40 protein-coding genes, 3 tRNA genes and 2 pseudogenes (1 of these 45 running past the window's edge) are annotated in these 57,671 nt (G+C 74.3%); 25 read left to right on the top strand and 20 right to left on the bottom strand.

Annotation, left to right across the window (positions count from 1 at the left end; all coding sequences use genetic code 11):
* Window positions 1-541: 541 nt before the first annotated feature.
* The 4 genes from J5Y04_RS31635 to J5Y04_RS31650 form a co-directional block, all read right to left on the bottom strand.
* On the bottom strand, window positions 542-1,231 hold the full coding sequence (locus J5Y04_RS31635) for a nucleoside/nucleotide kinase family protein (protein ID WP_209415843.1): 690 nt from the start codon (window positions 1,229-1,231) through the stop codon (window positions 542-544).
* A 33-nt stretch (window positions 1,232-1,264) separates the two neighbouring features.
* Window positions 1,265-2,224 carry an LD-carboxypeptidase gene (locus J5Y04_RS31640; RefSeq protein WP_209415844.1) on the bottom strand — a complete coding sequence of 320 codons (960 nt, stop codon included), beginning with the start codon at window positions 2,222-2,224 and terminating at the stop codon, window positions 1,265-1,267.
* A 119-nt stretch (window positions 2,225-2,343) separates the two neighbouring features.
* Window positions 2,344-3,483: a tryptophan--tRNA ligase gene (gene trpS / locus J5Y04_RS31645; protein WP_209415845.1), complete on the bottom strand. Its 1,140-nt coding sequence runs from the start codon at window positions 3,481-3,483 to the stop codon at window positions 2,344-2,346.
* A 247-nt stretch (window positions 3,484-3,730) separates the two neighbouring features.
* Complete coding sequence (locus J5Y04_RS31650; protein WP_209415846.1) at window positions 3,731-5,347, bottom strand: APC family permease; 1,617 nt, start codon at window positions 5,345-5,347, stop codon at window positions 3,731-3,733.
* 283 nt (window positions 5,348-5,630) lie between these two features.
* Between J5Y04_RS31650 and J5Y04_RS31655 the strand changes: the two genes are divergently transcribed.
* A complete protein-coding gene (locus tag J5Y04_RS31655) occupies window positions 5,631-6,752 on the top strand; it encodes an ABC transporter substrate-binding protein (RefSeq protein ID WP_374106150.1) in 1,122 nt (373 codons plus the stop codon).
* 130 nt (window positions 6,753-6,882) lie between these two features.
* Window positions 6,883-8,028 carry a hypothetical protein gene (locus tag J5Y04_RS31660; RefSeq protein ID WP_209415847.1) on the top strand — a complete coding sequence of 382 codons (1,146 nt, stop codon included), beginning with the start codon at window positions 6,883-6,885 and terminating at the stop codon, window positions 8,026-8,028.
* A gap of 197 nt (window positions 8,029-8,225) precedes the next feature.
* Here J5Y04_RS31660 and J5Y04_RS31665 read toward each other — a convergent pair whose 3' ends face one another.
* Window positions 8,226-8,762, bottom strand: coding sequence for an NUDIX hydrolase (locus tag J5Y04_RS31665; RefSeq protein WP_209415848.1), 537 nt, complete (start codon window positions 8,760-8,762; stop codon window positions 8,226-8,228).
* A gap of 125 nt (window positions 8,763-8,887) precedes the next feature.
* Between J5Y04_RS31665 and J5Y04_RS31670 the strand changes: the two genes are divergently transcribed.
* Window positions 8,888-9,874: an ATP-grasp domain-containing protein gene (locus tag J5Y04_RS31670; protein ID WP_209415849.1), complete on the top strand. Its 987-nt coding sequence runs from the start codon at window positions 8,888-8,890 to the stop codon at window positions 9,872-9,874.
* 32 nt (window positions 9,875-9,906) lie between these two features.
* On the opposite strand, the gene J5Y04_RS31675 is transcribed toward J5Y04_RS31670, so the two are convergent.
* Window positions 9,907-13,974: an ABC transporter ATP-binding protein gene (locus J5Y04_RS31675; protein WP_245205838.1), complete on the bottom strand. Its 4,068-nt coding sequence runs from the start codon at window positions 13,972-13,974 to the stop codon at window positions 9,907-9,909.
* 660 nt (window positions 13,975-14,634) lie between these two features.
* Here J5Y04_RS31675 and J5Y04_RS31680 point away from each other — a divergent pair.
* Window positions 14,635-14,961 carry a DUF6191 domain-containing protein gene (locus J5Y04_RS31680; RefSeq protein ID WP_209415851.1) on the top strand — a complete coding sequence of 109 codons (327 nt, stop codon included), beginning with the start codon at window positions 14,635-14,637 and terminating at the stop codon, window positions 14,959-14,961.
* A 183-nt stretch (window positions 14,962-15,144) separates the two neighbouring features.
* Here the strand turns inward: J5Y04_RS31680 and J5Y04_RS31685 are convergent, their stop codons facing one another.
* Entirely contained in the window at window positions 15,145-15,786 is a 642-nt protein-coding gene (locus J5Y04_RS31685; protein ID WP_209415852.1) for a TetR/AcrR family transcriptional regulator, read from the bottom strand.
* Window positions 15,787-15,917: 131 nt separating this feature from the next.
* On the opposite strand from J5Y04_RS31685, the gene J5Y04_RS31690 reads away from it, so the two are divergent.
* The 4 genes from J5Y04_RS31690 (at window position 15,918) to J5Y04_RS31705 (ending at window position 22,573) form a co-directional block, all read left to right on the top strand.
* A complete protein-coding gene (locus J5Y04_RS31690; RefSeq protein WP_245205827.1) occupies window positions 15,918-17,648 on the top strand; it encodes a carboxyl transferase domain-containing protein in 1,731 nt (576 codons plus the stop codon).
* A 151-nt stretch (window positions 17,649-17,799) separates the two neighbouring features.
* Window positions 17,800-20,142: a biotin carboxylase N-terminal domain-containing protein gene (locus J5Y04_RS31695; protein WP_209415853.1), complete on the top strand. Its 2,343-nt coding sequence runs from the start codon at window positions 17,800-17,802 to the stop codon at window positions 20,140-20,142.
* Window positions 20,139-21,128 carry a hydroxymethylglutaryl-CoA lyase gene (locus tag J5Y04_RS31700; protein ID WP_209415854.1) on the top strand — a complete coding sequence of 330 codons (990 nt, stop codon included), beginning with the start codon at window positions 20,139-20,141 and terminating at the stop codon, window positions 21,126-21,128. The genes J5Y04_RS31695 and J5Y04_RS31700 overlap by 4 nt, the downstream gene beginning before the upstream one ends.
* A gap of 254 nt (window positions 21,129-21,382) precedes the next feature.
* Window positions 21,383-22,573 (top strand): acyl-CoA dehydrogenase family protein, encoded by a 1,191-nt coding sequence (locus J5Y04_RS31705; protein ID WP_209415855.1) that lies wholly within the window; start codon window positions 21,383-21,385, stop codon window positions 22,571-22,573.
* Window positions 22,574-22,765: 192 nt separating this feature from the next.
* Here the strand turns inward: J5Y04_RS31705 and J5Y04_RS31710 are convergent.
* Window positions 22,766-23,197, bottom strand: a pseudogene (locus J5Y04_RS31710) (universal stress protein); the annotation flags it as partial.
* A gap of 774 nt (window positions 23,198-23,971) precedes the next feature.
* Between J5Y04_RS31710 and J5Y04_RS31715 the strand changes: the two are divergent.
* A complete protein-coding gene (locus J5Y04_RS31715; RefSeq protein WP_245205829.1) occupies window positions 23,972-25,228 on the top strand; it encodes an HAD family hydrolase in 1,257 nt (418 codons plus the stop codon).
* Window positions 25,229-25,523: 295 nt separating this feature from the next.
* Here the strand turns inward: J5Y04_RS31715 and J5Y04_RS43725 are convergent, their stop codons facing one another.
* On the bottom strand, window positions 25,524-26,327 hold the full coding sequence (locus tag J5Y04_RS43725; RefSeq protein ID WP_209415856.1) for a GNAT family N-acetyltransferase: 804 nt from the start codon (window positions 26,325-26,327) through the stop codon (window positions 25,524-25,526).
* A gap of 1,033 nt (window positions 26,328-27,360) precedes the next feature.
* Between J5Y04_RS43725 and J5Y04_RS31725 the strand changes: the two are divergent.
* From J5Y04_RS31725 to J5Y04_RS31745, 5 genes and pseudogenes are all read left to right on the top strand, one after another.
* Window positions 27,361-28,363, top strand: a pseudogene (locus J5Y04_RS31725) (helix-turn-helix domain-containing protein); the annotation flags it as partial.
* A gap of 898 nt (window positions 28,364-29,261) precedes the next feature.
* Window positions 29,262-29,864, top strand: a complete 603-nt coding sequence (gene orn / locus J5Y04_RS31730) for an oligoribonuclease (protein ID WP_148645060.1) — start codon at window positions 29,262-29,264, stop codon at window positions 29,862-29,864.
* Between the two features lie 164 nt (window positions 29,865-30,028).
* A tRNA-His gene (locus J5Y04_RS31735) sits at window positions 30,029-30,104 on the top strand.
* Between the two features lie 189 nt (window positions 30,105-30,293).
* Window positions 30,294-30,740, top strand: a complete 447-nt coding sequence (locus tag J5Y04_RS31740; RefSeq protein WP_209415857.1) for a DUF4442 domain-containing protein — start codon at window positions 30,294-30,296, stop codon at window positions 30,738-30,740.
* Window positions 30,741-30,826: 86 nt separating this feature from the next.
* The gene (locus J5Y04_RS31745; RefSeq protein WP_209415858.1) at window positions 30,827-31,924 is read left to right on the top strand and encodes a hypothetical protein; all 1,098 of its coding nucleotides are present in this window, start codon (window positions 30,827-30,829) and stop codon (window positions 31,922-31,924) included.
* A gap of 123 nt (window positions 31,925-32,047) precedes the next feature.
* Here J5Y04_RS31745 and J5Y04_RS31750 read toward each other — a convergent pair whose 3' ends face one another.
* The 3 genes from J5Y04_RS31750 to J5Y04_RS31760 all read right to left on the bottom strand — a co-directional run bounded on the left by J5Y04_RS31750 (window position 32,048) and on the right by J5Y04_RS31760 (window position 34,252).
* Entirely contained in the window at window positions 32,048-32,509 is a 462-nt protein-coding gene (locus J5Y04_RS31750) for a GNAT family N-acetyltransferase (RefSeq protein ID WP_209415859.1), read from the bottom strand.
* 214 nt (window positions 32,510-32,723) lie between these two features.
* A complete protein-coding gene (locus tag J5Y04_RS31755; RefSeq protein ID WP_374106151.1) occupies window positions 32,724-33,653 on the bottom strand; it encodes a spermidine synthase in 930 nt (309 codons plus the stop codon).
* A gap of 77 nt (window positions 33,654-33,730) precedes the next feature.
* Window positions 33,731-34,252, bottom strand: a complete 522-nt coding sequence (locus J5Y04_RS31760; protein ID WP_245205831.1) for a hypothetical protein — start codon at window positions 34,250-34,252, stop codon at window positions 33,731-33,733.
* A 655-nt stretch (window positions 34,253-34,907) separates the two neighbouring features.
* Here J5Y04_RS31760 and J5Y04_RS31765 point away from each other — a divergent pair.
* Entirely contained in the window at window positions 34,908-36,569 is a 1,662-nt protein-coding gene (locus J5Y04_RS31765) for a tetratricopeptide repeat protein (protein ID WP_209415861.1), read from the top strand.
* 220 nt (window positions 36,570-36,789) lie between these two features.
* On the opposite strand, the gene J5Y04_RS31770 is transcribed toward J5Y04_RS31765, so the two are convergent.
* A complete protein-coding gene (locus J5Y04_RS31770) occupies window positions 36,790-37,440 on the bottom strand; it encodes a histidine phosphatase family protein (RefSeq protein WP_209415862.1) in 651 nt (216 codons plus the stop codon).
* A 380-nt stretch (window positions 37,441-37,820) separates the two neighbouring features.
* On the opposite strand from J5Y04_RS31770, the gene J5Y04_RS31775 reads away from it, so the two are divergent.
* From J5Y04_RS31775 to J5Y04_RS31800, 6 genes are all read left to right on the top strand, one after another.
* The gene (locus J5Y04_RS31775) at window positions 37,821-39,188 is read left to right on the top strand and encodes a hypothetical protein (RefSeq protein ID WP_209415863.1); all 1,368 of its coding nucleotides are present in this window, start codon (window positions 37,821-37,823) and stop codon (window positions 39,186-39,188) included.
* Entirely contained in the window at window positions 39,185-40,831 is a 1,647-nt protein-coding gene (locus J5Y04_RS31780) for a hypothetical protein (RefSeq protein WP_245205833.1), read from the top strand. Before J5Y04_RS31775 ends, J5Y04_RS31780 begins: the two co-directional genes overlap by 4 nt.
* A gap of 8 nt (window positions 40,832-40,839) precedes the next feature.
* Window positions 40,840-42,189 (top strand): AAA domain-containing protein, encoded by a 1,350-nt coding sequence (locus tag J5Y04_RS31785; RefSeq protein WP_209415864.1) that lies wholly within the window; start codon window positions 40,840-40,842, stop codon window positions 42,187-42,189.
* Window positions 42,190-42,535: 346 nt separating this feature from the next.
* Window positions 42,536-42,946, top strand: coding sequence for a hypothetical protein (locus J5Y04_RS31790; protein WP_245205834.1), 411 nt, complete (start codon window positions 42,536-42,538; stop codon window positions 42,944-42,946).
* 81 nt (window positions 42,947-43,027) lie between these two features.
* Window positions 43,028-43,639, top strand: coding sequence for a bifunctional DNA primase/polymerase (locus J5Y04_RS31795; protein WP_209415926.1), 612 nt, complete (start codon window positions 43,028-43,030; stop codon window positions 43,637-43,639).
* A gap of 119 nt (window positions 43,640-43,758) precedes the next feature.
* Window positions 43,759-43,832, top strand: a tRNA-Lys gene (locus tag J5Y04_RS31800).
* Window positions 43,833-43,970: 138 nt separating this feature from the next.
* Here J5Y04_RS31800 and pgi read toward each other — a convergent pair.
* Window positions 43,971-45,632 (bottom strand): glucose-6-phosphate isomerase, encoded by a 1,662-nt coding sequence (gene pgi / locus J5Y04_RS31805; RefSeq protein ID WP_209415865.1) that lies wholly within the window; start codon window positions 45,630-45,632, stop codon window positions 43,971-43,973.
* Between the two features lie 256 nt (window positions 45,633-45,888).
* Window positions 45,889-47,472 carry a Na+/H+ antiporter gene (locus J5Y04_RS31810; RefSeq protein ID WP_209415866.1) on the bottom strand — a complete coding sequence of 528 codons (1,584 nt, stop codon included), beginning with the start codon at window positions 47,470-47,472 and terminating at the stop codon, window positions 45,889-45,891.
* Between the two features lie 187 nt (window positions 47,473-47,659).
* On the opposite strand from J5Y04_RS31810, the gene J5Y04_RS31815 reads away from it, so the two are divergent.
* Together J5Y04_RS31815 and J5Y04_RS31820 are read left to right on the top strand one after the other, a co-directional pair.
* On the top strand, window positions 47,660-48,568 hold the full coding sequence (locus J5Y04_RS31815; RefSeq protein WP_209415867.1) for an NADP-dependent oxidoreductase: 909 nt from the start codon (window positions 47,660-47,662) through the stop codon (window positions 48,566-48,568).
* Between the two features lie 71 nt (window positions 48,569-48,639).
* Window positions 48,640-48,713: transfer RNA gene (locus tag J5Y04_RS31820), tRNA-Lys, on the top strand.
* A 131-nt stretch (window positions 48,714-48,844) separates the two neighbouring features.
* Here J5Y04_RS31820 and hemC read toward each other — a convergent pair.
* Window positions 48,845-49,780 (bottom strand): hydroxymethylbilane synthase, encoded by a 936-nt coding sequence (gene hemC / locus J5Y04_RS31825; RefSeq protein ID WP_209415868.1) that lies wholly within the window; start codon window positions 49,778-49,780, stop codon window positions 48,845-48,847.
* A gap of 42 nt (window positions 49,781-49,822) precedes the next feature.
* A complete protein-coding gene (locus J5Y04_RS31830) occupies window positions 49,823-51,013 on the bottom strand; it encodes an MFS transporter (RefSeq protein ID WP_209415869.1) in 1,191 nt (396 codons plus the stop codon).
* A gap of 63 nt (window positions 51,014-51,076) precedes the next feature.
* Between J5Y04_RS31830 and J5Y04_RS31835 the strand changes: the two genes are divergently transcribed.
* Window positions 51,077-51,439 carry a MerR family transcriptional regulator gene (locus tag J5Y04_RS31835; protein ID WP_209415870.1) on the top strand — a complete coding sequence of 121 codons (363 nt, stop codon included), beginning with the start codon at window positions 51,077-51,079 and terminating at the stop codon, window positions 51,437-51,439.
* A gap of 62 nt (window positions 51,440-51,501) precedes the next feature.
* Here the strand turns inward: J5Y04_RS31835 and J5Y04_RS31840 are convergent, their stop codons facing one another.
* The gene (locus J5Y04_RS31840) at window positions 51,502-53,175 is read right to left on the bottom strand and encodes a carbohydrate binding domain-containing protein (RefSeq protein ID WP_209415871.1); all 1,674 of its coding nucleotides are present in this window, start codon (window positions 53,173-53,175) and stop codon (window positions 51,502-51,504) included.
* A gap of 223 nt (window positions 53,176-53,398) precedes the next feature.
* Between J5Y04_RS31840 and J5Y04_RS31845 the strand changes: the two genes are divergently transcribed.
* A complete protein-coding gene (locus J5Y04_RS31845) occupies window positions 53,399-56,617 on the top strand; it encodes a S41 family peptidase (RefSeq protein ID WP_307853391.1) in 3,219 nt (1,072 codons plus the stop codon).
* Between the two features lie 81 nt (window positions 56,618-56,698).
* Here the strand turns inward: J5Y04_RS31845 and J5Y04_RS31850 are convergent, their stop codons facing one another.
* The gene (locus tag J5Y04_RS31850; protein ID WP_209415872.1) at window positions 56,699-56,965 is read right to left on the bottom strand and encodes a hypothetical protein; all 267 of its coding nucleotides are present in this window, start codon (window positions 56,963-56,965) and stop codon (window positions 56,699-56,701) included.
* Window positions 56,966-57,077: 112 nt separating this feature from the next.
* Window positions 57,078-57,671, bottom strand: partial view of a phosphocholine-specific phospholipase C gene (locus J5Y04_RS31855; protein ID WP_209415873.1) — the 3' portion only. 1,479 nt of this gene lie beyond the right edge of the window; 594 of the gene's 2,073 nt are visible here — the last part of the coding sequence; its start codon lies off the right edge, out of view — the gene reads right to left on this strand; it ends in the stop codon at window positions 57,078-57,080.

Below are 57,671 nucleotides of genomic sequence, written 5' to 3' on the forward strand. Positions count from 1 at the left end.
TGAATGATTACCGGTAATCCGGTTCACACCCGCGTTGAGCGGCACGGCAACCACCGGAATAGGGCGGCCCCGCGCACTGCGTCCTCGCTGTGTTATTTCAAAAGGAATCTCCAACCCCGGAACAGGTCCGAGGCCGGGGATGTCAACATATCTGGCGTTGACTTTTGGCACGCTGTTGAGTTCTCAAGGAACGGACACTTCCTTCGGTCCGCCTTCCAGCGGGCCCTCCGGGCGCTTCGTTCTTTCGTGTTCCCAGCTTATCAGATGTTCTCCGCTCCGTTTCCGGCGCTTCGTTCATCCAACTCGCTGATGTCTTCTGCGGCTTGACGCCCCGTCCGACGTTTCAAACTCTAGCCCATCCCCGCTCCGAGAAGCGAATCCGGCCGCAATCCATATAAACGGACACGCCGAATAAGACCTGAGCCGCACCGCCGAAAATGGCAAAGCACGACCCAGCCCGAACCGGGAAGTGGTGTTTCCAGGGATTGGCCGCTCCGGGACCGTCCGCGCCGATGCGTGTCCGGTGCTCCCTGCCGAGCGACTAGAGAACACTACGCCCTTCCTGAGTCGCAGGCAAACCGCTGACCCGGACGATGCGGGTGCAGAGGGAGCGGCTCGTCTTCACGTACTCGCCGTTGGGGTGGTCGTTGGTGGTGACCCAGTGGCGGGCCGAAGCCTCGTCACGGCCGCCGGCGCGGTGGCGGCGGAGCAGGCGGTCCTCACGGACGGTGTCCTCGGCGTCCACGTACCAGAGCTCGCGCAGCAGGCGGCGGGCCTCCGGCCAGGGGTGCTCGGTGGCGGCGAGGTAGTTGCCTTCGGTGATGACGAGCCGGGCGTGCGGCGCGACGACGTGGCGGGCGGCGACGGGTTCGTCGAGCTCACGGTCGAAGTCGGGGACGTAGATGTCCTGGAAGCGGTCCGACGCGACGCGGCGCAGCAGCGCGACGTACCCGTGGGCGTCGAAGGTCGCGGGGGCGCCCTTGCGGTGGTTCAGGCCGAGGCGGTCGAGCTGGGCGGCGGAGAGGTGGAAGCCGTCGAGCGGGAGGTACGCGGCGCTTCCGGGGCCTTCGCGGCGTTCGACCTCGGCGACCAGGTGCCGGGCGAGGGTGGACTTGCCGGCGCCGGGTGGGCCGGCAAGTCCGAGGATGGTGCGGGCGTTGCTTCCCGGGCCCCGGAGGAGACCGAGGGCGAGCGCCGCGAGATCAGGAGCGGTGTGGGTGTCCTCGTTCATGGGCGCACCCTACTGACCGCGCCCGGGCGGCCGTCAGCTCCGCGGGGCGAGGGCGGGCGTCTCCAGGGTGAGGGTCCCGCTGTCGGCGTCGAGCAGGGCGGGGACCCCGAGCGGCACGGTCAGGGTGGAGGGGCAGTGACCGAAGCCCAGCTCCCAGACGACGGGTATGCCGAGCGGGCCGAGCCGGTCGAGCATGACCTCCCGGACCCGCTCGGGCCGGCCGCAGCCGTCCCAGGAGCCGAGCGCGACGCCGGCGACACCGTCGAGCGCGCCTGAGCGCAGCAGCTGGGTGACGAGGCGGTCGAGCTGGTACGGGTGCTCGTGGACGTCCTCCAGGATCAGGATGGTGCCGGCGAAGGAGGGGCGGGCGGCCGGTGTGCCGCGCTCGGCGGTGATGACGTGGAGGCAGCCGCCCGCCGTGATGCCGCGGGCGCTGCCCGGGACGAGGGTCTCGGCGGTGGGCGAGGTGAGGACCGTGACGGACTCGGGGTCGAAGAGGGTGCGTCGCAGGTGGTCGGCGGTCGGACCGTCCTGGATGAAGGAGGCGGCCGCGCTCATCGGTCCGTAGAGGGTGGCGATGCCGAGCCGCTGGGCGAAGGCCTCGTGCAGCGAGCTGACGTCGCTGAAGCCGATCAGCGCCTTGGGCGGTACGGCGCGCATGGCGTCCCAGTCGAGCAGGTCGACGATGCGGTGCACGCCGTAGCCGCCGCGGGCGCAGATGACGGCGTCAACGGCGGGGTCGAGCCAGGCGGACTGGAGGTCGGCGGCCCGGTCGGCGTCGGTGCCGGCGAGGTGGCCGAGGACGGGGTGGGTGTCGAGGACGTGCGGTCCGACCGTGACCTCCAGCCCCCAGGAGCGCAGGATCTCGGACCCGGCGGTGAGCCGCTCGGGATCGATCGGGCTGCTGGGGGCCACCACGGCGATGCGGTCCCCGGGGAGGAGCCGGGGCGGACGGGTCAGGCCTCGGGCGGGCGCGGGAGTGCGCTGATCCATTGCCAGGTTCCTTCCGGAGTGGAGTGGTTCGGGTCAGGGGCGGCGGCGGGACGGCGGCGGGACGGCTCGGGGGCGGTGCCGTCCGTGACGCCGACCAGACAAGATATGCCCTGCTGCGTTCATGCCGACCCCATCACCGCCCTGACCTCGTGGAGGGTGGATTCCGCGACGGTGTTGGCGCGGTCGGCGCCGGCGCGGAGCACCTGCCGGACGTAGCCGCGGTCGGCGGCGAGTTCGGCGCGGCGGGCGCGGATCGGGCGGAGGTGGTCGTTGACGGCCTCGGTCACCGTGCGCTTGAGCGCGGCGCTGCCGCCGTCTCCGATCTCGTCGGCGACGGCCTCGGGTGCGCGGTCCTGGCAGAGCGCGGCGAGCAGGACGAGGCTGGAGACCTCGGGGCGGGCGTCCGGGTCGTAACCGATCCGGCGCTCGGTGTCGGTCTTGGCCCCCTTGATCAGGCGGGCGGTGGTGTCCTCGTCGGCGGAGAGCGGGATGGCGTTGCCGCGGCTCTTGCTCATCTTCCCGCCGTCGGTGCCGAGCAGCAGCGGGGCGGCGGAGAGCATGGCCTCGGGGCGGGGGAAGACGGCGGTGCCGTCCGGGTGCGGGTAGCGCTCGTTGAAGCGGCGGGCGACGGTCCTGGTGATTTCGAGGTGGGGCAGCTGGTCCCGGCCGACGGGGACGACGCTCGCCTTGCAGAAGAGGATGTCCGCGGCCTGGTGGACGGGGTAGGTGAGCATCAGCCCGTTCACCGCCGACTGGCGGGAGTGGGCGATCTCGTCCTTGACGGTTGGGTTTCGGTTCAGCTCGGCGACGCTGACCAGGCTGAGGAACGGCAGTAGCAGCTGGTTGAGGGCGGGCACGGCGCTGTGGGTGAAGATCGTGGCCCGGTCGGGGTCGATGCCGATGGCGAGGTAGTCGAGGACGAGGTTCTCGGTGTGCTCGGCGAGGCGGTCGGCGACGTCCCGGTCGGTGATGACCTGGTAGTCGGGGATGACGATGAACAGCTCGACGCCGAGGCGCTGGAGGCGGACCCGGTTCTGCAGGGAGCCGAAGTAGTGGCCGAGGTGGAGCGGGCCGGTGGGGCGGTCGCCGGTGAGGATCCGGTGGGCCCCGGGGTTGCGGCGGATCCGCTCGTCCAGGTCGGCGGCCGGGGTGTCGGAGGCCGCGGGATCGCTGGCCGTCGCGTCAGCGGCCGCGGTGCCAGCGGTCACGGAGCCGGCGGCCGCGGGGCCGGTGGAGTGCGGTGCGGTGGTGGCGGTCATGGGGTCTCTCCTCGGTACGGCGGTGGTGGTGGCCGTCCGGGGTACGGGCCCGTCCCGTGGGGAGACGCAACAGGGCCGTCCATCCGGACGGCCCTGGTCAGGCGTGGCTGGTGGCCGTCCTAGGACGGCCACCAGCTGAGACCTGCGAAGCGCTTCATGTGGTGGAGGATAGCGCCGCTCCCCCGACGGCGTCAGGGTTTTCGGGAGGACCCGGGGCGCTGCCTCCCCGGCACCGCTCGCCCCGCCGTCAGTCCTCCACCACCAGTGCGGGGGTGTCCTTGCGCAGCGTCTCGCCGCGGAAGAACTCCGGCCGGTACGCGCCGTACCAGGTCATCAGCACGGCGCCGAGCAGCAGGATGCCGACGCCGATGACGAACACGGAGCCGATGCCGAGGACGGCGCCGCTGCCGTAGCCCGGGTCCCACGCGTCGGTGAGGGTCTGCAGGAAGACCGCGCTGAGGAGCACGCCGCCGATGAGCGGGGCGACGCCACGGAGGACCAGGTCGCGCAGGCCGCCCAGGAGCGAGCGGCGGAAGTACCAGACGCAGGCGAAGGCGGTCAGGGCGTAGTAGAAGCAGATCATCAGGCCGAGCGCCAGGATGGTGTCCTGGACGACGTTCTCGCTGATCACGCTCATGCCGACGTAGAAGACGGCGGTGGCGGCGCCGGCGGCCACGGTGGCGTAGCCGGGGGTGCGGAAGCGCGGGTGGACGGAGCCGAAGCGCGGCGGCACGGCCCGGTAGGAGCTCATCGCGAGCAGGGTGCGGGCCACGGGGATGAAGGTGGTCTGCAGGCTGGCGGCGGCGCTGGCGACGACGGCCAGGAAGAGCAGGATGCTCCACGGCGAGCCGAGCACCGGGCGGGCCAGCGCGGAGAAGACGTTGTCGGCGGTGGCCGGGTTGCCGAGGCCGGTGCCGTTGTCGCCGACGCCGGCGAACATCTGGGAGGCGATCGCGACCAGGAGGTAGGAGCCGACCAGGGTGACCATGGAGATCATCGCGGCCCGGCCCGGGGTCTTGGCGCTTCCGAGGGTCTCCTCGTTCATGGTGAGGCAGGTGTCCCAGCCCCAGTACATGAAGATCGACAGCGACAGGCCGGCGGTGAACGCGCTGAACGAGGTGACCTGGAGCGGGTTGAGCCAGGAGGCGGAGAAGCCGATCGAGTCGGGCAGGTCGCCGGCGGCGGCCTTGCCGATGGCGATGACCGAGAAGAGCAGCAGCACGGCCAGCTGGAGGCCGACCAGGCTGTACTGGAACCACTTGGTGGCCGTCATGCCCCGGTAGCTCATCGCCGTGGCGGCGGCGATCAGCATGACCACGGTGAGGAGGTGGACGGCCTTGTTGTCGTTCAGCTCGGCGATCCCGCTGCTGCCGGTCATCTCGCCGAGCATCAGGTAGAGGAAGTCGGTCGCCACCCCGGCCAGGTTGGAGAGCACGATGATCGTGGCGACCGTCAGTCCCCAGCCGGCCATCCAGCCGATCCGGGGGCCGAAGGCCTTGACCGTCCAGGTGAAGGACGTCCCGCAGTCCGGGAAGTCCTTGTTCAGCTCCTTGTAGGCGAACGCGACGAGCAGCATCGGCAGGAAGCCGGCCAGGAAGACCGCGGGCATCTGGACGCCGACGGCGGTGACGGTCGGACCCAGCGTCGCGGTCAGGCAGTAGACCGGGGCGACCGTGGAGACGCCCAGGACCACGCTGCTCAGCAGGCCGACCGAGTTGCCCCGTAGGCCCTTGTCCCCCGTTGCCCCCGCCGCCCCCGGGTCGGGGGCTCCACCACTGGCGCCACTGACCGGGGCACCCTGCGGAGCGGCGGGCGCCGTTGCCCGGCCGCTGCTTCCGTGCTCTGAGAGCTGCTGATCAAACACCAGCGCACCCTAGGTGGGAGTACGGAAGGTTGAGTAGACCAACTCTTGGTGATCTGAACCACTCGCTTCGATTTATTTACCGAGAGCCGCTATGAGTGAATGAATTAACGGGATACAACCGTCATGTACCTTGTTTTCGAAGGGTTGGCGGCAGGTTGATTTCCCCTTTATGTCACGTCTTGAGACGGTTTGCGCCCCACCTCGGAGCCTCGCGATCGACCTCCCCAGGGGGTTCGGATAGGTTTGCCTCACCTAACTTCGATCGACCGAGAAGGAGCGTCGCGTGGCCCCCCACCCCGCCGACCGGACCGTCGTCAGCCCCACCCCCTCCCGCCGCAGGCTCCTCACCGCCGGTCTCGCCGGCGGCGCCGTCCTCGGCCTGGGCGGCCTGCTCACCGCCTGCGGGGGCTCCGGCGGGTCCGGAGCATCGGCCGGCGGCTCGGCCAAGGCCTCCTCCGGCTCCTCCGCCGGCTCGTCGCCGGACCAGAAGTCGGTGAAGCAGGGCGGCGACGACTACGCCACCGTGATCGAGAAGATGAAGGGCTTCGGGACCGACGCCGCACCCGGCGTCTACCCGCGCACCGTCAGGCACGCCATGGGCGAGACCGTCATCCCGGCCAAGCCGGTGCGGGTCGTCGTCCTGGACACCGGCGAGCTCGACAACGTCGTCTCGCTCGGCATCCAGCCGGTCGGCGTCGTCCACACCGACGGCTCGAAGACCATGCCGTCCTACCTCAAGGACAGGGCCGGGAACCCGGCGGCCGTCGGCACCATCAACAGCCTCAACCTGGAGGCCATCGCCGCGCTCAAGCCCGACCTGATCCTCGGCAGCCAGCTCCGCGCCCAGGACCAGTACGCGCAGCTCTCCAAGATCGCGCCGACCGTCTTCTCGCTGCGCCCCGGCTACCCCTGGAAGCAGAACTTCCAGCTCAACGCCGCCCCCTTCGGCCTGGAGGCGGAGGCCAAGGCGCAGCTCGACGCCTACCAGGCGGCGGCCGCCGCGATCGGCGCCAAGCTGGGTGACAAGCGGCCCACCATCACGCCGCTGCGGTTCATGCCCGGCAAGACCCGGCTGTACGCCGAACTGTCCTTCATCGGCACCGTCCTCACCGACGTCCCGCTGCCGCAGCCCAAGATCGAGCAGGTCAAGGAGCTGGCCGTCGAGATCAGCCCCGAGCAGATCGACAAGGCCGACGCCGACTGGGTCTTCTACGGCGTGTACGGCACGCCCAGCTCCACCAACCAGGACGCGGTGCTCGGCGGACCGCTCTGGAAGACCCTCGGCGCGGTCAAGTCCGGTCAGGCCCGGCCGGTTTCGGACGAGACCTGGTTCCTCGGGCTCGGCGTCTCTGCGGCCAACGTCGTGCTGGCCGACCTGAAGGGCTTCGTCGCTCCGGGTACCTGAGTCCGGGACGGCGGGGCGGCGGCGCAGAGGGTCGGACGGTGTCGTCGCCCACACCCGGGGGAAAGCCGCTTGGAGCTGGTCGCGGCGTGCGGGAGGATCGTCGGGACCGTACCCCGAAGGGCCCGTGCCGATGACCACGCTCGACCAGACCGCGACCGCTTCCGACCTGCCGTCAGCCGGCCTGCCCGCGCCCGGCCTTCCCGTGGACGGGGTTCCCGCCGGCGACCGGCCCGCCTCCGGTGCGGCCGCCCCGGCCGCCGGGCTCTGCGCGATCGCGGCGGCGACGGACTCCGGGGTGGCCGGCGGTGCCCGCCACGGCTCGGTGCCGCGCCCGCGGCGCGGCGACGTGGAAGACACAGGGGCCGCTCGGGGCGAAACTGTCGGGGGCGGGGCTGCCGGGGGCGGGGACGCAGGGGGCGGGGCTGTCGCGGCCGGGGACGGCGAGAGCGGGCACACGGCCGCACTGGTCCGGGCCGGTTTGGCCGAGCGACTGCGGACCGCCTACGGGCAGGGCCGTTCGAGCGCCGAGCTCGCCGCCGCCTGCCGTCGGCCGGTCGCGGAGGTCAACGAACTGCTGACCGAGGGCGCCGGATCCGCCGCCGGCCCGGGTGCCGGTTCGGGCACCGCGACGGGAACCGGCGCGGGCAGGGGAGCCGACGTCGGGGGGTTCACCCGGCTCCAGTCGCCGGAGCCCGCGGAGGTACAGCAGACCGTTCCCGTCCTGCGGGCCGCGCAGGAGGAGCTGCGGATCCTCCGGGCCAAGCGGCCCTCACCCTCGCGACGGCTGCGCCGCATGCATCCCGAGGTCGCGACAAGCGGCGAGGCCGAGGACGCGGAGAAGCGCGGGGCGACGCCAATGGCCGTGCCACCGGACGCCGCACCGGCCGTGCCCGCCGCGGCCGGGCCCTTCGGCGAGGCCGTGCCCGCCACGGCCGAGACGCCGCTCGGCATCCTGATCGGGGGCACCCCGAACCTTCCCGACACCGTCGGCCGCCCCGAGGAGCGGCAGCCGGTGCGGGTGAAGGCCGAGCTGGTCCGGGTCGGCCGCGGCACCGTCCTGGTGGTGCTGCCCTCGTGGCGGCCCGCCATCGCCGTCTCGGTACCGACGGACCACCTCCTCCAGGCCACCGGCCTCGACCTCGGCCGGCTGGCCGATGCGCAGCTGTCGGTACTGATCAACCCCGGCGCGCTGCACGACCGGGAGCTCGACCTGCACGGCTGGCAGTCCGGCCCGGCCGGGCGACCGGGCCGACGCGGCGGGCGGTCTCCGCGCTGAGGCGTTGTCCGCCACGTCCTGGGCCTGTCGGTCTCGCCTCGATCACGCCTCGGTCACCGGTCACGGGTCCGGAGTGCCATGGCTCCGGTGGTCGGCGGCAGGCGTCCCGGCAGCCGGTGGCAGAGTGACCCGCGGCAAGGTGACCGGCGGCGGGGCGCCCTGGTCGCCGGGGGGCCTTGTGGCCGCCGGCCGGTGCGTCAGGGAGCCGACGCCGGGGCGTTGGGGACGTAGCCGAGGTGGACGGGCTGCGGTTCGCGTCGGTCGGCCAGCCAGCCCTCCCGGACATCGGCCAGCAACTCCGGGAGTCTGGGCGGCCAGAGGGCGTCAGCGTCCTCGTCGGCCAGATCGGCGGGGGTCCACCAGCGCCAGCCGAGGATGCCGTCGGCGGTGTGCACCGCGCTGACGTCGCCGCCCGGGCCCCGGTTCGGTCCGCTGGTCAGGTAGATGTGCTCGTGCTGGCGGACGGGCGTGCCGTGCCAGGTGAAGTCGTGCTCCCAGGTGCAGAGCAGCGGCCCGGGTTCCAGGTCGGTCCAGCCGGTCTCCTCCCAGAGCTCGCGCCGGGCACCGGTCCACGGTGTCTCGCCCGCCTCGATGCCACCGCCGGGCATCGTCCAGTGGACGCCGACCTCACTGTTGTCGGAGCGGAGCAGGAAGACGGAGCCGCTCCCGTCCATCACCACCGTCCGGGCCGCCTGCCTGGGGACACGCCTCGCTCGCCGCAGCAGATTTCGCATCGGATCACTCTCCCAGCGCCGGTCGCGCAGCGTCGAGCGGATTAGCGCCGGGGCTGTGGCACCAACCGCGGGCAGAGAGGGTGTTCACCCCGCCGCGAGCGTCCCGTGGCCGTACTCTGACCCCCATGCCCGCACCAGCGATCGTCTTCCCCGCCGACCCGCTCAACCCGCGCCGGCCCGACCCGCACTTCGCCTGGGAGGCCCGGACACTGCGGGAGTTGGGCGGCGAGCAGTACCTCGTCGACCACGACGCGCTGCTCGCCGGAGACGTCGCGGAGGCGGTCCGGCGGGTGCCGGAGGACTGCGGCCCGCTCTGGTGCCGGGGCTGGATGATCCCTGCCGTCGACTACGCCGCCTTCGACCGGGCCCTGGCCGACCGCGGTGCCAACCTGCTCACCAGTGCGGCCGGTTACGCCTCGGCACACGAACTGCCCGGCTGGTACGGCGTGTTCGAGGGCGCGACCCCGCCGAGCACCTGGATCCCGCTGTCCCCGGCGGCGGGCCGCCCCGGGGCCGAGCAGCTGGCCGCCGCCGTCGAACGGCTCGGCGGGCACGGCCCGGCGATCGTCAAGGACTACGTGAAGTCCCGCAAGCACGAGTGGGACGAGGCCTGCTACGTCCCCGAGCTGTCCGACCTGGCCTCCGTCGGGCGGGTGGTGGATCGCTTCGTCGAGTTGCAGGGCGAGTTCCTGGCGGGCGGCGTGGTGCTGCGCCGGTACGAGGAGTTCGCGCGGGCCGGCGGCGGCGACGGCACGACGGACGGGCTCGTGAACGAACCCGGAGCCGGAGGCGGGCCGGCCGGCGGACCGGCGGGCGCGCGGGGTCGCGGCGGGAACGGGGAGCGGCCGGTGGAGGCCCGCGTGTGGTGGCTGGACGGCGAGCCCGTGCTGGTCGGACCGCACCCGGACGCACCCGGGCAGAGCGCCGAACCGGACCTCACCGGGGTGAGGCCACTGGTCCGGGCCCTCGGCTGCCGCTTCGTCACCACCGACCTCGCCAGCCGGGCCGACGGCTCCGGCTGGCGGGTGGTGGAGGTGGGCGACGGGCAGGTCAGCGACCTGCCGCGCGGGATCGACGCCTCCGGACTGCTCACCTCACTGATCGCGGCCTGACCCCTCGCCCGTTCCCTCCGCGGCTGCGGCCGCTATCCCACCACCGGCTCGGGCTCCGGCGCCGGGTGGCCGTCGGCGATGAACGCCTGCCAGAGCCGCGCGTACACACCGCCCTGTGCGAGCAGCTCGGCGTGCGTGCCGTCCTCGACCACCTTGCCGTGGTCCAGGACCACCACACGGTCGGCGCGTTCGGCCGTGGTGAGGCGGTGGGCGATGACCAGCGTGGTGCGGCCGCCGCTGAGCCGGTCCGAGGCGTGGTTGACGGCAGCCTCGGTGGCCAGGTCGAGCGCGGCGGTGGCCTCGTCCAGGAGCAGGATGTCCGGGTCGACCAGCTCCGCCCGGGCCAGGGCGATCAGCTGGCGCTGGCCGGCCGAGAGGTTCCGCCCCCGCCCGGTGACCTCGTGCTCGTAGCCGCCCGACAGCCGGACGATCATGTCGTGCGCGCCGACCGCCCGGGCCGCCGCCTCCACCTCGGCCGCCGAGGCCGAGGGCCGGCCGTACGCGATCGCCTCGCGCACCGTGCCCGCGAACAGGTACGCCTCCTGCGGCACCACGCCGAGCCGGTGGCGGTACTGCGCCAGGTCGTACCGGGTCAGGTCGACGCCGTCCACGCGGACGGTGCCGGCGGTCGCGTCGTAGAACCGGGCGACCAGCTTGACCAGGGTGGACTTGCCGGCCCCCGTCTCGCCGACCAGCGCCACCGTCTGACCGGCGGGTATGTGCAGGCTGACGCCGGTGAGCACGGACGGGGCGCCTTCGGCGCCGCCGTTGTAGGCGAATCCGACGTCCTCGAAGTCGATCTCGCCGCGGAGCCCGCCCCGCACCGGCACCGGGTCGGCCACCTCCGCGGTGGTGGTCCGGGTCTGCAGCAGTTCGCGCATCCGGCCCAGACCCACCGCGGCCTGCTGGTAACCGTCGAAGACCTGCGAGAGCTGGTTGACCGGCGCGAAGAACAGGTCGATGTAGAGCAGGTAGGCGACCAGCGCACCGACGGTGAGCGTCCCGGAGTCGACCCGCGACGCGCCCACGATCAGCACCAGCGCGGCGGCGACGCTGGAGAGGAACTGCACGAACGGGAAGTACAGCGAGATGTAGAGCTGCGCGCGGACCCGGGCCTCGCGGTAGGCGATGCCCCTGGCGACGAAGCGGTCGGTGTTGGCGTCCAGCCGACGGAAGGCCTGGACGATCCGCATGCCGGCGACGTTCTCCTGGAGGTCGGCGTTGACCGTGCTGATCAGGTCGCGCGAGATCTCGTACTGCTGCTTGGACTTCTTGCGGAAGACCAGCGTCGCCACCACCAGCAGCGGCAGCACCGCGAAGACCACGAGCGCCAGGCCGGCGTCGATGACCAGCAGGGCCGCGAAGATGCCGAGGAAGGTCAGCAGGCTGACCACCGCCGTGACGACTCCGGTCTGCAGGAAGGACGTCAGCGAGTCCAGGTCGGTGGTCATCCGGGTCATGATCCGGCCGGACAGCTCGCGCTCGTAGTAGTCCAGGCCGAGTCGGTTGAGGTGGGCGAAGATCTTGAGTCGGAGCGTGTAGAGCACCCGCTCACCGGTACGGCCGCTGACCCGGTTCTCGGCGCCCTGCACCAGCCAGTCCAGCAGGACGATCACCAGGGCGGTCAGGGAGGCGACGGCGACGCCCGACATCAGGCCCTTGCTCACGCCGTCGTCGATGCCGTGCCGGATCAGGATCGGCAGCACCAGGCCGGCGCCCGCGTCCAGGGCGACGAGGAGCAGCGCGACGGCCAGCGGGCCGCGGAAGGGGCGCAGCACTCGCCGGAGGCTGAAGTCCGGGTCGGCGGCCTCCGCCTGGGACCGGGGGATCGCCGGCTCGTCGGTGGCCGGGGGGAGTGCGGCGACCTTGGCGAGCAGGTCCGGGTCGGCGGTGCGGGCCGCCTTGGCCAGGGCCGGGGTCGGCAGGTCGGGGAGGGGCTGCGACGCCGGGGCGTCCGCCGTGGTCCCGGGGGTGGCATCGGCATCGGCCTCGGCGGCGGGGCTGCCTGAGGGCTCCGTGACGAGCTCGTCGGCCCGGTTGTTTCCGGCCTGCGGGGCCTCGGCCTGAGAGGCTTCGGCCTGAGGGGTTTCGGTCCGGGCGGTGTCGGTCCGGGGGTTCTCGTTCAGTGCGTCGGCCGGTGTTCCAGTGGCGGCCGCGGGCCGGGTCCGACCGGCCTCGGGATCCGAGATCAGCACCCTGTACTGGGGACATCGGCCGTCGAGCTCCTCGTGCGTTCCGATGTCCAGCAGGCGGCCGTGGTCCAGCACCGCGATCCGGTCGGCCAGCTGGAGGGTGGAACGGCGGTGCGCGATCAGCAGCGTGGTGCGGCCGGTCATGACCGAGCGCAGCGCGTCGTGGATCTCCGCCTCGATCTGCGGGTCGACCGCCGAGGTGGCGTCGTCCAGCAGCAGGACGCCCGGGTCGGTGAGGATCGCCCTGGCGAGCGCGATGCGCTGGCGCTGGCCGCCGGAGAGCGTGAGCCCCTGCTCGCCGACCTTGGTCTCGTAGCCGTCGGGCAGCTCCCGGACGAACTCGTCCGCCTGCGCCGCGCGGGCCGCCGCCACGACCTGCTCGTCGGTGGCGTCGGGCCGTCCGTACGCGATGTTGGTCCGGACCGTCTCGGAGAACAGGAAGCTCTCCTCGGGGACGATGCCGACCGCGGCCCGGACCGAGTCGAGGGTGAGGTCGCGCAGGTCGTGGCCGTAGAGGCGGACCGCGCCGGCCGCCGGGTCGTAGAACCGGGGCACCAGCTGCGCCACCGTCGACTTGCCCGAGCCGGACGCGCCGACCAGGGCCAGCGTCTCGCCGGGGGCCAGCTTCAGGCTGAGCCCGTGCAGGACGGGCGCGGGGTGCTCGGGGTCGTACCGGAACTCGACCTGGTCGAACTCCAACGCCACGCCGGGCGTGAGCGGGCCGACGGTGCGGTGCGTCTCGCCGTGCACGGCGACGGGGGCGTCGAGGGCGGTGGAGGCGGCGGGGGCTTCAAGGGCAGCGGGCTCGGTGGAGGCGTCGAGGGCGACGGGCCCGGTGGAGGCGGCGAGGACGACGGGCCCGGTGGACCGGGTGGATCCGGCCGTGCCGGTGGTCCCGGCGGGATCCTGCCGGGCGGCGAGGTGAGCGGCCGTGAGGTCGAGGGCGACCGCACCCGGGCGCTCCTGCACCAGCGGGCGCTCGTCGATCAGCTGGAGCACCCGCTCCACGCCCGCGCGGGCCTGCTGGCCGACCGTGATCACCATGGTCAGCATCCGGACCGGGCCGGTCATCTGCGCGACATAGGTGGAGAAGGCGACGAAGGTGCCCAGCGTGACCTGGCCGTTGACCGCCAGCCAGCCGCCGAACGCCAGCACCGCGACCTGCGCCAGTGCCGGGATCGCCTGCATGGCCGGGTTGTAGCGGCTGTTGAGCCGGATCGAGCGCAGCCGGGCCGCGAAGAGGCTGCGCGAGGCCGCCTCCAGCTTGCCCAGCTCCTGGGCCTCCTGGCCGAAGCCCTTGACCACCCGCACGCCGCCGATCGCCTCGTCGACGACTCCCGCGACGGCCGCCGCCTCCTGCTGCGCCGCCCAGGTGGACGGGAACAGCCGCTTGCGGCTGAGCACCGAGACCCACCAGAGCGCCGGGCCCATGACCAGGGCGATCAGCGTGAGCGGCGGCGAGAGCCAGAGCATCACGGCCAGCGACATGACGAACATCAGCAGGAAGCCGGTCATCATCGGCAGCATCGAGAGCAGGCCGTTGATCAACTGGAGGTCGGAGGTCGCGCGTCCGACCACCTGGCCGGTGTCCAACCGGTCCTGCCGGTGCCCGTCGAGCCGGCCGAGCGAGCGGAAGAGGTCGCTGCGCATGTGGTGCTGGACGTCGAGTGCGAGCTGCCCGCCGTAGTAGCGGCGCACCTGGGTGCAGGCGAACACCAGGGCCGCCGCCACCAGCAGCACCACGGCCCACGGGGCCAGGGAACGGGTGTGCTCGGTGATGACGTCGTCGATGATCAGCTTGGTGACCAGCGGGACCAGTGAGGTGACGGCCATGCCGACGAGCGACGCCCCGAAGGCCAGCAACAGGCTGCGGCGCGACAGCAAGCAGTAGCCGACCAGCCGCCGCAGCCAGCCCTGGGGGCTGCCGCCGGGGGCCGCGGCCCCGCCCGGGTTGCCGCCGCCGGGGCCCGGTCTGCCGTCGGCGCCCTGCTTGCCGCGGGTGCCGGGCTTGCCGTCGGCACCCGTCGGCGCGCCCCGGGTACCGGTCGGGGGTCCGCTCGGGGAAAGCTCCACCGTAGATCCGTGAGTCTCAGGCATATTTAGGGATGCTAACCATTCCGTCGGGTGGCCGCCATGGTTTTGTCCGGCCGGCTCATCCGGCCACAGCACGCCGGGCGTCCGGCCCGGCTGAGGAGCCAACAGCCCGCGGCCAGCGGTGATTCCCGACCCGGCCTCGGCCCGTGCCCCTGCCACCAAGGGTGGACGACCGCGCGCGGAACGCCCACCTTCCACCGGCGCAGCGGGCCGCCCTCCTTTGGACCTAGGCCTCTCTGGGCCCAGGGCCCGTCCGCACCCGCCCGCAGCCGGGGCTGCGACCCGTGGGCACTCGGGTCGGGGGCGGGACGTTGAGCCTGCGGACCCCGACGGGCAGGCCCGTACGGGGCGAGGCGGTCCACCCGACCCGTGCCGCCCGAAGCGGGCGGACCCAAACAGGCGGACCGGAGCGGGAAGAGCGAGGCGGGCCGACCGAGGCGGACGGAGTGTCCGCCGCCGGAAGAGGGAGAAGCGATGAGCATGGTCGGGCCGGCCGTGGGCGCCGTCGCGGCCGTGCCCGCACTGCTGCTGGTCGACCGGCTCCTCCTGTGGATGGAGCGGCGCGGCTGGATCTACTGGCGGCGGCGCCGTGCCGGGGTCGGCGCGGCGTCGAGCCTCAGCATGATGGACGAGCTCAACGCCTTCCTCTCACCCGGGCGGCAGCAGATGCGGGAGGAGAAGGAGCGCCGGTTGGTCCTTCGGGACGACGCCGGGTCGGCCGACCCGCTGGAGCACCGCATCGACCTGGAGTCGGGCCGGGTGACGGTCCGGCCGGGCGGACCGGAGCAGCCCGGCCGGTAGCCACCCAGCGGGCGGCCGGGCAGGGACCACGCACCCGCCCGCGGACGGCGGGCCGGACGCGGGCCCGGATCGGCACGGCCCTCGGACGGCACCGGCCGCCTGGGCGTCGCCGGCCCGACGCCACCCTCGGACCGCGCGGGGTGTGCGGCGCAGCGGGCGCGGCCCGGGCGAGGAGCGGGTCGCTCAGCCGCGCGCCGCGGCGTCGGCCGCCGCGGAGAAGGCGCCGTGCGCCAGGCTGTGCAGCAGCGCGGCCATGCCGTCGCGCTGGAGGCCGGCCCGTTCGTCCTGGGCGGGGTTGGGGACGACGCTGTGCGGGGTCGAGTTGATCAGGCCGAAGACGGCGTGCACCGCGGCCCGCGCGACCGGCTCGGCGGTCGGTTCGGCCAGCGGCGGGTAGGCCTGCCGGACGACGTCCACCCACAGCTCGACGTAGCCGCGCTGGAGCCGGCGGACGGTCCGGCGGTCCTCCTCCTTGAGGTTCAGCAGCTCGCGGTCGTGCAGGGTGATGAGGTCCCGGTCGTCGAGGGCGAAGTCGACGTGCCCGCTGATCAGCGCGTCGAGTGCCGCGGCCGCGCCGTCGCCCCCGCCGCCGGCCCGGCGACGGCCCTCCTCCAGGAGGCGCTCGCTGATGCCGATCAGCAGGTCGGCGAGCATCGCGTCCTTGCCCGCGAAGTGGCGGTAGAGACCGGGCCCGCTGATGCCGACCGCCTTGCCGATCTCGTCGACGCCCACACCCAGGAAGCCGCGCGCGGCGAACAGCCGGGCGGCCTCCTTGCGGATCTGGTCACGGCGTGGGAGCGCGGAAGCGGCTGGGACCTTCGACATGCTGCCCATCGTAGACAGTGGGGTTATCGGCCGTTAACCTGGGCGCACGAGTTAACGCTCATTAACGTGGGGGTCGCGGGCTCACCCGGCCCTGCCGCCCACCTGGTGCCGAGGGCAAGGGAGCTCTTGGGATGGTCATCCCCACCGCCGGCGTACCCGCCGGCGTCAACGGCAGCGCCGCAGGCGCAGGCGCGGCAGGTACGGGCGGCTCACCGTCCGGCGGATCCGTCGCCCCGGGAGCCGCCGCTCCCGCACCCCGGCTCGGCACCGCCGTCGACCCGGGCTCGGACGCCTTCCGGGCCAACACCGAGGCGCACCGCGCCCTGGTCGCCGAACTGCGCGAGAAGCTGGACACGGCCGCCCTCGGCGGCGGTGCCAAGGCCCGGGCCCGGCACACCGCGCGCGGCAAGCTGCTCCCGCGCGACCGTGTCGACACCCTGCTCGACCCGGCCTCCCCCTTCCTCGAACTGGCCCCGCTGGCGGCCGACGGGATGTACGACGGGGCCGCACCGGCAGCCGGTGTCATCGCGGGCATCGGCCGGGTCGCGGGGCGCGAGGTCGTCGTCGTCGCCAACGACGCCACCGTCAAGGGCGGCACGTACTACCCGATGACGGTCAAGAAGCACCTGCGCGCCCAGGAGGTCGCGCTGGAGAACCGCCTGCCCTGCATCTACCTGGTGGACTCCGGCGGCGCCTTCCTCCCGATGCAGGACGAGGTCTTCCCGGACCGCGACCACTTCGGCCGGATCTTCTACAACCAGGCCAGGCTCTCGGCCGCCGGCATCCCGCAGATCGCCGCCGTGCTCGGCTCCTGCACCGCGGGCGGCGCGTACGTCCCGGCGATGAGCGACCAGGCCGTCATCGTCCGCAACCAGGGCACGATCTTCCTCGGCGGGCCGCCGCTGGTGAAGGCGGCCACCGGCGAGGTCGTCACCGCCGAGGAACTGGGCGGCGGCGACCTCCACTCCCGCACCTCCGGGGTGACGGACCACCTGGCCGAGGACGACGCCCACGCCCTCTCCATCGTCCGCACCATCGTCGCCGGGCTCGGCCCGCGGGCCGCCCGGCCGTGGCCGCTGACCCCGGCCGAGCCGCCGGCCGTCGACCCGGCCGGCCTGTACGGGGCCGTCCCGGTGGACCCGCGCACGCCGTACGACGTGCGCGAGGTGATCGCCCGACTGGTCGACGGCAGCCGGTTCGCCGAGTTCAAGGCCGAGTACGGGGCGACCCTGGTGACCGGCTTCGCCCGGATCCACGGCCACCCGGTCGGCATCGTCGCCAACAACGGCGTGCTCTTCTCGGAGGCCGCGCTCAAGGGCGCCCACTTCATCGAACTGTGCGACCAGCGGGGCATCCCCCTGCTCTTCCTCCAGAACATCACCGGGTTCATGGTCGGCCGGCAGTACGAGGCGGGCGGCATCGCCAAGCACGGCGCCAAGATGGTCAACGCCGTCGCCTGCACCCGGGTCCCGAAGCTGACGGTGGTGATCGGCGGCTCGTACGGGGCCGGCAACTACTCGATGTGCGGACGGGCCTACTCCCCCCGCTTCCTCTGGATGTGGCCGGGCGCCAAGATCTCCGTGATGGGCGGCGAGCAGGCGGCGTCCGTCCTGGCCACCGTCCGCCGCGATCAGCTGGAGGCGCACGGCGAGGAGTGGCCGGCCGAGGCGGAGGACGAGTTCAAGCGCCCCGTCCGCGAGCAGTACGAGCGCCAGGGCAACGCCTACTACGCCTCCGCTCGACTCTGGGACGACGGGGTGATCGACCCGATGGACACCCGCACCGTCCTCGGGCTGGCGCTCACCGCCTGCGCCAACGCCCCGCTTCCGCAGCCCGGCCCGTACGGCGTCTTCCGGATGTGACCCCGGTGGCCGGCGTGCCCGCACGCCGGCCACCGGCCCGCACCGGACGTCACCAGGCCCGGCCCCGGCCACGCCTCGCCGCGGCCCCTGCCGCCGCCACCCTCCACCACCTCCTTCTTACGGCTCCCCTCGACCCGGAGGAACGCCTCCCATGTTCGACACAGTTCTGGTCGCCAACCGCGGCGAGATCGCCGTCCGGGTGATCCGCACCCTGCGGCGGCTCGGCGTGCGCTCCGTCGCCGTCTTCAGTGACGCGGACGCCGACGCCCCCCACGTCCGCGAGGCCGATGTCGCGGTCCGGCTCGGACCGGCCGATCGCAGCGACAGCTCGGCCGCCGAGACGTACCTGCGCACCGACCAGATCCTCGCCGCCGCCCGCCGCACCGGCGCCCAGGCCGTCCACCCCGGCTACGGCTTCCTCGCCGAGAACGCCGCCTTCGCCCGCGCCTGCGCCGACGCCGGCCTCGCCTTCATCGGACCTCCTCCCTCCGCGGTCGAGCTGATGGGCGACAAGATCAACGCCAAGGAGGCCGTCCGCGCCGCCGGCGTGCCGGTCGTCCCGGGCAGCCAGGCGACCGCGCCGACCGACGAGGAACTCGTCGCGGCCGCCGCCGAGATCGGCTACCCGGTGCTGCTGAAGCCGTCCGCCGGCGGCGGCGGCAAGGGCATGCGCCTGGTGCGGGACCCCGCCGAACTGCCGACCGAGATCGCCGCCGCACGGCGGGTCGCCCGTACCGCCTTCGGCGACGACACCCTGTTGCTGGAGCGCTGGATCGACCGGCCCCGCCACATCGAGGTGCAGGTGCTGGCCGACGCCCACGGCACCACCGTCCACCTCGGCGAGCGCGAGTGCAGCCTGCAGCGCCGCCACCAGAAGCTGATCGAAGAGGCACCCTCCGTTCTGCTCAATGCCGAGACCCGCGCCGCCATGGGCGCCGCGGCCGTGCGTGCCGCGGAGTCCTGCGGCTACACCGGGGCCGGCACCGTGGAGTTCATCGTCCCCGGCATCGACCCGGACTCCCCCACCCCGGCCGAGGGGGTACGGGACTTCTTCTTCATGGAGATGAACACCCGTCTCCAGGTGGAACACCCCGTCACCGAACTCGCCATCGCCGTCACCACTCCTGCCGCCGGACCGGCCGCCGCCCACACCGAGCGGCTGGACCTGGTCGAGTGGCAGGTGCGGATCGCCTCGGGCGAGCGCCTCACCTTCTCCCAGCCGGACATCTCCTTCCTCGGCCACGCGATCGAGGCCCGCATCTGCGCCGAGGACCCGGAGCGCGACTTCCTGCCCACCGGCGGCCGCATCCTGGTCCTCGACGAGCCGCAGGGCGAAGGCATCCGGGTGGACTCCGGCGTCACCCCGGGCACCGTCATCACCAGCGCCTACGACCCCATGCTCGCCAAGGTCATCGCGTACGGGCCCGACCGCCCGACCGCGCTGCGCCGCCTCCGGGCCGCACTGGCCGACACCCGGATCCTCGGCGTGACCACCAACACCGGCTTCCTGCGGCGACTGCTCGCCCACCCCGACGTCGTCGCCGGCCGGCTCGACACCGGCCTGGTGGAACAGACGGCGCAGCAGCAGCCCGCGCTGCTCGCCTCGCCCTACTCCCCGGCGTCCGCCGTCTCCGCCGCCGACCCGGCGGCCACCGCGGACGGCACCGGCTCCGGCTCCTCCGAGCCCCCGACCTCAATGCACCTCCTCTACTACGCCGCCGCACTGGCACGGCAGCTGGACCTCTCCCCCGCCGCCGACGGCGGCGGCTGGACCGACCCGTTCTCCCTTCCCTCCGGCTGGCGCCTGGGCGGTGACGCCGCCTGGACCACCCACCGACTCCGTGCCCCCGGCCAGGACCCGGTGGCGGTGAGCGTCCGTCCGGTCACTGCGGGCAACGTAGCCGAGGCCACCGACATTCCCCCCGGCGTCACTCCCGAGGTGGACGTCCGGCTCGGTTCGGGCCCGGCCCACCGCGCACGGGCCGTCCGGACCGGGGACCGCCTGCACCTCACCGTCGACGGCCTGCAGACGACCTTCGCCCTGACCACCGACGAGGCCCCCGGCCGGCCCGGCGCCCCGCTCGCCGGACCGGTCACCTGGCTCGGGATCGACGGCGACGCCTGGCCGCTGCACGCCCACGACCCCGTCGGCGAGAGCACCGCCGCCGGAGCCGCCCACCACGGCGGCCTCACCGCCCCGATGCCCGGCACCGTCACCGTCGTGAAGACCTCGGTCGGCGAACAGGTCCGCCGGGGTCAGGCCCTGCTCGTCCTGGAGGCGATGAAGATGGAACACGTGATCGCCGCCCCGCACGACGGCACCGTGAGCGAGCTGCGGGCCACCGCCGGGGCGACCGTGGCGATGGAGGAACTGCTGGTCGTCGTCACGCCCGCCGAGGACGGCGCTGCGGGCGACGCGGCCGGGGGCGGGACGGCCGACGGCGGGACGGCCGGTCGGGCGCTCGGTGCGATGACGGCCGAGGTGCGGTCATGAGCACCGCCGCCGCGCCCGAGCCCGACGCCCTCGACCTGGGCCTGCCCGACCCCGTCCGTGCCCCGGGCCTGCCCGAGGAGGTCCGGATCCACGAGGTCGGGCCGCGCGACGGACTGCAGAACGAGAGCGCCCTCGTCCCGGTCGAGGTCAAGGCCGAGTTCATCGCCCGGCTCGCGGCCGCCGGGCTGAACACCGTCGAGGCGACCAGCTTCGTCCACCCGAAGTGGGTGCCCCAGCTCGCCGACGCCGAGGAGCTGGTCCCCCGGCTCGCCGGCCTGCCGCAGCGCCACCCCGGGCTGCGCCTGCCGGTGCTGGTGCCCAACGAGCGCGGGCTGGACCGCGCGCTCGCCCACCACGTCTCCGACATCGCGGTGTTCGCCAGCGCCACCGAGACCTTCGCCCGCCGCAACCTCAACCGCTCGGCGGACGAGGCGATGGCGATGTTCCGGCCGGTGGTGGAACGCGCCACCGCGGCCGGGGTCCGGGTGCGCGGGTACCTCTCGATGTGCTTCGGCGACCCGTGGGAGGGCCCGGTGCCCGCCGAGCAGGTGATCCGGTTCGGCGGGCAGCTGCTGGAGATGGGCTGCACCGAGCTGAGCCTCGGCGACACCATCGGCGTGGCCACCCCCGGCCAGGTCACCGCACTGCTGGACGGGTTCGCCGCAGCCGGCGTGCCGGTGGGCCGGCTCGCGGTGCACTTCCACGACACGTACGGCCAGGCGCTGAGCAACACGCTGGCGGCACTGCGCAGCGGCGTCACCGCGGTCGACGCCTCGGCGGGCGGCCTGGGCGGCTGCCCCTACGCCAAGAGCGCCACCGGCAACCTGGCCACCGAGGACCTGGTCTGGATGCTGCACGGACTCGGCATCCGGACCGGGGTCGACCTCCGTGCCCTGGTCGCCGCCAGCGGCTGGATGGCCGGGCAGCTCGGCCGCCCCAGCCCGTCCCGCACCGTCCAGGCACTGCTCGGCGCGAACCAGGGCTGACGCGCGGGGGCGCCGGGAGGTCCCGGCGCCCCTTCGTGACCCCTCGCGCCCCGGCAACCTCCGTCGTCCCGCGCCGGTACGGCGCCGCCCGCGGCGTTGCCCGGCCGGCGACCCTCCCCCGCACGGCACGACACCTTCCCCGCGTACTTCACCTTCCCTCTCAGCACTTCGTGTGCCGGTCACACCATCCGACCGGCACGCGGTTGTCCCGATCACGCCCGCGGCCACCCCGGCCGGGCCCCAGGAGGATCACCATGCTCGATCACCGGCTGAACAGCGAGTACGAGGAACTGCGGCGGACGGTCGCCGAGTTCGCCCAGGACGTGGTCGCGCCGAAGATCGGCGAGTTCTACGAGCAGAACGAGTTCCCCTACGAGATCGTCCGGGAGATGGCGCGGATGGGCCTCTTCGGCCTGCCGTTCTCCGAGGAGTACGGGGGCATGGGCGGCGACTACTTCGCGCTCGGCCTCGTGCTGGAGGAGCTCGCCCGCGTCGACTCCTCGGTCGCGATCACCCTGGAGGCCGCGGTCTCGCTCGGCGCGATGCCGATCTACCGCTTCGGCACGGAGGAGCAGAAGCGCGAGTGGCTGCCCCGGCTGACCTCCGGCGAGATGCTCGGGGCGTTCGGCCTGACCGAGCCCGAGGGCGGCTCCGACGCCGGTGCGACCCGCACCACGGCGCGGTACGACGAGGCCACCGACGAGTGGGTCATCAACGGCACCAAGTGCTTCATCACCAACTCCGGCACCGACATCACCGGCCTGGTCACGGTCACCGCCCTCACGGAACCGATCGCTCGTTCGAGTGAAGAGGGCGAATTCTCCTCGCCGAAGCGCGAGATCTCCTCCATCATCGTGCCTACCGGAACCCCGGGGTTCCAGGTGTCGAAGAAGTACTCGAAGGTCGGGTGGAACGCATCCGACACCCGCGAACTGTCCTTTACCGACTGCCGCGTCCCCGCGGCCAACCTGCTGGGCGAGCGCGGCCGCGGCTACGCCCAGTTCCTGCGGATCCTCGACGAGGGCCGCATCGCGATCGCAGCCCTGGCCACCGGCCTGGCCCAGGGGTGCGTCGACCAGTCCGTCGCCTACGCCGGTACGCGCCGCGCCTTCGGGCGGCCCATCGGTGCCAACCAGGCCATCCAGTTCAAGCTCGCCGACATGGAGATGCGCGCGCACACCTCCCGCCTGGCCTGGCGGGACGCCGCCTCCCGGCTGCTGCACGGCGAACCGTTCAAGAAGGAGGCCGCGATCGCCAAGCTGTACTCGTCCGAGGCCGCCGTCGACAACGCCCGTGAGGCGACCCAGATCCACGGCGGGTACGGCTTCATGAACGAATTCCCGGTCGCGCGCTTCTGGCGCGACTGCAAGATCCTCGAGATCGGGGAGGGCACGTCCGAGGTCCAGCGCATGCTCATCGCGCGGGAGTTGGGCATCCAGTCCTGAGGCCCCGCCCCTCCCGTACAGCCTGAAAGAGGCTTGCTCTCCCGATTGTCCGACTGGCCCGTCAATCGACTTCCCGGACCGGCGACCGGCCTGTCTGCCGACCTACCGGCCCTCCGGGTTTCGGGTCGGCGGCTTCCCGGCCTCCCGGCCAGGGGCCGGTCGGGCCATCGGGGCAAGCCAGTTGTCGGTCCGTCAGGGGATCACGATCACCGGGCGGTTGGCCCGCCGCGCCAGCCGCCCGGAGACCGAACCGAAGATCTTGCCGAGCAGGCCGTGCGTGCTGCCGACCACGATGGCGTCGGCCGCGTACTCGCGCCCGACCTCCTCGATCTCGTGGCAGATGTCGCCGCCCCGCTCGACCAGGACCCAGGGGACACCCGCGAGGAAGTCCGCACAGGCGAGTTCCAGGCCGAGCACCTCGGTCCGGTGGTCGGGGAGGTCGACGAAGACGGGAGGTTCACAGCCGGCCCAGACCGTAGCGGGCAGCCGGTTGGCCACATGAACGATCACCAGGCCGCACTGCGAGCGACGGGCCATGCCCACCGCGTAGGCGAGAGCGCGCTCGCTCGACAGGGATCCGTCGAAACCCACCACCACACCGTGCTGGAACGCGGGATCACAGGACAGGACCGGCGTCTCCTGGATCTCCGGTGCGCTCGGCAGGCCGGCACCCCCCGGGTGTTCGGCCCCGGGACCGAGGCGGCCCGTCACCGCCGGTTCCGCAGGGTCGGCCCGGTGCTGGTCGCGTCGTTGGCGGGAACCGGGGCGGCTCCGGCGCGCGATGTTGCGAAGAATGCGGCTGAGAGCCCGAGCGTCCACGACAACCGGCTCTCCCCCTGAATCTCCGCCGTCACAGCCGTCACCACCGACTCCACCGGCCGCTGGGCCGATACCGCGGACCGCGTCCGGCTCAATCGGTCGGGATGACTCAAAACCAGCCATGGCTCAAGGCTCTTCGAGGGAGATGGGCCGAAAGGAGAGGACAACGCTGCCCAGGCAGCAGGGCCGCCCACGGGACGACGTCGGTCTTCGCCGAGCACCACCGTTTGTGACCTATTCCTTTCAGAGTACGACGGGCGGGAGACTCAGCCCAGCGGCGAAGCCTCCGAACGCCTCAGTTCCCGCAAACGGAGGATGCGCTCGCCGGCCGCAGTGCGCCCCCGCCTGCGAACGATCGCGCCCCCTCTGGCGAAGGAGGTTCCCTGGAGCTTGACTGAGCGAACCGGGCGATGCAACAGGCCACCGGGACACCGTGACCGGACTGTCATGGATCGACAACGATCCGTCGCCGCCCGTCACCGGCCGCTGATCCCGGAGGCATGGGCGCCCCGGCGGGGCCGGCATCCGTTTCAGCCAATTCGCACGGGTTCGCGGCGGCCTCTGGCATTTGCCAGGTGCATGAGCGCGGCCGCTGGCAGCATGCTCGGCATGCCGCTGCTCCTGCTCGACCTCGACAACACGCTGCTCCCCAGGGACGCCGCTTTCCGGGCCTGGGCTCAGGATTTTCTGACCGAACGCGGACTGCCGCCCGGCGATCTCGACTGGCTCGTCACCATCGACGGCGGCGGCTACGTGCCGCGCAGCACCGTACTGTCCGCCACGCAGCGCCGCTACGGGTTGGACGACTCCCTCGAATTCCTGCTCGCGCACTACCGACGCGGCATCAACTCCCACATCCACTGTCCCTCCCGGAACATCGAGGCGCTGCGGGCGGCGCGCGCGGCGGGGTGGACGCTCGGCATCGTGAGCAACGGCAACACCCGGCCCCAGTTGGAGAAGATCCGCCGGACCGGGCTCGGCCCGCTGGTCGACGGCTGGGTCATCTCGGAGGAGGCGGAGTGCGTCAAACCGGACCCGCTGATCTTCGAGATCGCCGCGCAGCGCTGCGGCATCGCGCCCACCGGCAACTGGGCCGCGGAGACCTGGATGGTCGGGGACCACGCCCCCGCCGACATCGCGGGGGCGGAACTCACGGGGTTGCGCAGCGTCTGGCTGCACCACGGCCGGCCCTGGGCCGAGCCCGGCTACCGGCCGACGCTCAAGGCGGCGGGCCTGCCGGAGGCGGTCGGCCAGGTCCTGTCCGCACGCAGCGCACCGGCGCCGCGGCCGGGGATCCGGGCGGGCGGCGCGGCCCGGCGGAGGACGACCGGCGTGGAGGCCGGAAGCCCGCGGTCCCGGACGAGCACGGTGACGGCGCTGCCGGGCGTGCGGTCCGGCGCACCGTTCCCGGTGTCCGCCCCTGACGGCCGGCGTGCGCCTGTTCCCGTGCACGGCGAGGAGGTCAGTGCCCGGGGCTCGACGGCGGAGGTCGGTGTCCGAAACCGTTCCGGTGAATTTGCGGCCGCCGGAGAAGACCGCCCCGTCGGCGGGAGGTCGACCGGTACGGCGGACCGGACGGGCGCCGCGGAACGGGCCGGACTCCGCTCCGAACGCGCCGACCAGCCCTCCCACCCCGCTGTCGTCGGCGCTCCCGCCACGGCCGGTGAAGCCGCCACCGCTCACACCGGCGGTGCGCACCCCTCCCCCGGACACACCGTCCCTGCACACGCAGCCCCTGCGGAACGCCCTGCGCGGACGAGGTTCGCCAAGCCGCCGGCGTGGTTCGGCCAGCGCCCGCCCGCACCCGCGGTGGAGGCGGCGGCGGTCTCACCGTGACGTGACCGGACCCCCGCGGACCTGACCGGACACCCGCGACCGCGACCGGCACCGGCCTGCCCCACCCGGCAGAACCCCCGGCAACACCGGCGCGAGGGCCCGGCACGGGAACCTGCACGGGAGCCGATGCAGGAACGGCACGGGAACCTGCCCGGCCCAGTGCCGGGCCGGCCCGCCCTGACCATCAGGGCGTCACCGTCCACCTCGGAGGCCCCCGGAAGACCCCCGCGGGCCCCGGGAACGTCCGGGAACTTCCAGGGGCCTCCGGAGTCCTCCGGGCACCCCTCGGACGCGCCTACCCCTCCGACGATCCGGTCAGCGACCACCAGTGCGTGCGACCCCGCTCGATGAAGCCGAGCTTGCGGTAGAGCGGCTCGCCGAGCTGGGTGGCGACGAGGGTCGCCGGAAGGTCGTGACGGGCTCCGGCCAGGGCGGTCTCCAGGACGGCGCGGGCGACACCGCGGGAGCGGTGGTCGGGGAGCGTCGCGACCCAGTACACCCCGGTGGAGCGGCCGTCGTCGTAGGTGAGGGAAGCGCCGGCCGGTACGCCGTCGATGCGTCCCAGCCAGGCCCGGAAGCCCGGTTCGCGGAGGAGGTCCCCCGGCAGCATCCCGCCCCGGGTCCAGGGCTGTCGTTCCGTGATGGGGAACCCCTCGACCACGGCCCGCTCGACCTCGGCGAACTCGTCGGCGTCCAGCACCTCATCGACCGTCAGAGGCCCACCGTCCCGGTCCCCGGAGCGCGGGAGCGAGCCGGTCAGGGGTGCTTCGAGCGGGCCCGGTTCGCGCACCATCACGGCCATGGCCCGGCCGTGCCCGCAGCCGTGGCGCGTCATGTCCAGCCCGCCGTAGGGGTCTTCCAGCGTGAGCCGGACGGTGGACCACTCGCGCACGAGGGCCGCCAGCTCGTCTTCGAGGTCCGCGGAATCGCCGTAGGGACGCGTGATCACGATGCGGTGCGCGTCGTCCGGCGTGCGGGCACAGCGGACCGCGGTGAACCGGGGTGTTATGAGCTGTTGCCAGCCGTGCGTACGGGCTTGGGCGAGCCAGAATGCGGCGGCGTTGTCGTTGGCCTGTTCGAGCCGGCTGAGGATCTCCACTCCAGGGACGGTAGCGCGAGCCGGCGATCGCCGCTCTGCCGCCCCGGCACTGGCCGGATGAAGCCCGGGAGGCGCACGGTTCGGCCTACGTGCGCCCTCTTGTGCACCGCCTATTTTCGGTCAATCTCGTGCGTCTCCCCCGCCCTTGGGCAAAGTCGCAGCCCAGACCCTCCGGCCGGGCACGCCGAAGCCGGGCGCCCCAGGACCAGTCCCGCGACAACCAGCCACCGTTGCACCGGCCCCCTTCCCAGAAGGGTCGACGGGTGCCACGCTTCGTGATCGAATGCATCACGCCAAATTGCCATGTCGACATAGCGTCGGATGGTGAACTTGTCACAACGGCAACGGTCCACCCGATAGATTCGATCTTGGCTAGCAGTGCCGCACCACCACACCACACCACCGAGGGGGCTTGAGCGCCTTGAGCAGGGTGAGCAGGAGCGACGCGGGTCCTGACAGCGGCCAGGCCGTGGCCGGTATCACCGGTCGCTCCCCGAGAGCCACCGGCGCCCCGGCCATCGCTGCCAACCCCCGTTCCTCCGGCACCTCCAGCGCCGCCCCGCACCTCTCGTACCCCTCTGCGGCCGCTTCGGCCCTGCCCGCCCCGGCCGCCTCCCCGGCGCCGGGACCGGCCGGAACAGGGGCCTTCCCGGCGGGCGTGGAACAGGGTGGACGATCCGTCAGCCGACCCTCGGTCAATCCCGTTGCCGTGCACGGCGGCGGGCACGCGGGCCCGTCGGTTCCCGGCCATCCTGGTACTCCGGGCCCGGGGCAGGGCCACGGACAGGCCGGCGTCCCGGGCCATGTCCACCCCGGACAGCACGGCCAGCACGTCCACACCGGACAGGACGCGGCGTTCCCCGCCTTCTCCGGCGGCCCCGCCCCGGCCTCGCCCTCGACGGGACCGGCGTCAGGAGGCATGCCGGGTGGCGGAATCGCGGCAGGTCCGCTCGGCCTCGGCGGAAACGGCTACGGTCCGGCCGGCCACGGCCCGGTCGGCGGTCCCGGCGCGAACGGCTCCTCGACCGCGGTGATGGCCGCCGCACCCCGGAAGCTGTCCGGCCGGCGCCGGCGCGAGACCGTCGCGGTACTGATCTTCGGTGGCGCACCGATCTTCGAGAGCTCCATCCCGCTCTCCGTCTTCGGCGTCGACCGCCAGGACGCCGGGGTCCCGCGCTACCGCCTGCTGGTCTGCGCCGGGGAGGAGGGGCCGCTCGCCACCACCGGCGGCCTCACGCTCTCCGCACCGTACGGGCTGGAGGCGCTCGCCCGGGCGGGCACGATCGTGGTGCCGGCCTGGCGCTCGATCTCGCAGCCGCCGCCGGTCGAGGCGATCACCGCACTGCGCAAGGCGCACCACGAGGGCGCGCGGATCATCGGGCTCTGCACCGGCGCGTTCGTGCTCGCGGCCGCCGGTCTGCTGGACGGCCGCCCGGCGACCACGCACTGGATGTACGCGCCGACCCTGGCCAAGCGCTACCCCCGGGTCCACGTCGACCCGCGTGAACTCTTCGTCGACGACGGCGACGTGCTGACCTCGGCCGGCACGGCCGCCGGTATCGACCTCTGCCTGCACGTGGTCCGCAGCGACCACGGCGCCGAGGCCGCCAACGCGCTGGCCCGCCGCCTGGTGGTGCCCAGCCGTCGCAGCGGCGGCGGACAGGCCCAGTACATCGATCAGTCTTTACCGGAGGAGATCGGCAACGACCCGCTGGCCGAGGTGGTCACCTGGGCGCTGGAGAACCTCAACCAGCAGTTCGACGTCGAGGTGCTGGCGGCCCGGGCCTACATGAGCCGGCGGACCTTCGACCGGCGGTTCCGCACGCTGACCGGCAGCGCCCCGCTGCAGTGGCTGATCACCCAGCGGGTGCTCCAGGCCCAGCGGCTGCTGGAGACCTCGGAGCTGTCGGTCGACGACGTGGCCCGTCGTTGCGGGTTCCGGTCGCCGGTGGCCCTGCGCGGGCACTTCCGGCGCCAGCTCGGGGTCTCGCCGGCCGCGTACCGGACGAGCTACCGGGCCCGGCGCCCGGGGACGGCCTCGCCGACCCCGACCCCGGTGCACCCGGGCGACCTCCGGCTGGCGGGCGCCGTACCGCAGTCGGCCGCGGCCCATGCCGCGGCTGCCGCCGCCGCCACCGCGGCGGGCGGGGCACCGCTCGGCCAGCACGGCCAGCACGGGCCGGCGGGCCAGCACGGCCAGCCGTCCGCGCACCCGCTCGCGGCCGGGAGCAGCGGGCACGCCGGGCACCCGGGGCAGCACGGTCCGCTGGGCCAGCACGGGCAGCCGTCCGGGCCGGGGTTCCACGCCCGTGCCGCGCAGCCCTACCCGCACCAGCAGGCGGGGCAGCCCTCGCACCCCGGGCAGCCGGGGGCCGGGCGCGGTCCGGCCCGCCCGCCGCTGGTGCCGACGCAGGCCGGTCCGGGAGCGGGCCGCCCCCTGCGCACCGCGGAACACGCCGCGGCCGAGGACGGCCACCCGCAGCCGGGTGCCCGCGGTCAGGGGCAGGGGCATCGCAGTGCGGCCGAGCGACCCTCGGACGAGGCCGGCGGGACCGGCGTCGGCGGTGCCGGTACCGGCGGTGCGGCCGGCGGCCGCGGCCACGGTGCGGCCGGCCGGGTGCCGGCGCCCGCGGGGTCCGGCACGCCGGAGGGCAGGGCCCGACAGGGACGCGCTCCGCAGGTCCGCCCGCAGGGTGGCCGCGCGGGCGACCCCGAGGGCGTCCGGGAGCCGCGCGACCCGCGGACCGCACGGGACGGCCTCCAGGCTCACCCGGCCCACCCGGTGGGCCGGGCCGGGCAGGTCACACCGGCCCGCGAGGCCCACGAGCCCGGCACTCCCGGCCAGGACGAACACGCCCCGGAGGGCTGCGCGCCGGCGCCACACCCGGCTCCTCCGGTGCCCGTGGCGCGTGATCGCGCCGTAGGGTGAGTGGCGTGAATGACCGTTTGGTATGGATCGACTGTGAAATGACAGGCCTCGACCTCGACCGGGACGCCCTGGTCGAGGTCGCGGCGCTGGTGACGGACTCCGAGCTGAACGTCCTCGGCGAGGGCGTGGACGTCATCATCCGCCCGCCGGCCGAGGCGCTGGCGAACATGCCCGAGGTGGTGCGCACGATGCACACCTCCTCCGGCCTGCTCGACGAGCTGGAGCACGGCGTCACGCTGGCCGAGGCGGAGGCGCTGGTCCTCGCGTACGTCCGCGAGTACGCGCCCGAGGCCGGACGGACGCCGCTCTGCGGGAACTCGGTGGCGACCGACCGCGGCTTCCTGGCCCGGGACATGCCGGCCCTGGAGGGCCACCTCCACTACCGGATCGTGGACGTCTCCTCCATCAAGGAGCTGGCCCGCCGCTGGTACCCGAGGGCGTACTACAACAGCCCGCAGAAGGGCGGAAACCACCGGGCGCTCGCGGACATCCGCGAGAGCATCGACGAACTGCGGTACTACCGCGAGGCGGTGTTCGTCCCGCAGCCCGGCCCGGACACCGACACCGCGCGCGCGATCGCCGAGAAGTACCAGGCGCCGACGGACTGACCCTCCCCCGGCCCTCCGACGGCCCCGGATCGAGGCCGTCGGAGGGCCGGGGAACGGGCCGGCGAACGCCCGGGGGAAACCCTGGCGCGAGCACCCTCTCGGATCCTGTAGAGTTCTTCCTGTCGGAACGGGAACGCGAAGAGCGGGAACGGACCGGACAGATGGTGGGTGTAGCTCAGTTGGTAGAGCACCTGGTTGTGGTCCAGGTGGCCGCGGGTTCGAGTCCCGTCACTCACCCCAGAGCCTGAGGGGCCGATCTCTTCAAGAGATCGGCCCCTCAGGCGTTTTCGCGTTCCCCGCCCCCCTTCCGTACGTCTCCTTCCGCGCATCCCGTTCCGGGCGGTCCCCCGGCGGTCCCGCGACATTCCTCCGCAAGAGATCTGCCGACGGGTCTGCCCTCAGAAGCTACTTGCCAGTAACATAGCTGCCATGACCACACCTTCGATCGGCCAGCTGCTCGACTCGACCGTGCCGATGGCACGCACCCTCAAGCTGGAGTACCTGGAGACGACGCCGGAGCGCGCCGTCCTCCGGCTGCCCGACCAGCCGGAGTACCACAACCACGTCGGCGGGCCGCACGCCGGAGCGATGTTCACGCTCGCCGAGTCCGCGAGCGGTTGCATCGTCCTGGGCGCCTTCAGCGACCAGCTCTCGCGGGCCGTGCCGCTCGCGGTCAGCGCCGAGATCGCGTACAAGAAGCTGGCCATGGGCGCCGTCACCGCCACCGCCGTGCTGGGCCGCCCGGCCTCGGAGATCGTCGCCGAGCTCGACAAGGGCGAGCGGCCGGAGTTCCCCGTCACCGTCGAGATCACCCGCGCCGACGGCGCTGTGACCGGCGTCATGACCGTCATCTGGACCCTGCGCCCCAACTCCTGACCGGTTCCGGCTCCTGACCGTCCGCGGGGAAACCGGTCGCCGCGGCGCGCGGCCGGTGGATCCATGACCCGCGATGATGACTGTCCGTGACGACGACCGTGACCTCACGGCCCGTCCGCTCGTTCTCGATCCACGTGCGAGCCAATCACGCGAGCAAGGCCCCGGTTCCCGCCCGACGCGCCGTCGGCGGTGCACGGCGCCCGGGCGGCCGGTGGCTGCCCGGGCCGCGTGCCGTCGCGGCGGGCGGGGTGCTCCTCGCACAACTCTGGGGGCTCGGCGCACTGGGCGTACCCGCCCACGCGGCGGCCTCGCCACTGCCGGAGCCGGTGAGCCACACCGCGGGCCGGACGCCGGGCGGCGGCCGGGCCGGTCCCGGGACCGGCGAGGGACAGGGCAGCGACGGGCGGGCCGTCGACGGGCGGATCCGCGACGGGGAGTCAGCCGGGCGCGTCGCCGCAGCGGACCGGGATGCCGACGGCGCGGCGGCACCGGGCCGGGCGGCGCCCGAAGGGCAACCACCCTCCCCCGGCCTGGCCGCGCCCGGTCCGACGGCCTCCGATCCTGCGGCGCCCGGTCAGGCCTCCTCGCCGGGGCCGCTCGGTGAGCCCGTCGGCACGGCCGGCTCCGTCCCCTCCCCTGCGCCGGGCCCGGAGGCCGCGAGCGCGCCGGTCGGCAGCGTGCTCCAGGACCGGATCAGAGCGGGTGACCTGCCGCTGCCGGGCCAGCGGGCCTCCGTCCCCGACGCGTTCGCGATCGCCGCCGGCCTGCTCGGGACCGCCCCCGCACAGGCCCGCACCACGGCGGCGCGCGTCTCCCCGGACGGCGGCGACGGCTCCAAAGAAGCATCGGCGGCAGTCGGCCACTCAGGTTCCGCCGACTCACGGACCGCCGCGCCCAACGCCGGGCAGCACACTCCGGCCGCGCCACCGCCCGCGCCCGGGAACAGCGGGCGGCAGGAGCAGACCGCCGGACGGCCCGGCCCCGGCGGCGCGGGGAACGCCCGCACCACCGCGCCGGAGCGTTCCGCACCGCACGAGGACCTCGCACTGACCGGCGCCCTCGCAGCTCCGGCCGGCCACGGTCTCGCGGGCACCGGCACGGCCGTCCTCGCGCCGATCGCCGCGGGGCTGCTGCTGACCGGCGCCGCGATGTGCAAGCACCGGGGACTGCCGCGCGGGCACTGAGGCGGCCGTCCGCCACTCGGCCCGGATCACCACCTCGCCGCCGCCCCCGCCGCACGCCGCCCCACCGCCACCGCACGCCACCACCGCACGCCCGAGCGCCGGCGGCCGGTCCGTGTCGGGGACTCAGGCGGTCGCGGCGATCTCCAGGGCGAGCAGCGGCAGTTCGCGGCCGGGTATCGACCCGGACGGGCTGGTGCCGATCCTGGTGGCACCCATCGCAAGGTAGAACGGCTCGGCGTTCGGGTCCGCGTCGAGGGTGAGCCGGCGGAAGCCGAGTGCCGCGGCCTGCGCCCGCAGGTGCGCGACCAGGCTGCGGCCGACACCCCGGCCGATGGTGTCGGGCTCCACGAAGAGCATGCCCAACTCGCCCTCCGGGGGCGTCCCGACGAGGGTGACGAAGCCCAGTACCCGACCGTCGGCCTCGGCCACCGCCGTCCGGCGCGGCTCGATCCCGGCGGGATCGAGGGTCAGTTCCTCCCGGCAGGCCTCCAGGAACGCCTCGTCGTAGCCCCAGTACGCCTTGGAGCGCAGGGCGAGCTCGCTGAGCTGCTCCGCCTCGTCCGGCCGGGCCGGTCTGATCCGCATGCCCTCGCTCCTCCCGTCCGACCTCCGCCGTCCGCATTCCGGACAGGCGCGCCCATTCTCGGCGGGCGCCCGCCGCTCGCCAAGCGGTTAACCGGGACGGACGGCGGGCGTCCGTGCGACCTGGGACTTCCCCCGGGCACGGGCCGGCGGGTGGGCGGCGGCCCGGAGCGGAGCCACCCGGGCGAGGCCCGCTCGGACAGGGCTCGGTCGGGGCTCAGCTGAAGGCCCCCGGCGGCGGGGCCGGGGAGGGTGCCGCGGTGGCGTCCGTCGCCGGGGCGGCGCCGGCGGCGAAGTCGACCAGGGCACGGCCGTGTTCGACCCGGCCGAGGGCGGCGTCGGAGGCCACCTTGCGGCCCAGTTCGGCGAGCGGGAGCGGGGCGTGCGCGGCGGCCAGGATCAGGTTGCCGAAGCGCTTGCCCCGCAGCACCGCCGGGTCGGCGACCAGGCAGAGTTCGGGGAACACCGCTCCGAGGGTGGCGATCTGCGAGCGGGCGAACGGCAGCGCCGAGCCGTCGGCGATGTTCACCGCGTACCAGCCGCCGGGGGCCAGGGCCTTGGCGGCCAGCGTCGTGAACTCGACGGTCGTGCAGTGGGCGGGCACCCGGGCCCCGGAGAAGACGTCGGCGATCACCAGGTCGACGGTGCCCTCGGGGGTCCGCTCCAGGACGCTGCGGGCGTCCGAGCCGCGCACCTTGATCTGCCAGCCGCGCTCCAGCGGGAGTTCGGTGCGGACGAGTTCGGTGAGCGCGGTGTCGATCTCCGCGACCTGCTGGCGGGACCGCGGGCGGGTGGCCGCGACGTAACGGGCCAGCGTGAGGGCGCCGCCGCCGAGGTGCAGGACGGTCAGCGGACGGCCGGGCGGGGCGACCAGGTCGATCAGGTGGCCGAGCCGGCGCTGGTACTCGAAGCCCAGGTGGGTCGGGTCGGCGAGGTCGACCATGGACTGCGGGGCACCGTCGACCAGCAGCGACCAGGCCGCGGGGCGGTCGCGGTCGGGGCGCAGTTCGGCGAGCCCGGAACCGACGGGACGGGTGAGCGGGCCCTGGGTGTGCGTCCGGCCGCCGGGGCCGGTGGCCGCCGGCTGTGGCTCCGCCGCCGTACGGCCCTTGTCGGCGCTTCGGCCGGCCCTGCTGCTTCGTCCCATACCGGCCATTATCGCCGGGTCGGCGGACGGCTCCGCAGCTCAGCGGGGTGGCGGCGGGCGGGACCGGGCCGATGGTCTCAGAACGGGCCGAGGCCGCCCGCGGTCAGGGTGCAGGCGGCCTCGCAGAGGGCCGAGCGCAGAACCCAGGCGTCGGTGGGGCGGACGCAGCGGTCGGCGCCGGCCGGGGGCATCACCCAGCGCGGATCGGTGGCGGGCGGGATCAGGGCACCCGCCGTACAGGAGCTGCCGGGAAGGTGCCACGTCTCCGAGGTGCCGGCGGGGACGAGGAAGGAGACGGTGCTGCCGCTGCGGCTCTGCAGCACCGCGCCGCAGGCCCGGCGCAGCCGCAGGATGTCGACCGCCTCCAGGCCGTGCCGCAGGGCGACCGTCACGGTGTCGCAGCCGGTGCCGACCGCGCCGTCGGCGTCCGGGGCCAGGCGGCGGAACGGCCCGCTGCCGCCGCACGGGGCGCGACCGCCCTCGACGGGCCCTCGACCCGGACCACGATCGTCGGCCGGTTCGGGCGACAGGGCGGGGACGGCGCCGGCGAGCACCCCTCCGGCGACCAGGCGGTGGTACTGCGGTACTCCGGTGGCCATCACGGGCCCTCCTGTCACCTCGTCCGATCGGAAGCGCCACCGCCCGGCGGGTGGGGGGCCGCCGCTGCGAACGGCGGGGCCTGGGCGGAGACCGGGGCTTCCACGTATCAGGACAACGCCGGGGAGCCGCTCCAGGCCACGGGGCGCCTTACAGCAAGGCATGGCATTTCATGGCAGATCCCGGCAACAACGTCTGGTTTGCCCGCAATTGACAGGAGATCAGCCACCAACTCGCTGTGCCCGACCGGTGACTCCCGGTACTGTCGGTTGCGTGCCCGGTGGTCCATCCGGCCCCACCGGGCCCACCCGCACCCCGAGCCGGACCAACCAGCCCCGTACACCAGCCAGCCCCACAGCAACCAGCCCCCGGCCGGCCCCCGACCCACCGGCGCCGAACCCCCGACCCGGGCGGACCGGAACACCCAGCCCCCGACCGAACCCCGGCAACACCCTGACGCGGACCCCGAGGCGGATCCCCCGGGGCGGACCGCGAAGGCGGGTCGGCCCGCCCGATCCGCCGAGCCCCGACCCCACCCCGGACCGGGTCGGCCGGTCCGCCCACCCCGCGCAGGATCGACCCCGGCGCGACCGCCTCGGCACGACCGCCCCGGCACAACCACCCCGGCACGCCCCCAGCACGACCACGGAGCGCATCATGGCAGCCACCCCACCGGCCGAGCCGAACCGCCCGTCACCCAACACCGTGATGCGCGCCCTGCGCGGCGACCGTTCGCCGGGCGAGTTCGCCATGGCCGTGCGCCGGGCCGCCCGCGAGATCGGCGAGCACGTCTCCTGCGACGCCCGCTACGTCGGGCGGGTCGAGTCCGGTGAGATCCGCTGTCCCAACTACGCGTACGAGAGGGTCTTCCGGCACATGTGGCCGGACCGCTCACTGACCGAACTCGGGTTCTCCCCCCGCACCGCCGTCCGCCGCCGCTCAGCGGACGGCGGCGGGGGGCCCGTGCCACCCCCGCTCCACCCGCCGTTCCCGCCCCTGCCCGCCCCGCGCTCTCCGCACTCCACCCAACTCCCGTACGCTGCCTCGCCGTACGCGGAACCAACCCCACCGGACGGGCCCTTGCCGCCGAGGCCCGCGGAGCCACCCCGGGGGCCCGCTGGACCGCACCATTTCGACGAGGAGAACGACGACGTGCGTCGCCGTACGTTCCTGGCCGGCGGCTCCGCCGCGCTGGCCACCGTGATCGGCATCGACCAGCCGGCCGAAGCCGCCACCGCCCGACCCGCCCGCGCCGCATCCGGCCCGGCCGCACCCGCCGCCGGGAGGACCGCCGCGGGTGCGTTCATCCCGGCCCAACCGCGGTCCGGGGCGGCCCGGTTCGACCCCGCCCCCACGCTGTTCGACCCCGGGTCCGCCTTCGTGCCCGGCAGGCCCGGGCCGGTCCCGCCGCCGCGCAGGGTCGGCGCGGCCGAGGTGCTCGGCGTCGAACAGGCCGTCCGGGAGATCCGGCTGGCCGACGACGCCCACGGGGCCGACGCCCTGTACGAACGGGCCGGGCAGTCGCTGCGCACCGCGTACGTGCTGCTCAACGAGGGCGACTACAGCGCCGAGACCGAGCGGAGGCTCCAGGCCGGCGCCGGCGAACTGGCCATCTCGGTCGGCTGGTTGGCGCACGACTCGAACCGGATGGCGGACGCCCGGTCGCTGTACGCCGAGGCCCTGGCCACCGCCCGGATGGCGGGCGACGCCGCCCTGGAGGCACACGTCTTCTGCAACAGCGCCTTCCTCGCCCGGGACGCCGGCCGACCGCGCGAGGCGCTGCGTGCCGCCCAGGCCGGGCAGGCCGCCGCCCGGAGCCTGGACTCCGACCGGCTGCTCTCGCTGCTCGCCATGCGCGAGGCCGGCGGCTGGGCGCTGTTGCAGGACCGGTCCGCCTGCGACCGGGCGCTCGCGCGCGCGTACCGGCTGTTCGACCACGGCCCCTCCGAGGCCGACCCGGAGTGGATGTCCTTCTTCGGTGAGGCCGAGATCGCCGGGCTGCAGTCCCAGTGCTGGTCCGCCCTCGGCGACTGGGACCGCGCCAGCGAGCAGGCCGGGCTGGCCATAAGGCTCCAGAAACCGCACTTCGTCCGCAACCGCGTGCTGTACACCGCCGAGCTCGCCCACGACCGGCTCGGCCGGGGGGACTTGGCCGGTGCGGCCCACCACGGCACGGCCGCCGTGGCGCTGTTCGGCGAGGTCCGCTCCGCGCGGATCAGGAGCATGCTGGCCGACACCGCCGACCGGCTGCGCCCGCACCGGGGCGTCACCGAGGTCGGCCGGTTCCTGGCCGACTACGACCTGGCGTCGGCTGCCTGAGCCGGGACACCCGGGTCCGGACGCCGAAGCAAGGACGCCGCTGACAGGACTCCCCGGCCGGGACCCCGCGGCAAAGACACCGTGGCCGGGACGGTTGAGCCGGGACACCCGGGTCAGGCGGGCCCGCCGGCCGGTGCACCCGCCACCCGAGTTGCCCTCGGGCCCTCCCGGCGAGTCGTCGGGAGGGCCCGAGGGCGTCGGTCGTACGGCGGGTCGGGCCTCAGTGCTTCAGGCCCTCCAGGTGGCCGAGGTCGTTCCAGACCTCGACCGCCGGGGCGCCGTACTCCCAGGAGAGCACGCAGAGCGCGGCCGTTCCGAGCTTGAACCGCTGCGCGTACTCGGGCGGGAGGCCGAGCCAGCGGGCGGTCAGGATGCGCAGCAGGTGGCCGTGGGCGAAGAGCACCACGTCGCGGTCGGCGCAGTGCATGACGGTGGTGTCCGGTGCGGGCACACCGTGCTCGTCGTTGAGGTCGGCGAGGAAGGCGTCCACCCGGGCGGCGACGTCGGAGAGCTTCTCGCCGCCGGGCACGCCGTCCCGCCAGATCAGCCAGCCGGGGTGGTCGGTGGCGCGGATGTCGGGGCCGGTCCGGCCCTCGTACTGGCCGTAGTCCCACTCCAGCAGTTCGGGGCGGTCGACGGCGCGGTCGCCGAGGCCGGCCAGGGCGCAGGTCTCCTTGGCGCGGTCGAGCGGGCTGGTGTAGACGAGGGCGTCCGGCAGGCCGTTCCAGGGCGCCTTGGCGAGGCGGGCGCCGAGGGCCCGGGCCATCGCACGGCCCTCCTCGGTCAGCGGGATGTCGGTCCGGCCGGTGTGACGGCCGGTGGCGGACCACTCGGTCTCGCCGTGGCGGACCAGGACGATTCGGGCGGGCATGGGAGGCTCCTCGCGGCGGGGCGGCGGCAACGGTCGGTCTCACCATTGAGCACCGGGGCTCCATGATCCCTCACTCCTCCGCCGCCCACGATCCCGGGCCGGGCACCCCCGTGCCACCGCGGCGGACACCGTCCCCGGCGCCCGGCCCCACCCCCAACACCGACCGCCGGCACCGACCGCCGGCACCGACCCCGGCTTCGGCGTGGACGCACGCCCTGCCCCCGGCCCCCGCTCCGCCCGTCTCCCGGTACCGCCCGAATCGACCCGCATGGCCGCGGTTGCCCACGGTTCGACCCGCAAGGCCGCGGATCGCCCGAGCCGGACCGGATCGCCCGGGCCGGACCGGATTGTCGGACCCGGATGCGACACTGGGCCGCACCATGAACGTCTCGACGAACGTCCCGCCCCGCGGGCCCTCTGAGCCGCTCGCCCAGCGGCTCGCCGAGCTTCGCGGTCCTGCGCCGCAGCGCAGCCTGACCGCCCGCGCCCTCGCCGCGCTCGCCGCCAATCCGGGCTGTCAGCGCCGCGCGGTGCTCGACGCCGCCGGGGTCGACAAGTCGGCCCTGGCCGCCCGGCTCGGCCGGCCCGCGCCGTTCGGGCAGTCGCCCTTCGCCATCGCGCGCGGCGTGATCTTCGAGTCCCGGTTGAAGGAGGACGGCTACGCGGCCCTGCTGGAGCCGCTCCGCCGCCACCTCGGCCTCCCCGTGGAGGGCGGCGCCCCGCTCACCGTGCCCGACCTGCTGCGCCGCTCCGGCCCGGCCGTCCGGGCCGAGCGGACGACGGCCGCACTGGCCGAGGCGGCCGCCGACCCGGAGGCCTGGACGCTGCTGGACCACCCGCTGCTGCGGCTCGACGTGGCCGGGAGCACCGCCTACCTGGAGCCGGACGCCGTGGTGGTGCACGGCGGGCGGTGCACCGTGGTCGAGATCAAGTCCTTCCCGGTGCTGGACGGCAGCGCGGACCCGGCCAAGGTCGGCGCCGCCGCCCGTCAGGCCGCCGTCTACGTGCTGGCGCTCCAGGAGACGGCCGCCGCCCTGGCCGGCCGCCCGGTGGACCCGGACCCCTACACCGAACAGCGGCTGCCGGGCAGTCCGCGGCTGAGCGTGCTGCTCGTCTGCCCCAAGGACTTCAGCAACCGGCCGACCGCCGTCCCCGTGGACGTCCGGCGCGAGCTGGCCACCACCCGCCGCCAGCTGAGCCGGATGACCGGCATCGGCCGCCTGCTGGACGCGCTGCCACCGGGGGTCGGCTTCGACCTCGCGCCCGGCGAGGACGGTGTGCCCGCCCGCTCCGGCCAGGAGCTGGCCGCGTCGGTCGAGGCGGTCCCCGCCGCCTACAGCCCGGACTGCCTGTCCGCCTGCGAGCTGGGCTTCCACTGCCGGTCCGAGGCCCGCTGCGGCGACCGGGTGGAGCAGCTCGGCCGGGGCGTGCGGGGCGAGCTGGGCACCATCCGGACGGTGACCGCGGCGCTGGCCGCCGCCGAGGGCGCTCAGCTCGCCGGGAGGACCGGGAACGCCGCGGCCGGTGCCAAGGCCGCCGGCACCGAGACCCGCAGCACCGAAGCCGGCGAGGCCGACGAATCCGGCGCCGGCGACCCGACCGACGAGACCGAGGACGCCGGCGAGGACACCACCGGGGACGCCACCGGGGCCGGCGAGGCCGCCGCCCGGCTGGCCTACGCCGCCGCGCTCCGCGCCGAGGCACTGGGCCGCACCGTTGCACCGACCGCCCCGGGGGCCGCCGGATGAGCCTGCTCGGCACCCTCGCCCGGCTGGAGGCCGTCCGCAGCGGCCGGGCCGAGCCGCTGGCCACCGTCCGCCACCGGCACCTCTCCGAGCGCCCGATGGTGGTGGTCCCGCTGACCGCCGCCGGCGAGGCCGGCGCGCCGCTGGCCGTGATGCTCGGCACCGACCGCTCCGCGCCCCGCCTGCACTTCGTCCCGCAGCCGCTCAACCGCACGCTGCGCTTCGACTACCTGGCCGAGGTCGCCGCCGACCTGCTGCCCTACCTGGAGTCCTTCGCCGACGGGGTGGAGCAGATCGAGGGCTCCGAGAAGGACTCCGAGACCGGCGAGAAGACCGTGGTCCTGCGCGAGCTGTGCACGGACGCGCCGCAGCTGATCGTGCCGAACGGCGCGGGCGTGCACCACCTCTCCCTGATCGGCCGGTCCACCCGGTTCCGCCGCACCGTCGAGGACGACGAGCCGGGCCCGTACCCGGCGCCGGCCAGGGTGCCGTTGCTCGGCCGCTGGCTGACCCACCTCACCGACCGGGCCCAGGTGCCCGGCACCAGCCTGCTGCTGCCGATGACCGGGCTGCTCGCCCGGCACTGGGCGACCGGCCAGAGCCACCTGGAGGACCAGCACCTGGCCGCCCGGCTGGCCTGGCACGCGCCGCCGCCGGGCCTGTCCGGCGCCGAGGCCGCCGAGCTGGCCGAGTCCGCGCGCGACGACCGCGGGCAGCTGCTCCACCCGCCGGCCGGTCCGGCCACCGACCCGCGCTTCGACGAGCTGGTGCTCGGCCCGGCGATCGCCCGGTACGACGCCGCCGCCGCGACCCTGCTGCACGGCGCCGAGGAGCAGGACGACGCGACGGCCGAACAGGCCCGGGCCGCCGTCCGGACCGCCGTCGGGCAGCTGCGCACGGTGCTGGAACAGGTGCTGCTGCCCACCTGGCACGACGTCTGGACGGGCCTGGACCTGCTGCGTACGCTGCCGCCCGCCGGGCACCTGGAGGAGCGCTGGACCGGCGACCGCTGGTCCTACACCGGCCACCGGGACCGGCTGGCGGCCGGCGAGCCGCCGCAGCCCCGGCAGGACGACGCCGTGACGGCGGCCCGGAAGCTGGCGCAGCGCGAGCGCGAGCAGGCCCGGCTGGACGTGCAGGAGGCGCTGGACGACCCGTTGGCGATGGCCGAGCACCGGCTGGCCGGCGAGGCGTTCTCGGGCGTGGTGACGGAGGTCGTGCCGGACTACGACACCTCGGGCCGCTCCCCCAAGCCGCGCCCGCTGGTGACGGTCGGCACCACCGACCGGCCGCACGCCGACCTCGGCCGGGAGGCGCACCGCGTCCACGGCCCGAGCGCGCAGAAGGCGCGGATCGTCGCCGTCGACCCGGCCGCGGGCACCATCACGCTGCGGGTGCTCTCCGGCATGGGCCGGAAGAAGGAGCCCGAGCCGGGGAGCCTGCCCGAGCCGGGCGAGCGGGTCACCTTCACGCTCTTCGAGCTGACGGTCCGCCAGTCCGCCCCGCTGCCCGAGCCGGACGACACCCCGTGGACGCACGGCGGCCCGCCCGGCAGCGCCGCGCCCGCCGTCGCCCCCACGGCCTCCGGAGCGTCCGCCGCCGCGGCGTCCGCCACCGCGTCCGCAGCCTTCGAGGAGTGGGAGTGACCCGGCAGATGAGCAGCGAGCAGGACCCCGGCGCGGCCGCCGACGCGGCGGTGGCCCGGATCCTGGAGGCCACCGTCCGCCCGGCCGTCGGCGCTCCGCGCGGCGTGGTGGTGGACTCCCCGCCCGGGGCCGGCAAGTCGACCCTGGTGGTGCGCGCCGCCCGGGAGCTGGTCGGGGCGGGCGAGCGGCTGATGATCGTCGCCCAGACCAACGGCCAGGTCGACGACCTGGTCGACCGACTGGCCGAGAAGGCACCGGACCTGACGATCGGCCGGCTGCACGCGGCCGACTCCCGCCCGGGGCCCGAGGTGCTTCGCCACGCCAATGTGACGCCCTCGGACAAGGTGGCGGACCTCGCCGAGCTCGACGTGGTGATCTCGACCGCCGCGAAGTGGCAGTGGGTGAAGGCCGAGGCGCCGTGGCGGCACGCGATCGTCGACGAGGCGTACCAGATGCGCTCGGACGCGCTGCTCGCGGTGGCCCGGCTGTTCGAGCGGGCCCTGTTCGTCGGGGACCCCGGCCAGCTGGACCCGTTCACGGTGGTCGGCACCGAGCAGTGGGCGGGCCTGTCGTACGACCCGTCGAGCAGTGCGGTGGTGACGCTGCTGGCGCACAACCCCCAGATCGAGCCGCACCGGCTGCCGGTCTCCTGGCGGCTGCCGGCCACCGCGGCGCCGCTGATCTCCGGCGCGTTCTACCCGTACACGCCGTTCCGCTCCGGCACCGGGCCCGGGGAGCGGCGGCTCACCGCCGCGGTGCGGCCGGACGGCACGGCCCTGGACGCGGCGATCGACCGGGCCGCCGAGCACGGCTGGGCGCTGCTGGAGCTGCCGGCCAGGCACACCGTCCGGACCGATCCGCAGGCCGTGGCGGCGGTGGCCGCCACCGTCCGGCGGCTGCTGGAGCGGGGGCTCACGGCCCACTCCGAGCAGGGGTCCGCACCGCTCACCCCCGGCCGGATCGCGGTCGGCACCGCCCACCGGGACCAGGCGGCGGCCGTCCGGGCGGCGCTGGTCAAGGCCGGGGTCCCGGTCGACCCGACCGCCGGGCCGGCCGTGACGGTGGACACCGCCAACCGGCTTCAGGGGCGCGAGTACGACGTCACGGTGGTGCTGCACCCGCTGTCCGGGCGGCCGGACGCGACCGCGTTCCACCTGGAGACCGGCCGGCTCTGCGTGCTCGCCTCCCGCCACCGGCACGCCTGCATCGTGGTGGCCCGGGCCGGGATCGCGGAGCTGCTGGACGAGCATCCGTCCACCGAGCCGGTGCAGTTGGGCGTCTCGGTCAAGTTCCCCGACGGCTGGGAGGCCAACCACCAGGTGCTGCACCACCTCGCCGGGCACCGCGTCCGGCTGTGAGGCGGACCGACGGGTGGGCGGCCGGCCAGGCGGACGGTCGGGCGGTCAGGCGGATGGCCGGACGGTCGGTCGGACCCGCCGACTCGGGGCGGGGGCCGTCCGCAGGCGCAGCCGACCCCGGCGGAGCCGCAACAGCCCCGCCTGCGCCCGAGCCGCCACCGGGAGTAGCCGGTGGCGGGCCGGCGCGGGGAGCACAGCCCGGGCGCGCGCCCCGGGAATAGCGCCCGGACTTGCACCGTTCCGTTACCGGCCATCGCCGCGAGACAATGGACGACGGCCACGACCGGTCGACGCCGTTCCCGGCGGCCGTCGTCCGCCCCCATCGAGCACCCGGAGGTGTCCGTCCATGCCCGACTCCCACGCCCAGGCTTCCGACCCGAGCGGTGCGCCTGCGCCGGCCGGTCCGGGCGGCGCAGGCGCCGGTGAGGCGTCCGCCCCGCGACGGCGGCCCGTGCAGCTCCTGTTCGAGCCGCAGGCCGCCGAGCCGGAGTCGGAGCGCTTCTTCGATCTGGAGTCGATCGACGACCCGGCGGAGCTGCTGCGCCGCTCCACCGAGCTGGCCCTGGCGTTCCGCGCGGCGGCCGAGCGGGCCACCGACTTCCAGGCGGTCGCCGCCGCACAACTGGCGGACACCCGCCGGTTCGACGCGCTCTCGGACTCCGAGATCGCGGAGCGGGCGGACTGGACCCCGGACTACGCGGCCAAGATGATCGAGTACGGCCGCGGTCTGCTCCTGCCCCGCCGCCACGACGGCTGACGGCCGCCGCTGCACGGCGGCAACTGCGCAACTGCGCCATTGGCATATGCGCCGGGGAAGGGTACGCCGCTCCCCGCCGCGCTGTCCGGCAAACAGCTCTTTCCCTCCCGGCCACGTCCCCGACGCTCCACGCTGCTCTCTGTGGACATCTGGACGTATCAGTCGGTGGAGTACGTCACCGTGGCCGGGGAGGCCTGGCTGGCCTCCGCCAGTGAGTACCCGCGCAGTATGCGCGCCCTGTGGGAGTCACGCCCGTGGGCGCCCTCGGTGCTGCCCTGCGGGCGCGCCTTCGACGTGATCAGCATGCCGTCGCTGTTCGGCCGCCGGGTGCTGGACGAGCTGTGGGCCTCCGGGCCGGGCTGCGGGCCGGTCGCCGTCTACCGGGGGCGCACGCTGCTCTTCGTCCAGCCCGGCACCGCCGCCCGGCTGCGCCGGCTGCTGGCCTGGGAGGAGTGGGCCCGGGACGTCCCGCCGCTGCTCTGCCACGGGCGCGGCGACGCGGTGACGGTTCCGCCCGTGCAGCGGATGGTGAACAGCCCGGACTCCCCCGGGCTGGGCGCCGGTCGGTGGATCGTCGCGCCGGAGAGCCGGGAGCCGTGGCTGCCGGGCGCCTCGGTGGTGCTCTGGGCCTGCGTCCGGGCGACCCGCGAGCCGGCCGCCCGGGCCGCGCCGACGGCCCTGCCCACCGGCTGAGCACCGGCCGAGCAGCGGCCGAGCCCGACCGAGCCACCGGGAGGGGTGGTCCGCCCGGGGTGCGGATATTCGATTTTGGCCGGGCCGTACCCCACTGCTAAAGTCTTCTCTGTCAGCAGGCGCCGCTAGCTCAGTTGGTTAGAGCAGCTGACTCTTAATCAGCGGGTCCGGGGTTCGAGTCCCTGGCGGCGCACAGACAGCCGGAAGGCCCCTTGCGAAAGCGAGGGGCCTTCCGGCGTTTGGCAGGAGCGCAGGAGCACAGGGTCACCGGAACGGCAGGGCCGCCCGCCGAAGCGGACGGCCCCACCGGAACCGGACCCTGCCGGAGCCCTCAGCGGCCGCGCAGCGAGCGGTAGCGGGCGACCAGCTCCGCGGTGGAGCTGTCCAGCGCGTCGGCGCCCTCGCCGGTCAGCAGCACCGGCTCGATCCGCTTGGCGAGCACCTTGCCGAGCTCGACGCCCCACTGGTCGAAGGAGTCGATGTTCCAGATCGCGCCCTGGACGAACACCTTGTGCTCGTAGAGCGCGACCAGCTGACCGAGCACCGACGGGGTCAGCCGGCCGGCCAGGATGGTAGTGGTCGGGTGGTTGCCCTTGAAGGTCTTGTGCGGGACGAGCTCGGCCGGCACGCCCTCCGCCGCGACCTCCTCCGGGGTCTTGCCGAAGGCCAGCGCCTGGGTCTGGGCGAAGAAGTTGGCCAGCAGCAGGTCGTGCTGGGCGACCAGGCCGGGCAGCAGGTCGGCGACCGGCTCGGCGAAGCCGATGAAGTCGGCCGGGATGACCTTGGTCCCCTGGTGCAGCAGCTGGTAGTAGGCGTGCTGGCCGTTGGTGCCGGGGGTGCCCCAGACCACCGGGCCGGTCTGCCAGCCCACCGGGTTGCCGTCCCGGTCCACCGACTTGCCGTTGGACTCCATGTCCAGCTGCTGGAGGTAGGCGGTGAACTTCGACAGGTAGTGCGAGTAGGGCAGCACGGCGTGCGCCTGGGCGTCGAAGAACGCGCCGTACCAGACCCCGAGCAGGCCGAGCAGCAGCGGGACGTTCTCCTCGGGCGGCGCGGTGCGGAAGTGCTCGTCGACCAGATGGAAGCCGTCCAGCATCTCGCGGAACGCGTCCGGCCCGATGGCGATCATCAGCGAGAGGCCGATCGCCGAGTCGTAGGAGTAGCGGCCGCCCACCCAGTCCCAGAACTCGAACATGTTGGCGGTGTCGATGCCGAAGTCGGCGACCCCCTCGGCGTTGGTGGAGAGCGCGACGAAGTGCCTGGCCACCGCCTCGCCGCCGGCGTCGAGGCCGGTGAGCAGCCAGTCGCGGGCCGACACGGCGTTGGTGATCGTCTCGATCGTGGTGAAGGTCTTGGAGGCGACGATGAACAGCGTCTCGGCCGGGTCCAGGTCGCGGACGGCCTCGTGCAGGTCGGCGCCGTCCACGTTGGAGACGAAGCGGACGTCGAGGTCGCGGTCGGTGTAGGAGCGGAGGACCTCGTAGGCCATGGCGGGGCCGAGGTCGGAGCCGCCGATGCCGATGTTGACGACCGCCCTGATCCGCTTGCCGGTGTGACCGCGCCACTCCCCGCTGCGGACCTGCCCGGCGAAGGCCGCCATCCTGTCGAGCACGGCGTGCACGGCGGGCACGACGTTCTCACCGTCGACCTCGATGACGGCGCCGCGCGGGGCGCGCAGCGCGGTGTGCAGGACGGCGCGCTGCTCGGTGGTGTTGATCTTCTCGCCGCGGAACATGGCGTCCCGCAGCGCGGCGACGCCGGTGGCCTCGGCGAGCTCGCGCAGCAGGGTCAGCGTCTCGTCCGTGACCAGCTGCTTGGCGTAGTCGACGTGCAGGTCGCCGACCTGGAGGGTGTAGCGGCGGCCGCGCTCCGGGTCGGCGGCGAACAGCTCGCGCAGGTGCGTCTCGCCCAGCTCCGCGCGGTGCTTGCCGAGGGCGGCCCACTGCGGGGTGCGGTCCAGCGGGGTACGGGCGCCGGCACGGGTCTCCGACATCGGTTGCTCCTCGATTCATCTGGGTGCAGATACCGGCAGGGCCAGGCGGGAGGGTTTCGCGAGGTCGTGCGGGTACTGGTGGTGCGCCGACATCGTTGACGGCCTTGCCCGGGGCCAGCCTATGCAACGCCGGGACCGCCCGCGCACATTCCGTTCGTCGACGCTCCACCGCCGCGCGCCGACGTCGCCGCCGGACGCCCGGCCGACGCCTCCCCGACACCGCCGCCACACCGTGCCGTCGTTTCCGGACGTCCCGTCACTTCCGTTCGGAGCGGAGGTCGAGCCCGCGCAGCACCTGGTCGACCAGCTCGGGGTCGGCTCCGATCTCGCTGCGGGCGGCCAGCACCTCGCGCCGGGAGGCGGCGATCATCTCCTGCTCGACGGCGTACGCGGCACGCCACCGGGTGAGCCTCAGCTTCGCCTCGGCGGCGTCCTCCTCGGCGTACTTCTCCGGGCAGAGCCTGGCCAGCCGGTCGTGCTGACGGTCCCGCAGCCGGTCGGCGACCTCGGCGGGCAGGTTGTCCTGCTCCTCCAGCTCGCCGAGCCGGGTGAGGCCGGCCTTGGCGGCCCGCCACCAGAGCTGGCGCACCGCCTGTTCGTGCCGGTCGTGGTCGATGTCCAGGTGCAGCCGCTTGGCCAGCCAGGGCAGGGTGAGGCCCTGGACCAACAGGGTGAACAGGACGACGCTGAAGGCGATGAAGACCAGCCGGCCGCGTTCGGGGAAGGCCGCACCGGAGTCGACGGTGAGCGGGATGGCCAGGGCCAGGGCGACGGTCGCGACGCCGCGCATCCCGGACCACCAGAGCACCACGCTCTCCTGCCAGCTGATCGGGATGTCCTCCTCGGTCCCGCTGCGCAGCTTCTTGGTGAGCCAGCCGGCCGGCAGCAGCCAGAGGAGCCGGACCAGGACGACGACGGCGATCACCACGGCGGCGTCGCCGAGCATGCTGGTCCAGCCGTTGCCGGCCTCCTTGAGGACGGTGGCAAGCTCCAGGCCGATCAGGCCGAAGGCGACGCCGGTGATCAGGATCTCGACGATCTCCCAGAAGGCGTTGCCGACCAGCCGGTACGACACGGCGTCGGCGTCGGCGGCCCGCTCGGCGAGGTAGAGCCCGCAGACCACGACGGCGAGCACCCCGGAACCGTGGATCTCCTCGGCCAGGCCGTAGGCGGCGAACGGCACCAGCAGGTTGAGCGCGACCTGCTGGGTGGGGTCCTCCAGGAGGGAGGCGAGCTTGGCGTTGGTCCAGCCGAGGGCGACGCCGATGACCACGGCGAGGACGGCCGAGAGCACGAAGCGGACGACCGCGTGGCCGGCCGAGAAGTCGCCGCCGACCACCGCGTCGATGGCCAGCGAGTAGATGACGATCGCGGTGACGTCGTTGAACAGGCCCTCGCTCTCCAGGACCGCCACCAGCCGGCGCGGCAGGCCGACGCTGCCGGCCACCGCGACGGCGGCGACCGGGTCGGGCGGGGAGACCAGCGCGCCGACCGCGACGGCGGCGGCGACCGGGAGCGCGGGCAGCAGCCAGTGCACGGCGCCGGCCACCGCGACCGTGGTGACCACGACGAGGGCGACGGCCAGCAGCAGGATGGAGCGGATGTTGGCCCGGAAGTAGCGGACCGAGGAGCGCCGGGCGACGGCGAAGATCAGCGGCGGCAGGACCAGCGGGAGGATCAGCGCGGGGTCGATGGCGATGTCCGGGATCTGCGGCACGATCGCCATGACGATGCCGAGCAGCGTCATCAGCACCGGTTGCGGTACGCCGGTCCTCCGCGCGAGCGGCATGGTCACCACGGAGGCGAGCAGCACCAGGAAGAGCAGGGGCAGCTGACCCACGGGGGTTCCTCTCGGCGACGGACGAGCAGGGCGGCCCCGGCCGTGCGGCCCGGGCCGCCGTCCAGGATAAATCTGACAATGCACCCAACTGCCGCAACACGCCGAACGGGGTTGACTTCAACCGCACTTCAAGTCTGATCATCGGAGGAGCGCATCCGAGGGTCTGACAGAGAGGCAGGAACTCCGCATGAAGGCAGTGACCGTCCCCCGCTTCGGCGGCCCCGAGGTACTCCGGGTGACCGAGGTGCCCACCCCCTCCGCCAGACCGGGCGAGGTCCGGGTCCGGGTCTACGCGGCCGGGGTGCAGCCCGCCGACCTCGCCGTCCGGGAGGGCTGGTCGCCCCCGGGGGTGCGGGTCGAGCTGCCGGTGGTGCCGGGCAACGAGTTCGCCGGGGTGGTCGACCAGCTCGGGGCGGGCAGCTTCGGCTGGGAGGTCGGCGACGAGGTCCTGGGCTTCCGGCTGCTGCAGAGCTACGCGGAGCACGTCACGGTGGACTCCTCCCACCTGGTCGCCAAGCCGGCCGCGATGCCCTGGGAACAGGCGGGCTCGCTCTCGGCCTCCGGGCAGACCGCGCACATCGGGCTCAGCGAGCTGAAGGTCGGACCGGGCGAGACCGTGCTGGTGCACGGCGCCTCCGGCGGGGTCGGAACGGTCGCCGTCCAGCTGGCCCGCGCCTGGGGCGCCACGGTGATCGGCACCGCGAGCGAGCGCAACCACGCCTACCTGCGCGAGCTGGGGGCGATCCCGGTCACGTACGGCGAGGGGCTGGCCGCGCGGGTGCGGGCGGTGGCGCCGCAGGGCGTGGACGCCGCCTTCGACGCGGCCGGGCGCGGCGCGCTGGAGGCCTCCGTCGAGCTGGTCGCCGACCGGGACCGGATCGGCACCGTCGTCGACTACGCCACGGCCGAGCGGCTCGGGCTCCGCACGCTGCGGGGGCAGCGGACGGCGGCCCGGCTGGGCGAGCTGGTCGAGCTCTGGGAGGCGGGCGGGCTGCGGCTGGAGATCGCCGACACCTTCCCGCTGGAGCGGGCCGCGGACGCGCACCGGCTGGTCGGCACCGGGCACGTCCGGGGGAAGGTCGTCCTCACCCCGTGAGGACGTGGGGGCCGGGCGGGCCCGATTGGAAGTTTCGGCTGCTGACCAGGTAATGTTCTCCACGTCAGCAGGCGCCGCTAGCTCAGTTGGTTAGAGCAGCTGACTCTTAATCAGCGGGTCCGGGGTTCGAGTCCCTGGCGGCGCACAGACAGCCGGAAGGCCCCTTGCGAGAGCAAGGGGCCTTCCGGCGTTCCACGGGAACCGCGCGGCCGCACCCCGTCCGCGCGGGCCGGCCGCGCCGGCGCGCGTCTGCGCCGGCGCCCGCCGCCCGCCCGCTCAGTGCGGGATGGCGGCGATCAGCTCGGACGCCCCCTGCCGCTTGAGCGCGAGGGCGGTCGCGGTGCCGAGGTCCTCGGGGGTGAGCGAGCCGGCCCATTCGTGGGCGTCCAGCACCTGCTTGCCGTCCGCGGAGAAGACCCGCCCGCGCAGCGAGAGGCGGCCGTCCGGCTCGGCCTTGGCGTAGCCGGCGATCGGCGAGTTGCAGTGCCCCTGGAGGACGTGCAGGAACATCCGCTCGGCGCTCGCCTCGCGCCAGGTCGGGTGGTCGCCGAGGCCGGTCACCGCCTCGATGGTGGCGGCGTCCTCCTCGCGGCACTGCAGGGCGAGGATGCCGGCGCCGATCGGCGGGCACATCGCCTCGGACGACAGGATCTCGCTGATCCGGGCCTGCTCGCCGATCCGCTCCAGCCCGGAGACCGCGAGCAGCAGCGCGTCCGCCTCACCGGCCGCCAGCTTCGCGAGACGGCTGTTGGCGTTGCCCCGCATCGGCACGCAGGCCAGGTGGGGGTGGGAGGCGGCGAGCTGGGCGCGGCGGCGGACGGAGGAGGTGCCGATCCGCGTCCCCGGCGGCAGCTCGTCGAGCGTGCCGCCACCGGGGTGGACCAGGGCGTCACGGATGTCGTCGCGGCGCAGGTAGGCGGCGAAGACGGTGCCGGCCGGCAGCGGGCGGTCGGCCGGAACGTCCTTCAGGCAGTGCACGGCGAGGTCCGCCTCACCGGCGAGCAGGGCCGCGTCCACCTCCTTGGTGAAGGCGCCCTTGCCGCCGAGCCGCGCGAGGTCCCCCATCCAGCGGTCCCCGGAGGTGGTCACCGGGACCACCTCGGTCCGCACCCGCGGGTGCAGGGCGGCGAGCTCGGCCCGCACGCGCTCGACCTGGGCGAGCGCCATCGGCGAGGAACGGGAGACGATGCGGATCAACTCTGCGGTGGGCATGCGCCGATGATAGGCCGTCATATCCCGGCCGGTTGCCGGGGCTCACCCGCGGCGGGCCGGGAACCCGTGGGTGCGGGCGGCGGTGACCACGGCGAGGACGGGCAGCAGCAGGGCGAGGACGGTCCAGGGGAAGGAGCCCGCCCCGTACCGGTCCAGCAGGATCCCGCCGACCACGCCGCCGGCGGCCATCGCGGCGTTCCAGAGCGTGACCAGCATCGCCTGGACGGCGTCGGCCTGTTCGCCGCCCGCCTGGCCGGCGGCGGTCTGCAGCAGGGTCGGGGCGCCGCCCCAGCCGAGCCCCCAGAGGGCCGCGGCCGCACAGACCACGGCCGGACTGCCCGACAGGAGGGCGAGCGCCGCGGCGGCCACGGCGACGAGCAGGACGGCGGCGATGGTCAGCGCGCGCAGCCGCCGGTTGATCCAGGCGCCGGTGATCCAGATGCTGAGCAGGGAGGCGGCGCCGAAGACCAGCAGGACGACGTCGGTCGAGCCGCCCATGCCGACCCCGTCCAGGAACGGTGCGACGTACGCGTACAGGACGGTGTGCGCCAGCACGAGGACCAGGGTGACGAAGAGGACGGGCATCACCCCGGGGACGGACAGCGCCCGCAGCACCGGCGTGCGGCCCTCCGCCCGCTGCCCGGGCGCGTCGGCGACGGTGGCGGCGATCCAGCCGACGACGATCACCGCGAGGGCCGTCATCAGCAGGAACACCACCCACCAGCCGAGCACCCGCCCCAGGAAGGTCCCGGCGGGCACGCCCAGCGAGAGGGCCACCGGGATGCCCGTCATGACGATCGCGATCGCCTTGCCCTGGAGGTGCCGGGGCGCCAGCCGTCGCGCGAACCCGGCCAGCAGCGCCCAGGCCAGCCCGGCCGCGACCCCGGCGGCGAACCGGGCCGCCATGGTCAGCGCGTACTGGCCGGAGAGCGCGGTGACGGTGTTGGCGACGGCGAACCCGGCCATCGCGGCGACCAGCAGCCGCTTGCGCCGCCAGCCGGCGGTGGCCGAGGTCAGCGGGATGGCGGTGGCCGCCGTCCCGATCGCGTAGACGGTGACCGACTGGCCCATGGCGGACTCGCTGACGCCCAGGTCGGCGCTCATCGCGGGCAGGACGCCGGCCGGCAGGGTCTCGGTGAGAGCGGTGACGAAGACGGCGGTGGCCAGCGCCAGCAGGGCCGGCACGGGAAGTGTCCGTGGTTCCACGGCTGTTGGACGTTCGATGGTCGACATGACGGCTATGCTCGAACCATCACACTGATGTGAAGGTCAAGCCCGGCCACGAGGGGGAGTCGGATGCGCATCGGAGAGCTGTCGGAGCGGACCGGCGCGTCCCGGAGGCTGCTGCGCTACTACGAGGAGCAGGGGCTCATCGTCGCCGGGCGCTGCGCCAACGGCTACCGCTCCTACGACGAGTCCTCCGTCGACCGGGTGCTGCAGATCAGGGGCCTGCTCGACTCCGGGCTGCCGACCAGGATCATCAAGCAGATCCTGCCCTGCCTGAACAGGCCCCGGGTCATCCACTTCCCGGACGCCACCCCGGAGATGATCGCCACCCTGGAGGGCGAGCTCACCGGCATGACCCGGCGCATCGAGTTCCTGACCCGCAACCGGAACGCCATCGCCGAGTACCTGGAGGCGGTCCGGACCGGGCCCTGAGGCGGGACTCCGGCGGGCGCCGGACGGTGGGGAGGGACCGTCCGGCGCCCGGCGGGGGCGGGTCAGCGGCGGAAGTAGCCGTCGAAGTTCTTCGAGAACTCCCGGCCGCCGAACTGGTCCCAGTTGATGGACCAGGTCATCAGGCCCCGCAGGTTCGGCTGGGCGCCGGCCCTGGGGACGTAGCCGCCGCAGTTGGCGAGCTTGGTGAGGCAGTCGAGGGCCTTGTCGACCTCGGCGGGGGCGACGTAGCCGTTGCCCGCGTTGGTGGTGGCCGGCATGCCGATGGCGAGCTTGGAGGCCGGCAGGGGCGGGAACACGTTGGCGGTGTTGCCCGCGACGGGGAAGCCCTTGAGCAGCATGTCGGTCATCGCGACGTGGAAGTCGGCGCCGCCCATCGAGTGGTACTGGTTGTCCAGGCCCATGATGGAGCCCGAGTTGTAGTCCTGGACGTGCAGCAGGGTGAGGTCGTCGCGCAGGGCGTGGATCACCGGCAGGTAGGCGCCGGCGCGCGGGTCCTGGCCGCCCCAGGGTCCGGAACCGTAGTACTGGTAGCCGAGTTGGACGAAGAAGGTCTCCGGCGCCATGGTGAGGACGAAGTTCGGGCCGTACTTGGCCTTGAGCGTCTTCAGCGCGGAGATCAGGTTGACGACGACCGGGCTGGTCGGGTTCTTGAAGTCGGTGTCGCCGGTCTGGAGGGACAGCGAGTGGCCCTCGAAGTCGATGTCCAGGCCGTCCAGGCCCCACTTGTCGATGATCGCCGAGACCGAGCTGACGAAGGTGTCGCGGGCCGCGGTGGTGGTGAGCTGGACCTGGCCGTTCTGGCCGCCGATCGAGATCAGCACCTTCTTGCCCTTGGCCCGCTTGGCGGCGATGGCGGCCTTGAAGTCGGCGTCGGACTCGACGGTCGGGCACTCGGCGGCCGGGCAGCGGTTGAACCGGATGTCGCCGGAGGTGACCGAGGTCGGCTCGCCGAAGGAGAGGTTGACGAAGTCCCAGGAGTCGGGGACGTCGGCCATCCGGGTGTAGCCGGCGCCGTTGGCGAAGCTGGCGTGCAGGTAGCCGACCAGGGAGTGGCCGCCGGTGGGCGGCGCGGTCGGCGAGGCGGTGTCGGTGGGGGTGGCGGTGGCCGTCGGGGTGGCGGTCGCGGTCGGGGTCGCGGTGGGCGAGGCGGTGACGGTCGGGGAGGCCGTCGCGGTGGGCGTGGGCGCGCCCGGGCCGTCCAGCGAGAGGTCGTCCGCGTAGTAGGTGCCCTGGCCGTACCAGCCGTGGGTGTACACGGTGGCGCTGGTCTGGGTGGCGCCGGTGGTGAAGCCGACGCTGAGCTTCTGGTACGCGCCGCCGGTGCCGGGCGTCCAGGTGCTGGTGCCGCCGTTCACGCCGACGTAGACGTACGAGCCCTTGACCCAGGCGCTGAAGGTGTACGTGGTGTTGGGGGCGACCGCGACGGTCTGGGTGCACTGGGCGGTGTCGCTCGCCGAGGCGGCCGCCGCGAGGGCGTAACCGCCGCCGTGGGCCTGGCCGGCAACGACGCTGCCGGTACCGCCGGTGCAGCTCCACGGGCCCAGGGCGCCGCTCTCGAAGCCGCCGTTGACCAGGAACTCCCCGGCCGAGGCGGTGGGCGCCAGACCCAGGGCGAGGCCGGCCATGGTGGCGGCGGCGACGGCCGAGGCGGTGCCGGCGGCGAGCAGCGTCCGGGGGCGGCGGCCGGCGGGTGCGGGTGCGGGTGTTCTGCGCATGCGGGGGACTCCTGCGGGGGCGCGGATCGTGGGGGACGTCCGAGGGCACGGCAAGGTCGTGCCAGTGGGGGTTCGGCCCGACCGCGCACCCTAGTTGGACTAGACCACTGAAGTGGATCCGCCGGTGCGGTGTCAATGGTCCAGACCGGCTGGACGCCCACCGGGGCCGGTCGCGGCACGGTGTCCGGTTGCCGGGCGTGACACCCCGTCGAACCATGGAGAGGTGACGTCGCCCGGCTACCTCCGCTACCCCCACCTGCGCGGGGGCCTGCTGGCGTTCACCGCCGAGGACGACGTCTGGGTGGCGCCGCTCGCCCCGGACGGCACCGTCGGCCGCGCCTGGCGGGTCAGCTGCGACCGCACCCGGGTCAGCCACCCCCGGCTCTCCCCCGACGGCCGCACCCTCGGCTGGACCGGCTGGCAGGCGCTGACCCCCGAGGTCTGGACCGCCCCCGTGGAGGGCGGCGCCGCCGTCCGGCTCACCCACTGGGGCAGCCAGGACACCCGGCTGCGCGGCTGGCTGCCCGACGGCGAGCTGCTCGCCGTCACCTCGTTCCACGAGCCGTTCGGCCACTACACCTGGGCGCACGCCCTGCCGCCGGACGGCTCGCCCGGGCGCCGGATGCCCTGGGGACCGGTCGGCGACGCCCAGATGAGCCGGGCGCACACCGTGCTGCTCACCGGCACCGCCCCGCACGAACCGGCCGCCTGGAAGCGCTACCGCGGCGGCGCCACCGGGCGGCTCTGGGTGGACGGCGAGCGCGTCCTGGAGGGGCACCGGGGGCACTTCGCCTCCCCGATGCCGGTCGCCTCGGCCGACGGCGACCGGATCGCCTTCCTCTCCGACCACGAGGGCGTCGGCAACGTCTACTCCTGCCGCCCGGACGGCACCGACCTGCGCCGGCACACCGACCACGCCTCCTACTACGCCCGGGAGGCCGCCACCGACGGCAGCCGGATCGTCTACCAGCACGCCGGCGACCTCTGGCTGCTGGAGAGCCTGGACGCCCCCGCCCCGCAGCGGCTGCACGTCCCGCTCGGCGGCGCCCGGGCCGGCCGCCGGCCCTACCAGGTGAGCGCCGCCTCGCACGTCAAGGACCTCGCCTGCGACCGGACCGGCCGCGCCGGGGTGGTCACCGTGCGCGGCAGCCAGTACTGGCTGACCCACCGCGACGGCCCCGCCCGGGCCCTCGCCGACACCCCGGGCGTGCGCACCCGGCTGCCCGTGGTGCTCGGGCAGACCGGCGAGGCCTGCTGGATCACCGACGCCGAGGGCGAGGACGCGGTCGAGATCGTGCCGCTGCCCGGGCACGAACAGGCCCCCGGCCGGCCGGGGCACCGGCTGCTGGCCGGCGGCCTGCTCGGCCGCGTCCTGGAACTGACCGCGGCCCCCGACGGCACCCTCCTGGCCGCCGCCGCCTCCGACGGCCGGCTGCTGCTGGTCGCCACCGCCGACGGGGCCGTCCGCGAACTGGCCGCCTCCGGCCACGGCCCGGTCTCCGGCGCCCGCTTCTCCCCCGACTCGCGCTGGATCGCCTGGTCCCAGCCGGTGGCCGGCCGCTCACTGCGCCGGATCCGGCTCACCCGCGCCGACGCGAACACGGCGATCACCGAGGTCACCGACGGCCGGTTCGAGGACGAGCAGCCGGTCTTCACCCGGGACGGCCGCTACCTGGCCCTCCTCTCCTGGCGCGGCTTCGACCCGGTCCACGACGTGCACACCGGCGACCTCTCCTTCCCGCTCGGCTGCCGCCCCTACCTCGTCCCGCTCGCCGCCGACACCCCGTCCCCGTTCGCCGCGCCCGCCGAGGACGGCGGCCCGCGCGGCGACGGCGGCGGCGACGGCACCGTCCACGTCGACCCGGAGGGCATCGGCGAGCGGCTGCTCCCGTTCCCGGTGATCGCCTCCAAGTACTCCGCCACCGACGCCGTGCGCGGCGGGCTGCTCTGGCTGCGCTGGCCGATCTCCGGCACCCTCGGGCAGACCTTCACCAACCCCGACGACACCTCCGGACGCCCCTCCCTGGAGTACTTCGACCTGGCCCGGGGCAGCCGCTCGACGCTGGCCGACAGACTCGACGGCTACGCCGTCTCCGGCGACGGCGGCTCGGTGGCCGTCTACTCCGCCGGCACCCTGCGGATCGTCCCGGTCAACGCCCCCTCCGCCGGGACCACCGTGGACCTGCGCCGGATCACCCACACCGTGCACCCGGCCGCCGAGTGGCGCCAGGCGTTCGGCGAGGCGGCCCGGATCGTCCGGGACCAGTTCTGGGACGCCGGGATGTGCGGCCTGGACTGGCCCGCGCTGGTCGCCCAGTACCAGCCGCTGCTGGACCGGGTGGCCGGCCCGGACGACTTCGCCGACCTGCTGCGCGAACTCCTCGGCGAACTGGGCACCTCGCACGCGTACGTCACCCCGTCCCGGCGCGGCGAGGGGCCCGCGCTCGCGCAGCAGCCGCTCGGGCTGCTCGGCGCCAACGCCCGCCGCGCCGCCGACGGGCGCTGGCTGGTCGACCGCGTCCTGCCCGGCGAGTCCTCCGACCCCCGGGCCCGGGCCCCGCTCGCCACCCACGGTGTCCGCGACGGCGACGAGCTGCTCGCGGTGGCCGGGCGCCCGCTGGACCCGGTCCGCGGCCCCGGTCCGCTGCTGGCCGGCACCGGCGGCACCACCGTCGAGCTCACCCTGCGCAGCGGCCCGGACGGCCCGGTCCGCCGGATCTCCGTCTCCCCGCTGACCGACGAGCGGCCCATCCGCTACCAGGACTGGGTGGCCAGACGCCGGACCCTGGTCCGGGAGTTCAGCGACGGCCGGTGCGGGTACCTGCACATCCCCGACCTCGGCGGCTCCGGCTGGGCGCAGTTCAACCGGGACGTCCGCCGGGAGATGGACAAGCCCGCGCTGGTCCTCGACGTGCGCGGCAACGCCGGCGGCAACGTCTCCGAACTGGTGCTGGAGAAACTCACCCGGCGGGTGCTGGCCTGGGACTTCAGCCGCGGACGGCAGCCGGTGCGCTGGCCCCGGGACGCGCCGCGCGGGCCGGTGGTGGCGCTCGCCGACGAGGCGACCAGCTCCGACGGGGACGTCATCATCACCGCGATCAAGCTGCTCGGGCTGGGCCCGGTGGTGGGCAACCGGACCTGGGGCGGGGTGGTCGGCATGACCGGGCGGCACACGCTCGGCGACGGGACGCAGATCTCGGTGCCGAAGAACGCGTCCTGGTTCACCGGCGGGCTCGGCTGGTCGGTGGAGAACCACGGCGTGGAGCCGGACGTGCACGTGCTGCGCACCCCGCAGGACTGGGCCCGCGGGCGGCACGTCGAGCTGGTCACGGCGGTGCGGCTGGCGCTGGACCTGCTGGAGGACGCGCCGGCCGCCGCGCCGCCGCCGGAGGACACCCCGCGCCCGGACCTGCGGCGTCCGCCGCTGCCGCCACGGGCGTGACGAGGGGGCGCGCCCGTGGCGGGCGCGCCCCCTGGTGTGTCACCGCACGGCTGCGGCCCCCGCGTGGCCGCGACCTCCGGGTCAGTCCCAGGGGTCGCCCTCGGCGGTCATGTCCTCCCGGGCCCGCTCCTCGGCCTCCCGGTCGCTGACGCCTGCCGCCTCCTGCGCCTCGCGGGCCTTCTCGATCTCGGGACCGAAGGCGTCGGCTGCCTCGTCGTGGGCGAGGGCGGCGCGCTGGGCGGGGTCCGTCATCGCGGTGGTGTCCTGCTCGTGGCTCCCGCCGAGGGAGGACCTGGCCTCCTCGGAGGCGTCGTGCGTCTTGTGGCGGAACCTGTCGAAAATGCCCATGACTCCTCCTCCGGACGAATACCGGGCTGCCCCCACTCTCACACCGGGACGGGAGGAGCGCATCCCCGGGCCGCGGGCCCCGGACGTTCGCCGGGGCCCGCGGCGGAGGGGCTCAGCCGCTGACGCTGGCCGTACCGGTCTCCAGGTGGCCGGTGAACCGCTGCGACCAGGTGGTGTCGGCGTCCACCGTGACGGTGAAGTCGTACCAGCCGCTGGTGTAGGCGACGGCGTTGAAGAAGTCGGTGACGCTGCCGCCGGCCGGGACCTGGTACGTCCAGGGGCCGTCCGTGCGGTAGTTGTTGGAGGCGATGGTGAAGGTCAGCGGCGTGGCGCCGGTGTTGGCGAGCTTGAAGTAGACCGCGAGCCTGCCGGTGCCGGGCTCGACGGCGTACGAGGCGGTGACGGCCGCGTTCTTGCCCGCCTTGGTGGCGTCGCCCTTGAAGCGGCGCAGGAAGCGGTTGGGGCCGACCACCGAGAGGTCGTACGGGCCGCCGCCGAAGCCGGTGCCGCAGTTGAAGAAGTCGCTGGTGTTGCCGCCCGGGTCGACGGTGTACTGCCAGGGGCCGCCGCCGCGGTAGGCGTTGGCGTACGCGGCGAAGTGGGCCGACTTCACCGCCGCCGCGCCCGCGTTCTCCATCCTGATCCAGACCTTCATCGCCCCGGCCGAGCCGAACTCCAGGTGGTCCAGGTTGGCGTTCGGCTGGTA

This window comes from Kitasatospora sp. RG8, from assembly GCF_017813315.1.
Taxonomy (GTDB): domain Bacteria; phylum Actinomycetota; class Actinomycetes; order Streptomycetales; family Streptomycetaceae; genus Kitasatospora.

Excerpts from the sequence above, each read along its gene's own strand:
- J5Y04_RS31635 (WP_209415843.1), bottom strand. The coding sequence starts at position 1,231 with ATGAACGAGGACACCCACACCGCTCCTGATCTCGCGGCGCTCGCCCTC.
- J5Y04_RS31640 (WP_209415844.1), bottom strand. The coding sequence starts at position 2,224 with ATGGATCAGCGCACTCCCGCGCCCGCCCGAGGCCTGACCCGTCCGCCC.
- trpS (WP_209415845.1), bottom strand. The coding sequence starts at position 3,483 with ATGACCGCCACCACCGCACCGCACTCCACCGGCCCCGCGGCCGCCGGC.
- J5Y04_RS31660 (WP_209415847.1), top strand. The coding sequence starts at position 6,883 with ATGACCACGCTCGACCAGACCGCGACCGCTTCCGACCTGCCGTCAGCC.
- J5Y04_RS31665 (WP_209415848.1), bottom strand. The coding sequence starts at position 8,762 with ATGCGAAATCTGCTGCGGCGAGCGAGGCGTGTCCCCAGGCAGGCGGCC.
- J5Y04_RS31670 (WP_209415849.1), top strand. The coding sequence starts at position 8,888 with ATGCCCGCACCAGCGATCGTCTTCCCCGCCGACCCGCTCAACCCGCGC.
- J5Y04_RS31680 (WP_209415851.1), top strand. The coding sequence starts at position 14,635 with ATGAGCATGGTCGGGCCGGCCGTGGGCGCCGTCGCGGCCGTGCCCGCA.
- J5Y04_RS31685 (WP_209415852.1), bottom strand. The coding sequence starts at position 15,786 with ATGTCGAAGGTCCCAGCCGCTTCCGCGCTCCCACGCCGTGACCAGATC.
- J5Y04_RS31690 (WP_245205827.1), top strand. The coding sequence starts at position 15,918 with ATGGTCATCCCCACCGCCGGCGTACCCGCCGGCGTCAACGGCAGCGCC.
- J5Y04_RS31695 (WP_209415853.1), top strand. The coding sequence starts at position 17,800 with ATGTTCGACACAGTTCTGGTCGCCAACCGCGGCGAGATCGCCGTCCGG.
- J5Y04_RS31700 (WP_209415854.1), top strand. The coding sequence starts at position 20,139 with ATGAGCACCGCCGCCGCGCCCGAGCCCGACGCCCTCGACCTGGGCCTG.
- J5Y04_RS31705 (WP_209415855.1), top strand. The coding sequence starts at position 21,383 with ATGCTCGATCACCGGCTGAACAGCGAGTACGAGGAACTGCGGCGGACG.
- J5Y04_RS31715 (WP_245205829.1), top strand. The coding sequence starts at position 23,972 with ATGAGCGCGGCCGCTGGCAGCATGCTCGGCATGCCGCTGCTCCTGCTC.
- J5Y04_RS31740 (WP_209415857.1), top strand. The coding sequence starts at position 30,294 with ATGACCACACCTTCGATCGGCCAGCTGCTCGACTCGACCGTGCCGATG.
- J5Y04_RS31750 (WP_209415859.1), bottom strand. The coding sequence starts at position 32,509 with ATGCGGATCAGACCGGCCCGGCCGGACGAGGCGGAGCAGCTCAGCGAG.
- J5Y04_RS31755 (WP_374106151.1), bottom strand. The coding sequence starts at position 33,653 with ATGGGACGAAGCAGCAGGGCCGGCCGAAGCGCCGACAAGGGCCGTACG.
- J5Y04_RS31760 (WP_245205831.1), bottom strand. The coding sequence starts at position 34,252 with ATGGCCACCGGAGTACCGCAGTACCACCGCCTGGTCGCCGGAGGGGTG.
- J5Y04_RS31765 (WP_209415861.1), top strand. The coding sequence starts at position 34,908 with ATGGCAGCCACCCCACCGGCCGAGCCGAACCGCCCGTCACCCAACACC.
- J5Y04_RS31770 (WP_209415862.1), bottom strand. The coding sequence starts at position 37,440 with ATGCCCGCCCGAATCGTCCTGGTCCGCCACGGCGAGACCGAGTGGTCC.
- J5Y04_RS31775 (WP_209415863.1), top strand. The coding sequence starts at position 37,821 with ATGAACGTCTCGACGAACGTCCCGCCCCGCGGGCCCTCTGAGCCGCTC.
- J5Y04_RS31780 (WP_245205833.1), top strand. The coding sequence starts at position 39,185 with ATGAGCCTGCTCGGCACCCTCGCCCGGCTGGAGGCCGTCCGCAGCGGC.
- J5Y04_RS31785 (WP_209415864.1), top strand. The coding sequence starts at position 40,840 with ATGAGCAGCGAGCAGGACCCCGGCGCGGCCGCCGACGCGGCGGTGGCC.
- J5Y04_RS31790 (WP_245205834.1), top strand. The coding sequence starts at position 42,536 with ATGCCCGACTCCCACGCCCAGGCTTCCGACCCGAGCGGTGCGCCTGCG.
- pgi (WP_209415865.1), bottom strand. The coding sequence starts at position 45,632 with ATGTCGGAGACCCGTGCCGGCGCCCGTACCCCGCTGGACCGCACCCCG.
- J5Y04_RS31815 (WP_209415867.1), top strand. The coding sequence starts at position 47,660 with ATGAAGGCAGTGACCGTCCCCCGCTTCGGCGGCCCCGAGGTACTCCGG.
- hemC (WP_209415868.1), bottom strand. The coding sequence starts at position 49,780 with ATGCCCACCGCAGAGTTGATCCGCATCGTCTCCCGTTCCTCGCCGATG.
- J5Y04_RS31830 (WP_209415869.1), bottom strand. The coding sequence starts at position 51,013 with ATGTCGACCATCGAACGTCCAACAGCCGTGGAACCACGGACACTTCCC.
- J5Y04_RS31835 (WP_209415870.1), top strand. The coding sequence starts at position 51,077 with ATGCGCATCGGAGAGCTGTCGGAGCGGACCGGCGCGTCCCGGAGGCTG.
- J5Y04_RS31840 (WP_209415871.1), bottom strand. The coding sequence starts at position 53,175 with ATGCGCAGAACACCCGCACCCGCACCCGCCGGCCGCCGCCCCCGGACG.
- J5Y04_RS31850 (WP_209415872.1), bottom strand. The coding sequence starts at position 56,965 with ATGGGCATTTTCGACAGGTTCCGCCACAAGACGCACGACGCCTCCGAG.